This window comes from Neisseria arctica (assembly GCF_022870905.1).
Classification (GTDB): Bacteria; Pseudomonadota; Gammaproteobacteria; order Burkholderiales; family Neisseriaceae; genus Neisseria; species Neisseria arctica.
Map to the genome: position 1 here is coordinate 230,686 of NZ_CP091510.1, position 57,671 is coordinate 288,356.

General features: G+C 44.6%; 50 protein-coding genes (1 of these 50 running past the window's edge). 16 read left to right on the plus strand and 34 right to left on the minus strand.

Going from position 1 to position 57,671, the window contains the following annotated elements:
- From LVJ86_RS01010 to kdsA, 7 genes are all read right to left on the minus strand, one after another.
- Window positions 1-1,556, minus strand: the 5' portion of a protein-coding gene (locus LVJ86_RS01010) for a capsular polysaccharide biosynthesis protein (protein ID WP_075968063.1). It extends 478 nt beyond the left edge of the window; 1,556 of the gene's 2,034 nt are visible here — the first part of the coding sequence; its start codon is at window positions 1,554-1,556; its stop codon lies off the left edge, out of view.
- Between the two features lie 2 nt (window positions 1,557-1,558).
- Window positions 1,559-2,539 (minus strand): CgeB family protein, encoded by a 981-nt coding sequence (locus tag LVJ86_RS01015; RefSeq protein WP_047760033.1) that lies wholly within the window; start codon window positions 2,537-2,539, stop codon window positions 1,559-1,561.
- A gap of 20 nt (window positions 2,540-2,559) precedes the next feature.
- The gene (locus LVJ86_RS01020; RefSeq protein WP_047760032.1) at window positions 2,560-3,735 is read right to left on the minus strand and encodes an alpha/beta fold hydrolase; all 1,176 of its coding nucleotides are present in this window, start codon (window positions 3,733-3,735) and stop codon (window positions 2,560-2,562) included.
- Window positions 3,725-6,481, minus strand: coding sequence for a glycosyltransferase family 4 protein (locus tag LVJ86_RS01025; protein WP_047760031.1), 2,757 nt, complete (start codon window positions 6,479-6,481; stop codon window positions 3,725-3,727). Before LVJ86_RS01025 ends, LVJ86_RS01020 begins: the two co-directional genes overlap by 11 nt.
- A gap of 80 nt (window positions 6,482-6,561) precedes the next feature.
- A complete protein-coding gene (gene wecC / locus LVJ86_RS01030; RefSeq protein ID WP_047760030.1) occupies window positions 6,562-7,830 on the minus strand; it encodes a UDP-N-acetyl-D-mannosamine dehydrogenase in 1,269 nt (422 codons plus the stop codon).
- Between the two features lie 21 nt (window positions 7,831-7,851).
- The gene (gene wecB, locus LVJ86_RS01035) at window positions 7,852-8,976 is read right to left on the minus strand and encodes a non-hydrolyzing UDP-N-acetylglucosamine 2-epimerase (RefSeq protein ID WP_047760029.1); all 1,125 of its coding nucleotides are present in this window, start codon (window positions 8,974-8,976) and stop codon (window positions 7,852-7,854) included.
- A gap of 725 nt (window positions 8,977-9,701) precedes the next feature.
- Window positions 9,702-10,553 carry a 3-deoxy-8-phosphooctulonate synthase gene (gene kdsA, locus LVJ86_RS01040; RefSeq protein ID WP_047760028.1) on the minus strand — a complete coding sequence of 284 codons (852 nt, stop codon included), beginning with the start codon at window positions 10,551-10,553 and terminating at the stop codon, window positions 9,702-9,704.
- A 230-nt stretch (window positions 10,554-10,783) separates the two neighbouring features.
- Here kdsA and LVJ86_RS01045 point away from each other — a divergent pair, with 230 nt between their 5' ends.
- The 4 genes from LVJ86_RS01045 to LVJ86_RS01060 are packed head-to-tail and all read left to right on the plus strand — an operon-like array spanning window position 10,784 to window position 14,647.
- A complete protein-coding gene (locus LVJ86_RS01045; RefSeq protein WP_047760027.1) occupies window positions 10,784-11,944 on the plus strand; it encodes a polysaccharide biosynthesis/export family protein in 1,161 nt (386 codons plus the stop codon).
- 41 nt (window positions 11,945-11,985) lie between these two features.
- On the plus strand, window positions 11,986-13,203 hold the full coding sequence (locus LVJ86_RS01050) for a capsule biosynthesis protein (RefSeq protein ID WP_235284572.1): 1,218 nt from the start codon (window positions 11,986-11,988) through the stop codon (window positions 13,201-13,203).
- Window positions 13,203-14,000, plus strand: coding sequence for an ABC transporter permease (locus LVJ86_RS01055; RefSeq protein WP_047760026.1), 798 nt, complete (start codon window positions 13,203-13,205; stop codon window positions 13,998-14,000). The genes LVJ86_RS01050 and LVJ86_RS01055 overlap by 1 nt, the downstream gene beginning before the upstream one ends.
- Window positions 13,997-14,647: an ABC transporter ATP-binding protein gene (locus LVJ86_RS01060; protein WP_047760025.1), complete on the plus strand. Its 651-nt coding sequence runs from the start codon at window positions 13,997-13,999 to the stop codon at window positions 14,645-14,647. The genes LVJ86_RS01055 and LVJ86_RS01060 overlap by 4 nt, the downstream gene beginning before the upstream one ends.
- A 105-nt stretch (window positions 14,648-14,752) precedes the next feature.
- Here the strand turns inward: LVJ86_RS01060 and LVJ86_RS01065 are convergent, their stop codons facing one another.
- The 5 genes from LVJ86_RS01065 to LVJ86_RS01085 all read right to left on the minus strand — a co-directional run bounded on the left by LVJ86_RS01065 (window position 14,753) and on the right by LVJ86_RS01085 (window position 21,841).
- The gene (locus LVJ86_RS01065; RefSeq protein ID WP_047760024.1) at window positions 14,753-17,590 is read right to left on the minus strand and encodes a valine--tRNA ligase; all 2,838 of its coding nucleotides are present in this window, start codon (window positions 17,588-17,590) and stop codon (window positions 14,753-14,755) included.
- Window positions 17,591-17,948: 358 nt separating this feature from the next.
- A complete protein-coding gene (locus LVJ86_RS01070) occupies window positions 17,949-18,233 on the minus strand; it encodes a helix-turn-helix domain-containing protein (RefSeq protein WP_047760023.1) in 285 nt (94 codons plus the stop codon).
- An 892-nt stretch (window positions 18,234-19,125) separates the two neighbouring features.
- The gene (gene map / locus LVJ86_RS01075; RefSeq protein ID WP_047760022.1) at window positions 19,126-19,905 is read right to left on the minus strand and encodes a type I methionyl aminopeptidase; all 780 of its coding nucleotides are present in this window, start codon (window positions 19,903-19,905) and stop codon (window positions 19,126-19,128) included.
- A 294-nt stretch (window positions 19,906-20,199) separates the two neighbouring features.
- Complete coding sequence (gene trpC / locus LVJ86_RS01080) at window positions 20,200-20,982, minus strand: indole-3-glycerol phosphate synthase TrpC (RefSeq protein WP_047760021.1); 783 nt, start codon at window positions 20,980-20,982, stop codon at window positions 20,200-20,202.
- A gap of 250 nt (window positions 20,983-21,232) precedes the next feature.
- Window positions 21,233-21,841, minus strand: a complete 609-nt coding sequence (locus tag LVJ86_RS01085; RefSeq protein ID WP_047760020.1) for a trimeric intracellular cation channel family protein — start codon at window positions 21,839-21,841, stop codon at window positions 21,233-21,235.
- Here LVJ86_RS01085 and LVJ86_RS01090 point away from each other — a divergent pair.
- Window positions 21,813-21,962, plus strand: a complete 150-nt coding sequence (locus tag LVJ86_RS01090) for a hypothetical protein (protein WP_161796036.1) — start codon at window positions 21,813-21,815, stop codon at window positions 21,960-21,962. The genes LVJ86_RS01085 and LVJ86_RS01090 overlap by 29 nt on opposite strands.
- Before the next feature lie 101 nt (window positions 21,963-22,063).
- Here LVJ86_RS01090 and dxs read toward each other — a convergent pair whose 3' ends face one another.
- Window positions 22,064-23,947 carry a 1-deoxy-D-xylulose-5-phosphate synthase gene (dxs, locus tag LVJ86_RS01095; RefSeq protein WP_047760019.1) on the minus strand — a complete coding sequence of 628 codons (1,884 nt, stop codon included), beginning with the start codon at window positions 23,945-23,947 and terminating at the stop codon, window positions 22,064-22,066.
- Window positions 23,948-24,143: 196 nt separating this feature from the next.
- Between dxs and LVJ86_RS01100 the strand changes: the two genes are divergently transcribed.
- Window positions 24,144-24,656, plus strand: coding sequence for an MliC family protein (locus tag LVJ86_RS01100; RefSeq protein WP_053008280.1), 513 nt, complete (start codon window positions 24,144-24,146; stop codon window positions 24,654-24,656).
- 101 nt (window positions 24,657-24,757) lie between these two features.
- Here LVJ86_RS01100 and rlmH read toward each other — a convergent pair whose 3' ends face one another.
- From rlmH to yihA, 18 genes are all read right to left on the minus strand, one after another.
- The gene (rlmH, locus tag LVJ86_RS01105) at window positions 24,758-25,228 is read right to left on the minus strand and encodes a 23S rRNA (pseudouridine(1915)-N(3))-methyltransferase RlmH (RefSeq protein WP_047760018.1); all 471 of its coding nucleotides are present in this window, start codon (window positions 25,226-25,228) and stop codon (window positions 24,758-24,760) included.
- 284 nt (window positions 25,229-25,512) lie between these two features.
- Window positions 25,513-25,908: a ribosome silencing factor gene (gene rsfS / locus LVJ86_RS01110; RefSeq protein ID WP_047760017.1), complete on the minus strand. Its 396-nt coding sequence runs from the start codon at window positions 25,906-25,908 to the stop codon at window positions 25,513-25,515.
- 139 nt (window positions 25,909-26,047) lie between these two features.
- Window positions 26,048-26,656 (minus strand): nicotinate-nucleotide adenylyltransferase, encoded by a 609-nt coding sequence (gene nadD, locus LVJ86_RS01115; protein ID WP_047760016.1) that lies wholly within the window; start codon window positions 26,654-26,656, stop codon window positions 26,048-26,050.
- Window positions 26,657-26,690: 34 nt separating this feature from the next.
- A complete protein-coding gene (locus tag LVJ86_RS01120; RefSeq protein WP_047760015.1) occupies window positions 26,691-27,272 on the minus strand; it encodes a beta-class carbonic anhydrase in 582 nt (193 codons plus the stop codon).
- 283 nt (window positions 27,273-27,555) lie between these two features.
- Entirely contained in the window at window positions 27,556-28,053 is a 498-nt protein-coding gene (hpaC, locus tag LVJ86_RS01125) for a 4-hydroxyphenylacetate 3-monooxygenase, reductase component (protein WP_047760014.1), read from the minus strand.
- A 23-nt stretch (window positions 28,054-28,076) separates the two neighbouring features.
- Window positions 28,077-28,517 (minus strand): homoprotocatechuate degradation operon regulator HpaR, encoded by a 441-nt coding sequence (hpaR, locus tag LVJ86_RS01130; protein ID WP_047760013.1) that lies wholly within the window; start codon window positions 28,515-28,517, stop codon window positions 28,077-28,079.
- Between the two features lie 213 nt (window positions 28,518-28,730).
- Window positions 28,731-29,615 (minus strand): NUDIX hydrolase, encoded by an 885-nt coding sequence (locus tag LVJ86_RS01135; RefSeq protein ID WP_047760012.1) that lies wholly within the window; start codon window positions 29,613-29,615, stop codon window positions 28,731-28,733.
- 127 nt (window positions 29,616-29,742) lie between these two features.
- The gene (locus LVJ86_RS01140) at window positions 29,743-30,501 is read right to left on the minus strand and encodes a class I SAM-dependent methyltransferase (protein ID WP_047760011.1); all 759 of its coding nucleotides are present in this window, start codon (window positions 30,499-30,501) and stop codon (window positions 29,743-29,745) included.
- A gap of 196 nt (window positions 30,502-30,697) precedes the next feature.
- Window positions 30,698-32,320 carry a sigma-54-dependent transcriptional regulator gene (locus LVJ86_RS01145; protein ID WP_483310652.1) on the minus strand — a complete coding sequence of 541 codons (1,623 nt, stop codon included), beginning with the start codon at window positions 32,318-32,320 and terminating at the stop codon, window positions 30,698-30,700.
- Window positions 32,321-32,372: 52 nt separating this feature from the next.
- Window positions 32,373-33,968, minus strand: coding sequence for a two-component system sensor histidine kinase NtrB (locus LVJ86_RS01150; protein WP_047760009.1), 1,596 nt, complete (start codon window positions 33,966-33,968; stop codon window positions 32,373-32,375).
- Window positions 33,969-34,021: 53 nt separating this feature from the next.
- Window positions 34,022-36,349: a DNA topoisomerase IV subunit A gene (gene parC / locus LVJ86_RS01155; protein WP_047760008.1), complete on the minus strand. Its 2,328-nt coding sequence runs from the start codon at window positions 36,347-36,349 to the stop codon at window positions 34,022-34,024.
- 94 nt (window positions 36,350-36,443) lie between these two features.
- Entirely contained in the window at window positions 36,444-36,947 is a 504-nt protein-coding gene (locus LVJ86_RS01160; protein WP_047760007.1) for a GNAT family N-acetyltransferase, read from the minus strand.
- 109 nt (window positions 36,948-37,056) lie between these two features.
- Window positions 37,057-37,599, minus strand: coding sequence for an isochorismatase family protein (locus LVJ86_RS01165; protein WP_047760006.1), 543 nt, complete (start codon window positions 37,597-37,599; stop codon window positions 37,057-37,059).
- A gap of 137 nt (window positions 37,600-37,736) precedes the next feature.
- Complete coding sequence (argJ, locus tag LVJ86_RS01170) at window positions 37,737-38,957, minus strand: bifunctional glutamate N-acetyltransferase/amino-acid acetyltransferase ArgJ (protein WP_047760005.1); 1,221 nt, start codon at window positions 38,955-38,957, stop codon at window positions 37,737-37,739.
- Between the two features lie 338 nt (window positions 38,958-39,295).
- Window positions 39,296-39,835: a DUF924 family protein gene (locus LVJ86_RS01175; RefSeq protein WP_047760004.1), complete on the minus strand. Its 540-nt coding sequence runs from the start codon at window positions 39,833-39,835 to the stop codon at window positions 39,296-39,298.
- 396 nt (window positions 39,836-40,231) lie between these two features.
- On the minus strand, window positions 40,232-41,830 hold the full coding sequence (locus LVJ86_RS01180) for an isocitrate lyase (RefSeq protein ID WP_047760003.1): 1,599 nt from the start codon (window positions 41,828-41,830) through the stop codon (window positions 40,232-40,234).
- 512 nt (window positions 41,831-42,342) lie between these two features.
- Window positions 42,343-43,215 carry a lipid A biosynthesis lauroyl acyltransferase gene (locus LVJ86_RS01185; RefSeq protein ID WP_047760001.1) on the minus strand — a complete coding sequence of 291 codons (873 nt, stop codon included), beginning with the start codon at window positions 43,213-43,215 and terminating at the stop codon, window positions 42,343-42,345.
- A gap of 110 nt (window positions 43,216-43,325) precedes the next feature.
- A complete protein-coding gene (yihA, locus tag LVJ86_RS01190) occupies window positions 43,326-43,973 on the minus strand; it encodes a ribosome biogenesis GTP-binding protein YihA/YsxC (protein WP_047760000.1) in 648 nt (215 codons plus the stop codon).
- A 143-nt stretch (window positions 43,974-44,116) separates the two neighbouring features.
- Here yihA and LVJ86_RS01195 point away from each other — a divergent pair, with 143 nt between their 5' ends.
- From LVJ86_RS01195 to LVJ86_RS01225, 8 genes are all read left to right on the plus strand, one after another.
- Window positions 44,117-44,743 (plus strand): c-type cytochrome, encoded by a 627-nt coding sequence (locus tag LVJ86_RS01195; protein ID WP_047759999.1) that lies wholly within the window; start codon window positions 44,117-44,119, stop codon window positions 44,741-44,743.
- A 268-nt stretch (window positions 44,744-45,011) separates the two neighbouring features.
- A complete protein-coding gene (locus tag LVJ86_RS01200) occupies window positions 45,012-46,967 on the plus strand; it encodes a cytochrome c biogenesis protein ResB (protein WP_200900152.1) in 1,956 nt (651 codons plus the stop codon).
- Window positions 46,951-48,144 (plus strand): c-type cytochrome biogenesis protein CcsB, encoded by a 1,194-nt coding sequence (ccsB, locus tag LVJ86_RS01205; protein ID WP_047759997.1) that lies wholly within the window; start codon window positions 46,951-46,953, stop codon window positions 48,142-48,144. Before LVJ86_RS01200 ends, ccsB begins: the two co-directional genes overlap by 17 nt.
- Before the next feature lie 282 nt (window positions 48,145-48,426).
- Window positions 48,427-49,998 carry a TerC family protein gene (locus LVJ86_RS01210; protein WP_047759996.1) on the plus strand — a complete coding sequence of 524 codons (1,572 nt, stop codon included), beginning with the start codon at window positions 48,427-48,429 and terminating at the stop codon, window positions 49,996-49,998.
- A 95-nt stretch (window positions 49,999-50,093) separates the two neighbouring features.
- Window positions 50,094-50,630 carry a hypothetical protein gene (locus tag LVJ86_RS01215; RefSeq protein WP_152667020.1) on the plus strand — a complete coding sequence of 179 codons (537 nt, stop codon included), beginning with the start codon at window positions 50,094-50,096 and terminating at the stop codon, window positions 50,628-50,630.
- 278 nt (window positions 50,631-50,908) lie between these two features.
- On the plus strand, window positions 50,909-52,450 hold the full coding sequence (locus LVJ86_RS01220) for a BCCT family transporter (RefSeq protein ID WP_047759994.1): 1,542 nt from the start codon (window positions 50,909-50,911) through the stop codon (window positions 52,448-52,450).
- Window positions 52,450-52,584, plus strand: coding sequence for a hypothetical protein (locus LVJ86_RS11030; protein ID WP_268776806.1), 135 nt, complete (start codon window positions 52,450-52,452; stop codon window positions 52,582-52,584). The genes LVJ86_RS01220 and LVJ86_RS11030 overlap by 1 nt, the downstream gene beginning before the upstream one ends.
- Window positions 52,585-52,627: 43 nt before the next feature.
- Window positions 52,628-54,307 (plus strand): choline/carnitine O-acyltransferase, encoded by a 1,680-nt coding sequence (locus LVJ86_RS01225; RefSeq protein ID WP_053008279.1) that lies wholly within the window; start codon window positions 52,628-52,630, stop codon window positions 54,305-54,307.
- 166 nt (window positions 54,308-54,473) lie between these two features.
- On the opposite strand, the gene LVJ86_RS01230 is transcribed toward LVJ86_RS01225, so the two are convergent.
- On the minus strand, window positions 54,474-54,677 hold the full coding sequence (locus LVJ86_RS01230) for a glycine zipper 2TM domain-containing protein (protein ID WP_047759992.1): 204 nt from the start codon (window positions 54,675-54,677) through the stop codon (window positions 54,474-54,476).
- Between the two features lie 163 nt (window positions 54,678-54,840).
- On the opposite strand from LVJ86_RS01230, the gene LVJ86_RS01235 reads away from it, so the two are divergent.
- On the plus strand, window positions 54,841-55,287 hold the full coding sequence (locus LVJ86_RS01235; RefSeq protein ID WP_047759991.1) for a CopD family copper resistance protein: 447 nt from the start codon (window positions 54,841-54,843) through the stop codon (window positions 55,285-55,287).
- Window positions 55,288-55,515: 228 nt separating this feature from the next.
- Entirely contained in the window at window positions 55,516-56,325 is an 810-nt protein-coding gene (locus tag LVJ86_RS01240) for a helix-turn-helix domain-containing protein (protein ID WP_053008278.1), read from the plus strand.
- Window positions 56,326-56,538: 213 nt separating this feature from the next.
- Here LVJ86_RS01240 and LVJ86_RS01245 read toward each other — a convergent pair whose 3' ends face one another.
- Both LVJ86_RS01245 and LVJ86_RS01250 read right to left on the minus strand, forming a co-directional pair.
- Window positions 56,539-57,231, minus strand: coding sequence for an LrgB family protein (locus tag LVJ86_RS01245; protein WP_047759990.1), 693 nt, complete (start codon window positions 57,229-57,231; stop codon window positions 56,539-56,541).
- On the minus strand, window positions 57,231-57,569 hold the full coding sequence (locus LVJ86_RS01250) for a CidA/LrgA family protein (protein WP_047759989.1): 339 nt from the start codon (window positions 57,567-57,569) through the stop codon (window positions 57,231-57,233). Before LVJ86_RS01250 ends, LVJ86_RS01245 begins: the two co-directional genes overlap by 1 nt.
- Between the last annotated feature and the right edge of the window lie 102 nt (window positions 57,570-57,671).

The following is a 57,671-nucleotide window of genomic DNA, read 5'->3' on the forward strand; positions in this document are numbered from 1 at the left end:
TAAGCATTAGGATTGGTTACTCGTACGGTTTTTAGTAATTCTAAGTTGGTATAGATGGTGGGAGAACCGTAGCGGATCGAAGCATCATCTTCTACCTGGCCGGGTACCAGCAAAACTTTTTTATCGGTAGTAGGAAGCTGTAAGTCTGAACCTCCGATGTTGTATTTTGTAATTGCTGATTCTGTTAGGCTTTGCCGTAATAATAATGCCGTCTGAATGTCATTTTCTTCAAAGTGTTGGTTTTGTAGGATATATTCCAATCGAGACGGTGTTTGGGCATTGAAATAAATGCCTATATCATCAATAACCAATGACAGCGGTGGCACTAAGTTGGAACCAAGGCCGACAGAGCGGATAAAACCGTCTTCCATACGCAGTAGGGGGAGATTATTTTTAGCTGCATAAGTAGCCAGGTCATCATGGCCGCGCCCCCATGCAAGCAAGCGGGCTTTAGGAGAAAGCTGTTTTTTTTGTAGGCTTTTTAAGGAAGGAACAAAATGTAGACGGCAGGAAGGTACATTGAAAAAAGGCTTCATAACAGCCCGTTTCCACAGAGACATCCCGATACAGTAAATATCGCCACGTAGTTTTTCATTCAAGCGGCGGGCAGCCGTTAAATAATTGATAACATCAAATAGAGAGCCGGTTTCACCGGTATAAGGGTTGATATACCGGCTGTATTGTAAATATGCACCGGCAAATAATTGTTCTAATGAGCAGGAAATACGTCGCCGGCTGTCGAGCAGGCGGGAAATATCAGGATGACGGTCATCACTGACTCCCCAGCCTGCATACCACGGTAGGCCAAAAGTGATAACAGGCTTGCCGCATAGCAAGCCTTCAAATCCCATTTGAGAGGTAACACAGTAAATCTTATCAACCGCTTGCAAGAGAGAAATAGGGTTGATATCTTCCGCCAGTATACGAATATTCGATTGGTGTGGCGGTGTGGTCAGATAGCCTTTTTTCTTTCCACTTAAAACATCCGGGTGGGTTTTAATCCAAATTTCGGCATCAGGGTTTTCGGATAGAGCGGCTTCCAGCATTTGGGTGAACGTTTGCTCATCGGCAGCACCGTATTTTACCGCCATATCGCCAAATGTTTGGTCAATAACCAATACGATTTGTTTTTCAGACGGCATGATTTTATGGGTAAGGCCGTCTGAAAAATCAGGAGCATGGTTATATTTGGAAAGGCGATTATTTACAATCAGATCAATAGCCTGACGGCTTTGTTCCAATATTTCAGACGGCATTTGGTCTGATTGGAGAAGTAAGTGTTCTAAACGTGATGGACGGGTGGTGTCGTAATAAATACCTAAATCATCAATTACCATCGAAAAAGACGGCCAGCCTTCAACACCCAAACCCAATGAACGGAGAAAGCCGTCTTCAAGATAAATGATAGGTTTTTTTAATACTGAGTGTATCCAGTGTTCACGGTTAGGATGTTTTTTCCCCCATAAAAGAAATTTTCCTTTACCCTGTTGTCCAGCGTGAAGGAGGAGATGGAGTTGTTTTTGTTGGCGCAATAGTCCTAAGCTTGAAGGATACATAATTATTTTGAATTGGCTATAACGGATTGAATGTTTTGTAAAAACTTGTTCCAGGTGAAGTTGTTCAAAACAAAATCCGCCCCCGCTTTGGCCATTTCCAAATCATTTTTAGACGGTCCGTACTTCAAACGTTCAAACAAAGCTACCGCTTCATCTTCATTGTTTACGATATGGCAATAGTCTTTAAATAACCTATCCATTGCCATGCTGGGTGTAGAAACTAAAATACCGCCGCAAGCCAAAATTTCCACCACCCGCCGTGAAAACATAGTGGGCGAATCTTCAATCGTGTTTACATTCAGCGACACTGCAAAACGGCGGTAGATATCGGCGGTTTGCGCATAATCTAAAGCCGGCATGATTTTCAGGCCGAATTCCTGCCCGGGATAACGGTAGTTGTCTGATTTTCTGTCTGAATTGCGGTCGAAAACCGTAACCGGCAAACCTGCTTTCAAGGCCGCAGAAAACAGCATTTCCTGACGTTCACGACGTTTGCCGTGGATATGCCTGCTGAAACTGCCGACAAAATTCGCCTCCAATTGCCGGAAGTTAAACCCCTGATAGTTATGAATACGGGGCTGGACGGGAAACATCGCCACATCAACCGTGGTTGAAGCGGGCACCACCGCACGATACCGCTCCACACAATTTTCATCCACAGTAAAAATATGGTCGAAATGTTTGGCAGAATCGATAAAACGGTCGAAATGAACCGAATCTTCTTTATTCCAAAAAACGGTAGGAATCCCCTTATCTTTCGCGGCCTGAACCAAACGCACCAGTTTTTCGTTGGTACGTTTGGGGTGGTCGGGATAGGAGGCGATTTTGAATTTCCAGCGGTTTTTATAGCCGTTCCAGGCGGACTCGACAAAAATAACAGGCTTATTTTGACTACTTAACCACCACCAAGCCTTTTGGCAACTAATATTTTCTAAGCACAAGGATTGATGGGTTAGATTGTCACTAATTAAATAGATTTTCATATGTTATTTAAGCAATATTGCTATGCGACGTACTCTTTAAGTAGTGTCAAATTTAGCTTATTCAAAACAGATCCTATATCTTGCCATGCCCGTAATCCAATTCGAAGACGCTTGCAATCTAAAGGTATTGGATAGGTATATAGTTTTTCAACAGATATATCATTATCTTGGCCGCTAATATAATTAAAAAAACCAATTTCAGAATTATTAGATTTTTTAAAAAAGCCATCTGGAGGAGCAATGCCATCAAAATCTATAGTAAATAAGGCAGGAATCTGATGGGTTCCACTAGTTGTTAATTTAATTAGTAACTTTAATTTATTAAATCCAAATCCTTCTAGGGAGATCCACTCGGACCAGCATATATTGGTTTTTAGATTAACATGAGAATTTAATTCGAATTGTTTTATAAAATTAATAATTTCTTCGAATTCTCCTTTAGTATTTATTTTTTTCTCTGTAAGATGTATAAAATCTTTATTATTTTTTTCTGTGTTTTTAATATGGATATCTGTATATTTTTTAAATAACTCCAGTGATTCAGATATATTGTATATTACGGCATGTTGGTTATTAGGCCTAACTTCTAAATACATTTTTTGTCTAATTCCATGTAAATGTCTTAGAAATGGAAATCCTTGCTCACTAAAGTAATTTAAACCTTCTAGTTGATTAAAAGTAATAATGAAAACAGTATCAGTCGCTGTCTTGATCACTCTTGTCAAATCATTGTATTTAGATGATTCATCACCATTTAATACATACTCTAAGCAAGATTTCATATTTTTGTTATGTAAAATATAAGTAGATCCTAAAAGTTTAGTTTGTGGGACATTGGCATAAACTGCAGCAACATTATTTAGATATCCATGTAATATAGCAGCATATCCTCCCATGCTACTTCCCCAGCAGAAAACTTGCTCTGAGTTACACTCGTACTTTAACTTGGTAATGATTTGTTTTATTGCATTGATCCAAAAAAAATCCCCCTCTTCACCAAGGAACCAAGAGCCGATATCTTCATGACCAAATGTATCCATAATTGCAACAACATTTATATTAGGATCTCTAAATTTAGCTGGAATTTTATTATATCCAGCACCGTGAAAAATAATTAAAATCGGAGCTGAAGTTTGTTGTGCTTTAAAGTGATAGTATAGGAACTCTCTTCCGTTTAATATTAGTTTATTTAACATTATTTGATCCTGAAATTATTGATGTAATTTGATTAAATATGATGTTTTTTCCATAATTATCTATAATGTAGTTTCTATTTTCTTGTAGTGTTTGCTCATTTTTTTTGTGTAAAAAATTCAGTATATGATTTTTGGCAGCATAAATAGAATCTACAATCCAATCATCTCTATAAATTGTATGAGCTTCTTCCCAGCTCCATACTATAGGAATACAACCTGCTAATACACCATCAGCTAATGCATAGTGGAAAGATTCTGAATCTGAGGGTGACAATATAAAGTCAACATCCTGATACCATAAAGCAACATCATTTCCCCAATCGTCAAATATGATTTTATTAGATAGCCCTTTTGCTTCAATATTTTTATAAATATTATAATAATATTCCATTTCTTGAGCGCGACTTGGTGCTTTCATCATTTCCATATTTTCAGGGCGGTGTCCTTTTATTCTTAATTCAGCATCAATCCCTTCTTTTAATAAAGCTTCTAATGTATCTACTGCTCTATCTAATCTTTTTAGTTGGGGAACGATACCAACCATGCCTAATACAACTTTGTTAGGATTTTTTTTGAAATTTTTAATTGGTTTAAATTCATCATCAAATACAAAATTTGGAATGACAATAGTTTTTTCAATAGGAATTCTAAATAATTTAATATATTCATCTCGTATTCGTTTAGATACAAAAATTACTTTTGTTACTTTGTTAAAGTCAATTTGCTTGCCGAATTTTTGTGCGCGTTCTCGTATTTCTTGTGCATGAACACGGATATACAGTGGCTTATTTTCAATATTATTCCTAGAAAACCAAACTGCATTAGCAAGTCCCCATTCACAAAAAATAATATCGGCATTGTTATAGTTATTCTTTGTTTTTTGAAGGTTTATAACCTGCCCCCACTCCCACTTATCTCGTATAACTCTTCGTCCATTAGACTTTAATTGAGAAATATAGCCATCAATAAATTTGAAATCATGGCTAGCAAAACAGATCAGAGGTTCATTTACTTGTGAATTTATTATATTAAAGGGCTGAAGTTTTTTAATGCGCTGGGCAACATTGCTAATTGAATGTTTGATTTCTAAATGCTTTGCTATTTTAGATAAATCATATACGGTATTTTTATTTTCCATAATTTGATTAAAATCATCTTGATTGCGAACATAAAAAGGATAATTCTCTCCAAGTTCATTTTTATGAATAGTGCTAGGGTAGCATATTAATTTTTGTTGCATTGCTATAGCTTCAAGTAGTTTAGTTGAAAGCTCTAGTGTATTATCTTCAAAGAATCCGGGTCGATATGCCCAAACATAATCCATTTCTTTAAGTAAATTTATACATTGTTCTCGATTAAAGGTGGTGTAGTGTTCGGCACCTGATTGGCTAATTAATTGATGAATTTTAGCTACAAAAGGCTTTCTTTGCTCTCCGGGGGCTGAAATTTTATTGGCTGCAATAAATAGTTTTATTTTTAAGTTTTTATTAGTTTTGTTAAAATCTTTTGCCCATGTAAGTAATTCCTCTACCCCCCAATTGGGCATAATTTTTCCTGCATAGCCAATTTTTATTTCTAATACATCTGATTTTTTAGTAGGATTAGAAAGCTTAGGTTGAAATATTTGATCTGGTAAGGATGGCGGCAAATATGCATAGTTATTGTGCTCATAACCAATCAATGAAAATATTTTATTTTTCATCTCTTGCGTTTGAATTAATAATAATCTTGATTGTAAGGCAATATTTTTAACTAAACGGGTTTTTTCCTCACTAATTTCAATTTTTCCATCTTTAACTTCATAAAAATCAGTAATATATGATATGCTTCTATACTTAAATTGTCTGTTTGAAATAAGCTCATTAGCTGCCGTAACACCACGAACAAAAACACCTCTTAACTGTGGGTGTATGCCATCGATAGTACGAATAATTTCTAATGCCATTTTTTCATCTAATAAATTTAAATTAGAATAGTCAGTAGGTTGTAGCAAAATTATATTCTCAATATTTTTAATGTTGGAAATAATAATGTTATTTCGTAAATTTTCTTTTAGTAACAATATAGTTTTGTAGTTGGTTGCCAGTATATCTGATACAGAAGACATCCAAATAGATGAGCCATCGGCAATGTTAGGAGAAATATTTGCGTAAATCAGATATGTATCTTGATCAAGTACTGTAGATAATTTTTCAGTTAGTTTTTGCAAGTGGATTGTAGGAGATGGAATTGTAGTTTCTGGTGAGTTGATGGATGCATGTGTTTTGCTAATTAGGCCAATTTCTTGAATTTCAAAATCTAAATTAGAGGCTGTTATTAATTTAACCATTAAAAAATTAGTATTTTTGTGAATGTTAATTGATGCCCCACTTTGATATAAGCTATTTCTACTTCTTCCTCCTCCTATATAACTTAACATGCCTGTTTCTCCAAGAGAAAGGCCTAATTTTTTAGCGATATATTGGCTTTGAGATGCTCCACTTATTTCAAAAGTTGCCCAAGCCAGCTTACGATTTTTATGTAGGGGGGTGCTTTTATGTCTTATAATTAAATCATATCTGTCTTTTGGTAAGTTATTAAAAACAAATACTTTATTTTGTATTTTACTAAAATTGTTGGCATTAAAAAACGTATTACATGGTACAATAATAATATTATTATCCTTAAACAATTTATTGATTTTTCTTAATTGTTTTTTACTTCTAAAATATGAAAATATAGAATTAATAATAGATTGAATAGTCATTGGGATTTATCTTTGAAATACCTATGAAAATAATTTGCCATTACCTTAATAAAGATAATGGCACAAGTATACGAGGTTATTTACAAAATACCTTTTGTATCTACAATAACCGCATCCACAGAGGCCGTCTGAATCGCTTTAAATTCTTTGTGGTCAACCAAAACTACCAAAACATCGGCTTCTTCCAATGCTTTGTCTAGTTTGGCGTGGCGGATATTTTTGGCTGCAAGTTTGGCCGGCAGGGTTTCAACGTTCGGCTCAACCGCCAAAATCTGATTGGGATATTTCTCTGCCAGTTGTTCGGTAATCTTTAAGGCAGGGCTTTCGCGCAAGTCGTCGATATCGGGTTTGAATGCTAATCCCAAGCAGGCGATTTTGATGTCGGCTATGGTTTTGCCGGGGGTTTTCTGCAAAGCTTCAATTACTGCGCCGTTGATTTTGCCGATAACCCATTCGGGCTTGCCATCGTTTACCAGGCGTGCGGTGTGGATCAGTTTGGCTAAGTCGGGTGTTTTGTTAACGATAAACCACGGATCGACGGCAATGCAGTGGCCTCCTACGCCGCAGCCCGGTTGCAGGATGTTGACACGGGGGTGGCGGTTGGCGAGTGAAATCAATTCCCACACGTTGATATCCAGTTTGTCGCAAATAATGGAAAGTTCGTTGGCAAAGGCGATGTTTACGTCGCGGAAAGAGTTTTCGGTTAGTTTGCACATTTCTGCTGTTCTGGCATTGGTAATAATGCAATTCCCCTTGACAAAGGTTTTGTATAGAGCAGCGGCTTGTTCTGAACATTTTTTAGTCATACCGCCGATGATTCGATCATTTTCTATCAATTCCCTCATAACCTGACCAGGTAGAACCCTTTCGGGGCAATGTGCGATACGAATATCTGATGCTTCTCCAGTTTGCTGGGGGAAGGTTAGATCAGGGCGTGCCAAGGCAAGCCAATCTGCCATTTGTTCGGTTGCGCCAACTGGTGAAGTAGATTCGAGTATAACTAAACCACCTTTCTTTAATACGGGAGCAATTGCATTGCAGGCTGCTTTAATATAGCTTAAATCAGGTTCGTGATTATTACCTTTAAACGGTGTTGGAACAGCAATCAAAAATGCTTGCGCAGGCTCTGGAGTTAGAGTAGCTCGTAATATTCCTTTTGATACACAGTCGTGTACTGCGGTATCAAGATCAGGTTCTACAATGTGGATTTTCCCTTGATTGATTATTTCAACAGCATGTTGATTTACATCAACACCAATAACATTGATACCGTGTTGGGCAAAAACGGCCGCAGTTGGTAAACCGATATAGCCGAGTCCAATTACCGAGATAGTGTTAAATTGAGACATAATTTTCCTTTAATGAGAAGTTTAATTAATTTTTTTTAATATATTCAATATTTTTTCTACTGCAGTACCATCCCCGTAAGGGTTATGGGAGTCTGCCATTTTTTTGTATTCCTGTGGTTCTGTGAGCAGAATATGGACATTTTTGACAATTGACTCTTGTGCGGTGCCAACGAGTTTTACAGTTCCAGCTATAACTGCTTCTGGACGTTCGGTTGTATCTCGCATTACTAAAACAGGTTTGCCTAATGAAGGCGCTTCTTCTTGTATACCGCCGGAATCGGTTAAGATAATCGAAGAAATTTTCATTAAATATACAAATGAAAAATAATCTAATGGTTCAATGAGGTGGATATTTGCTCGATTTGCAAGTAGGCGATTAACCGGTTGTTGGACATTGGGATTAAGATGGACGGGATATACGAACTGTACCTCAGGGTGCATGAGACTTAATGTTGAGATGGCTCGACATATATTCTCAAAACCTTGTCCAAAATTTTCCCTTCGATGTCCTGTAATTAAAACTATTTTACCATTGTTTAAAAAAGAAAAATTTTCCTGATAGTGCTGTATGAGTTGAGGGTTTGATTCTATTTTATTACATGCTAAGAACAAGGCGTCGATTACAGTATTTCCTGTTGTATAGATGGTATCTTCGGAGATACCTTCATTTAGTAAATTTATTTTAACATTTTCTGTGGGGGCAAAATGATATTTGGCTATGGCACCGGTAATTTTTCTATTTCCTTCTTCGGGCCATGGAGAATAAATATTGTGTGTACGAAGTCCTGCTTCGACATGAGCAATATCAATTTTATTATAGTATGCTGCAAGAGAAGTAGCTAATGTAGTTGAGGTATCTCCATGTACAAAGATAATATCAGGGCAGTAGTCATCAATAACATATTGTATTTTATTTAAAATATTAGATGTTATTGATGATAATGTTTGTTGGCCATTCATGATATCCAAGTCGTAATCAGGTGTAATGTCAAATAAATCTAAGACTTGATCTAGCATTTGGCGATGTTGTGCAGTAACGCACACTTTAAAATCAAAATTTTGTTGTTTTAAACCCTCTATTAAGGGTGCCATTTTAATTGCCTCGGGGCGAGTTCCAAAGACAATAAGTAGTTTTTTTTCCGTCATAGTGTTATGGTCTAATGTTAATGTTGTAGGGATAATAATTATTTGAATGAGTTGATTATTAAAAAATTAGCACTTTAATATATAGGCAGAGATGATTCAAAACGTTTGAAATAGCCTTATGAAGAGAAAGGTGTTTTAAGTTACATAAATATCTAACTTGAGTTTGTTTAAATTGAAGCCGCAATGTTTATTATGAAGTATATTGATAGAATAGTTTTAGGATGGTTCTGATAAATTTGCTATCAATAATATTATTACAATAGTAAATAACTTGGGAATTGTAACCCTAAGTTATAATATTGGCAAGTAGTCATTTGTTTTATGTAAATTTTATAGCTCACTAAATTTAGTAGAAGCTATAATATTATGGGATTCATAGAGTATTTTGGTTTGTTAAGAGAACTGATTTATTCTAAGAGTTCGGGATTTATTGTTATTTTCACACTCTTAAGCAATAAGTAAATGTGGATACGAAGCTGAGGACGGTGATTTTTGGAAGGTGAATGTTTATTTTAAAATGAATGTTTTTAAATTGATAGTTGTTTGGTATTAGTTTAATGCATTGCAAAATGAAAATATGTTTTTGGAATATCCTACTTTTCAAAAGTGTTTATAAGTTTATAATAGGCAAATTGTACTTGTGTTGTAAGCACTGCCATCAATCAAAATTAACACTACTTTTTTTAAGGCAGTAGTGTTAATTTCAGATTTAGAATTTTGTTAAGTTAGTTAATTGTTAATATTGGCAAGGTTTTTACGATATCGTCGATAGCTTTTACTTGTACAAGAAAATCTTCTAAGTGCTCAAGTGGTAGGGCGCTTGCTCCATCACATTTTGCCTCGTCTGGGTTGGGGTGCGATTCTAGAAAAAGCCCACCCAGTCTTACAGCCATTCCGGCAAGAGCTAAGTCTACTACTTGATTGCGCCTTCCTCCTGAGATAGCAGAATTGGACTCGCGTTGTTGTAAGGAATGGGTGACATCAAAAATAATTGGTAGTTCGTTGCAGGTTGATTTCATTACACCAAAGCCTAGCATATCAACTATTAAGTTATCGTAACCAAAGTTACTTCCTCGCTCGCATAATATAATTTGATTATTTCCAGCTTCTTGAAATTTATCAACTATATTTTTAACTTGAGTGGGGCTTAAAAATTGTGGTTTTTTTATATTTATAACGCGTTGGGTTTTTGCCATTGCAATGACTAAATCAGTTTGGCGAGCTAAAAATGCAGGCAGTTGAAGTATATCGCATACTTCTGCAACAAGTGCACATTGCCATGGCTCATGAACATCGGTAATAATTGGAACATTAAATTTTTCTTTTAGTGCTCGGAATATAGTCAGCCCTTTATCGATCCCAACACCGCGGAATGAATGTATAGAAGAACGGTTGGCTTTGTCGAAGGATGCCTTAAAAATATAGGGAATGTCTAGTTTACTTGTAATTTCAAGGTACTTTTCACAAGCAAATAAGGTCGAATCTAAATCTTCTAATACATTAATTCCGCCAAAAAGAGTAAACGGTAAATTATTTCCTATGGTAATATTGTAATTTTGAAGTGTAATATTTTTCATGATGTTCTCTGGGACTGTAGCGTGTTAAAGTGTCGGAAGGTGAGTGAAGCTACCTTTGGTCTATATCGGGCTTAGGGAATATAATAATGAAAACTTGGGTATTGTATAGATAAAATATTTTTCTGTAAGGTATTTTAGGCATAGAATGTAATAAATCTTAATAAAACATTTCAAATTTTTTGGATACAGTGGGTTGTAAGATTGTTAGTGCGAATTTTAAGTGTAAGTTTATGAAAAAAATATTTTTAAGTACAATATTTTTCTGCTCAATATTATCAGGGTGTGGCATGTTGCCATCTTCAGGGCCAGGAACTCAAAAAGTGATTGGCTTGCAACAGGGTCACTCAAATATGTTGCCTGAAGTCCAACTAATTGAAGTAGATGAAGCTGTCACATCTATGATGTACAGAAAAAAAATTAGCCAATCTTTTGGACAGTTTGCGGGGACGGCTGTATCTTCTGGAACTGTTAATATTGGTGACATTTTAGATATTACCATTTGGGAAGCACCTCCGGCTGTCCTATTCGGCGGATCCTTGGGCGCGGCTGGTTCGGGCTCCGCGCAGTTGACTAAGTTGCCGGAGCAGATAGTTACAGCAAAGGGTATGATTTCGGTACCATTTGTAGGTGATATTTTCGTGGCGGGAAAAACACCCGTACAAATTCAAGATTTGATTAAAGGCCGTCTGAAACGGATGGCGAACCAGCCTCAGGTCATGGTGCGTTTGGCTCAAAATAATACAGCTAATGTATCTGTGATCCGTGCCGGCAATAGTGTGCGCATGCCGTTGACCCCTGCAGGAGAAAGAGTGTTGGATGCAGTAGCGGCGGTAGGTGGTTCTTCTAGTAATGTTCAGGATACCAATATTCAGCTTACGCGAGGGGACGAAGTAAAAACGGTAGCTTTGGAAGATTTGGTAGCTAATCCGCGGCAAAATATTTTATTGCGGCGCGGCGATATAGTGACGATTATCACTAACCCTTATACTTTTACTTCTATGGGTGCTGTGGGTAAATCACAAGAAATCGGCTTCTCTGCTCGAGGGTTATCTTTAGCGGAAGCAATTGGTCGCATGGGTGGTTTACAAGATAGACGTGCAGATGCCCGCGGAGTGTTTGTATTTAGATATACACCTTTGGGAGATTTGCCTAAAACTGATCAATATAAGTGGTTGGCTAAGGGTTATGATATTGAAACGGAAGTGCCTGTAGTGTACCGCTTGAATTTGGCAGATGCCAACTCTTTATTTTGGATGCAGCGTTTCCCTGTAAGAAATAAAGATGTGTTGTATGTTTCTAATGCTCCGCTGGTGGAGGTGCAGAAATTTTTGCAGTTTGTTTTCTCTCCTGTGGTTAGTGGTGCGAATAGTATCAATAACATTGCCAACTAATCCGTCCGAAGCTAAAAATTTCTATTTTAAAGTTGTGAAAAATGTCAGAAAAAAATATGGCAAACCCTAATACACCCACAATCACCGCTGAGAATTTGGCAGCGGTAGAGGCAGAGAAAAAAGTTGTGGTAAATGGCGATTCGAAAAAGCTTAAGAGTTTAAAGAAGTTAAAAAAGCATACTTCACCATTATTTCTAATCACGGTATTACTACCTACTTTATGTTCCTTAATTTATTTTTCTTTTTGGGCCTCTGATCAATATACGTCGGAATCCAGCTTTGTTGTTCGTTCTGCCAGAAATCAAAGCTCACTCACCGGCTTGGGAGCTTTGCTCCAGAGTGCGGGTTTTGCCCGTGCTCAAGATGATACGTATACGGTTCAAGCGTATATGCGTTCACGTTCTGCTTTGAATGAGTTGCAAAAACAATTACCTGTTCGTTCTTTTTATGAGAGCAAAGGTGATGTTTTTAGCCGTTTTAATGCGTTCGGCTTATGGGATTCCAATGAGGCTTTTTATCAATATTATGCCAAGAAGGTTGGTATTAACTTTGACTCTGTGGCGGGTATATCGGTATTAAGCGTTCAATCATTTGATGCCAAAGAATCGAAACAAATTAATGAAGCCTTATTGAAAAAAGGTGAAGAGTTAATTAACCAGCTTAATGATCGTGCCCGTAAAGATACTGTGGTATTTGCCGAGCAAAATGTACGTATAGCTGAGGAACGGGTAAAAGAATCTGCAGATAACTTGATGCTTTATCGCACCCAAAACGGTATTTTTGATTTGAAGGAGCAATCAGGAGTACAAATGGGTTTGGTTTCGAAATTGCAGGATGAATTGATTGTGATTCAAACACAATTGGATCAGGTTCGCGCCGTAACACCCGATAATCCTCAAATTCCGGGCTTATTGGCAAGGGAAAAGAGCTTACGTAAAGAAATTGATATGCAAATGCAGAAAATTTCTGGATCTGGTTCTAGCTCCATTGCCAGTAAAGCTGCTGAATATCAGCGTTTATTTATTGAAAATGAATTAGCAGAGAAGCAATTAGCCGCAGCGATGACCTCTTTGGAAAGCGCAAAGGCTGAGGCAGATCGACAACAGCTTTATTTGGAAGTAATTTCACGCCCAAGTGAACCCGATATGCCCCAAGCTCCAAGCCGACTATATAACATTGTTGCTACGTTGATTATTAGTTTAATGATATATGGTGTTTTAAGTTTACTGACTGCTAGTGTACGCGAGCATAAAAATTAATGAAAGCTTTGCATCAAACATCTTTTTTGGAGTCTGTACAGATTCAAAAACGCGTCATCGGTGCTTTGCTGATGCGTGAAATTATTACGAGATACGGGCGTAGTAATATTGGTTTTTTATGGCTATTTGTTGAGCCATTGCTGATGACTTTGCTGATTGTTGTATTGTGGAAGTTTCTACGTGCAGATAGATTTTCTGATTTAAATATTGTTGCTTTCGTGTTGACGGGTTATCCGATGGCAATGATGTGGAGAAATGCTTCTAATCGTGCTATCGGTGCAATTTCTGCCAATGCCAGTTTGCTTTACCATCGCAATGTTAGGGTATTGGATACTATTGTTGCACGGATTGTTTTAGAGGTAGCGGGTGCCACGATTGCCCAAGTAGTGATTATGGCAATTTTAGTGGCTATTCACTGGATTGAAATGCCCCAAGATATTTTCTATATGCTTTTGGCATGGCTTCTAATGGCAATGTTTGCGGCAGGGCTTGGATTTGTGATTTGCTCGATAGCGTTTAAGTTTGAGGCGTTCGGTAAAATTTGGAGTACACTCAGTTTTGTTATGTTGCCTTTATCTGGCGCTTTTTTCTTTGTCCATACTTTACCGATTCAAGTACATGAATATATCTTGCATGTACCTATGGTGCATGGAACAGAGATGTTCCGTGCGGGCTATTTTGGCAATTCTGTAATCACTTACGAAAACCCTTGGTATCTTTTACTTTGTAATCTCGTATTGCTGTTGTTGGGCTTGGCTATGGTTAGTAAGTTCAGCAAAGGGGTTGAGCCACAATGATTTCCGTCGAGCATGTTTCTAAACGTTATCAAACCCGAAGCGGTTGGCGTACAGTATTGCATGATATAAATTTCAGTCTTGAAAAAGGTGAAAAAGTTGGCATTCTCGGGCGAAACGGGGCGGGGAAGTCAACACTGATCCGTTTGATCAGTGGTGTAGAACCGCCAACAGAGGGTGAAATTAGGAGAACAATGAGCATTTCGTGGCCCTTGGCATTTTCGGGAGCCTTTCAAGGCAGCCTGACCGGAATGGATAATTTACGCTTCATTTCTCGTATTTATAATGTAGATATTGACTATGTGAAGAACTTTACCGAAGAATTTTCCGAGCTCGGGCAATATTTGTATGAGCCGGTAAAACGTTATTCTTCAGGTATGAAAGCACGTTTGGCATTTGCATTATCTTTAGCAGTTGAATTCGATTGTTATCTGATTGATGAGGTGATTGCTGTAGGTGATTCTCGTTTTTCTGCCAAATGCAAATATGAGTTGTTTGAAAAACGTAAAGACAGATCCATTATATTGGTTTCACATAGTCATAGTGCGATGAAGCAATATTGTGATAATGCAATGGTTTTGGAGGCGGGTAGGCTGCATCAATTTGAGAATATGGATTTGGCCTATCAATATTACAATTCACAGCTATAACATAGAGTAGGTTTTTTGATATCTGTATTGCTTTTAGGTATCTGGATAAATAAACATGCCGTCTGAGACAATGGTTTCAGACGGCATGTTTATCATTTAGGTTGGCTAACTTGCCAATTTAGTCAGTTGGGCTTGTACTTTAGTCATTTTGTCATTTAAATCGGCCAACTCTGTTTTATCTTTTTCCACCAAATGCGCCGGGGCTTTTTCGGTATAACCTGGTTTCGAGAGTTTGGCATTAAGCTTATCTAATGCTTTTTGCAACTTCTCGGCTTCTTTGGTAAGGCGGGCGCTTTCAGCGGCTTTATCGATTTCGACTTTGAGCATGAGCCGTGCGTTTTGACAAACAGCTACAGGCGCATCATCACCTTCCGGTAGTTTATCAACTAATTTTGCTTCGGTGAGGCGAGTCATAGAAGGCAGATATTGCAGCAATTCTGTAGCTACGGTTCCTTCTACCAAAAGTGGTGCTTTTACATTAGGTGCGATACCCATTTCACCTCGCAGGTTACGTACGGCACCGATAAGTTCTTGCAGAGCAGCCATTTTTTCAAAGGAAGCGGGAACGATTTTTTCACTGTCCGCTTGGGGCCAATTTGCCAGCATGATGCTGTCGGTATGTTTGGCATTGGCCAAAGGGGCAATGGTTTGCCACAATTCCTCGGTAATGAAGGGCATAATCGGGTGTAGCAGGCGGAGAATAACTTCTAAAACGCGCACTAAGGTACGGCGTGTGGCACGTTGGGTGGATTCGCAACCGCCTTGGATTTGTACTTTGGCCAGTTCGATATACCAGTCGCAGAAATCGTTCCATACAAATTCATACAGCGTTTGTGCGGCCAAATCGAAGCGGTAGGTATCAAAAGCTTCTGCTACGGCGGCTTCGGTTTGTTGCAAACGGCCGATAATCCATTGGTCGGCAAAGCTATAAGCTAAGGGTAGGCTTTCATCTTGACCGCAATCCTTATCCTCAGTATTCATAAGAACAAAGTTGGTAGCGTTCCATAATTTATTACAGAAATTACGGTAGCCTTCGGCACGTTTGAAGTCGAAATTAATGCTGCGGCCCAAGCTGGCATAGCTAGCCATGGTAAAACGCAGAGCATCTGTGCCGAAAACGGGAATACCTTCGGGGAATAATTTTTTAGTAGCCTCGATAACTTGGGGTGCTTTTTCAGGGCGGCGCAGGCCGGTAGTGCGTTTTATCAGTAGATTTTCCAAGTCGATACCGTCGATCAAATCCACGGGGTCGATAACGTTGCCCTCTGACTTGGACATTTTTTTACCTTCGTGGTCGCGCACCATGCCATGGATATAGACATCTTTAAACGGTACTTTGCCGGTAAAGTGGGTAGTCATCATAATCATACGCGCTACCCAAAAGAAAATGATTTCGTAGCCTGTTACCAAAACATTGCTAGGTAAAAAGGCTTTCAATTCAGCAGTTTCAGACGGCCAGCCCAGTGTGGAGAAAGGTACGAGTGCGGATGAGAACCAAGTATCCAGTACGTCTTCATCGCGTGTGAGTTCGGTATTTTGTGCCAGTTTTTGCGCTTCGGTTTCGCTGCGGGCAACATAACAGTTGCCTTCTTCATCATACCAAGCTGGGATTTGGTGTCCCCACCAGAGTTGGCGGGAGATACACCAGTCTTGAATATTGTTCATCCATTGGTTGTAAGTATTTACCCAGTTTTCGGGGATAAATTTTACGGCACCGCTGTCAACGGCATGTTTGGCTTTCTGTGCCAAGCTCATGCCTTTGAATTCGCTTTCTGGTTCGGCTTGTACGCTACTGTCGGGTGTTGCGCTCATGGCGACAAACCATTGGCTGGTCAGCATGGGTTCGATCACCGAACCAGTGCGGTCGCCTTTGGGCGTCATCAAGGTGTGGGGCTTGATTTCAACTAATAAGCCTTGTGTTTCCAAATCAGCTACGATTTGTTTGCGTGCAGCAAAGCGGTCAAGCCCGGCATAGGCTTTTGGTAAAGCGAAGTTTTCTTGTGCTTCACCTTTAAAGTTGAAAACTTCTGCTTGCGGCAGGATACGTGCTTGTAAGTCCAAAACATTAACCAAGGCGGTATTGTGGCGTTTGCCGACTTCGTAATCATTGAAATCGTGTGCGGGCGTAATTTTAACGCATCCTGTACCGAAATCTTTTTCAACATATTCATCCGCAATTACGGGAATACGGCGACCGGTAAGAGGTAACAGTAATTCTTTGCCTATGAGTGAGGCATAACGTTCGTCTTCGGGATGTACGGCTACGGCTACGTCACCCAAAAGGGTTTCGGGACGGGTGGTGGCGACGATCAGGCCGGCGGAGGGATCATCTGCTAGCGGATAGCGGATATGCCACATGCTGCCTTGCTCTTCTACGCTTTCCACTTCCAGATCAGAAACGGCGGTGCCAAGTACGGGATCCCAGTTGACCAAACGTTTGCCGCGGTAAATCAAACCTTGTTCAAACAAGCGTACGAATACTTCGGTAACTACTTCCGCACGTACGTTGTCCATAGTGAAATATTCACGGCTCCAATCTGCAGAGCAGCCCATACGGCACATTTGTTCGGTAATGGTACCGCCGGACAGGTTTTTCCATTGCCATACTTTTTCTAAAAATGATTCACGGCCCAAATCATGGCGGGAAATGTTTTGTTCGGACAATTGGCGCTCGACGACGATTTGCGTGGCGATACCCGCATGGTCTGTACCGGGAATCCAGCAGGTATTTCTGCCCTGCATACGGTAGTAACGGGTTAGGCCGTCCATAATGGTTTGGTTGAAAGCATGGCCCATGTGCAGGGTGCCGGTTACATTAGGAGGCGGTAATTGGATGGAGAAAGAAGGTTTTTCGGCATCCATATTCGGTTGGAAATAGCCGGCTTGTTGCCAGCGTTGGTAATGTTTGGCTTCGATTTCGGCGGGGTTGTATTTGTTTAGCATGGTTCTGCAGATTGAAATAATGTTTAATCGTGCGATTATAACGTAAACAGCCGTCTGAAACCTAGTTTCAGACGGCTGTTTACGTTATTTAAAATGTGGCCAAACAGCTTGGGTAGGATAAGTGTATCGGTCGCATTGCCTTGAAAAAAGCATCTCTGTAGCACTACGGACACAGATTGTTTGGCAGCATTTTACCTGATCCGATTTCCAAATTTTAGGTTTTCGGTGGGTATATCGGAAAAAATTAGCTTATCAATTACTTGATGAACCACTATCAGCGGTGAGAGTATGTATTTCCCGATTTTTATATAGCGGAGCAGCTTTGGTATTATCCGTAGCCGCCGCTTAATTTATGATCTTACTTGCTTTTGGCTTCTTTTTTTAAAGCGGAATATAGATCGGGGTGGCGCTCTTTTAAGAGGGCGGCGATTGTCATATCGATACGGTTGACTTTAGCCAAGTCGATTTTTTCGATATGCACCAAACGGAGCAGTTCGCGTACGGGTTTAGGCATATTTCGGCCTGATTCGTAGCGTGATCCTCCTGATTGTGTGACACCGATACGGCTCCAAAAATCCATTTGGTTCAAGCCGAGTTTTGTGCGAATTTCACGGATATTTTCGATTTGCTCGAACGATTTCATAGCTAGAACTTTCCTTCTTCTCATTATGTTTTAAGGCAGAGCCGTTTTATTTACTGCGGACGCAGTTTCAGACAGCATCTGAATTATTTGCATAATTGTTTATTATAACAATAGTAATAATAACACTTATTTTGAATAATGGCGCAATGAGTGATTTCAACATAAGTGATTGATGCAGTATAAGCGCTTATCAGTCAGATGCAAGAGGCGGGAATTAAAAAAAATCAAACTGATTGCTTTTATATTGACTATAAAGGAAAAGTTTTAACATAACTTTATAAATCAAAGGTTTCTATGGTTAAGTTTGGTGCCTTCACTCTATCATCATTAATATATAATTATTTCGATTGGGAGATTTTCTAATGAGAAAATTTTATAGAGTGATAGGGAACTTTTAGGTAAAAACAGGAGTGATTTTGAATGGTATTGATTTATCAGAAGTTGATATATTTTTTAATTTAAATGTCATGGAATAATGTGGAGGTAAATAGGGAATTTTTACCCATTTAGGTTTTTTTTTATATGGAAAATATCGGCAAATTTATCATGAATCAGGTGTGAAAGTATAAATGATGCTCATTATGTATATTGAATTTTTGCTTAGGCGAAATGAATTTTTGGGGGTAAAAAAGCCTTATGGCGGTACTTTGTAAAATTGTTACCTGAGTGTTGTATTTAAGATGTATCCTGGTTTCTGTCGCAAAATTAATTGGCATATTGCATAGTAGTAGTGCCTGTGATTGTAAAGCTGTATTTTTACCACAGGGTGATATTGGGAAAATAGTTGGGGAAGTACAAGGCTGTTGGTAAGTAGGTAAATGAACACCCTGCTTGAGGGTGACAGACAAGCAGGGTAAAAAGAGAAATTTTTCAAAGGGAAAATAGCAGGGTTTTATGGTTTCCCGGTAGCTGGGCTGATGGTTAGGATTTCGTAGCCTGTTTCGGTGACTAATACTTCGTGTTCCCATTGGGCTGAGAGTGAACGGTCTTTGGTGACCACTGTCCAGCCGTCGGCCAAAATACGCAGGTGCCGCTTGCCTTGGTTAATCATGGGTTCTATAGTGAAAATCATCCCCGGTTTGAGCACCATGCCTTGCCCTTTGCGGCCATAGTGTAATACTTGGGGAGCTTCGTGAAAGCCTCGGCCGATACCGTGGCCGCAGAATTCCTGCACGACCGAATAACCGGCATTTTCGGCTACTTGTTGGCAGGCATAACCGATATCGCCCAAAGTGGCACCGGGTTTAACGGCGGCAATGCCGGCCATCATGGCTTCATGAGTAACGTCTATAAGGCGTTGCGCTTGTGGACTGATGGTGCCGACGGCAAACATACGGCTGGAGTCGCCATGGAAACCGTCTTTTTTGATGGTGACGTCGATATTGATGATATCGCCGTTTTTTAAGGGCTTGTCATCGGGAATGCCGTGGCAGATAACATGGTTGACGGAGGTGCAGCACGATTTCGGATAGGGCGGGTTGCCGTAGTTTAAGGGCGCGGGATAGCCGCCTTGTACGTTGATATGATAGTCGTGAACGAGTTGGTTGAGCTCGTTGGTAGTAACGCCGGGTTTGACGAATTGGCCGATATAATCCAGGGCTTCGGCAGCCAGACGGCCTAATTCACGCATTTTTTCGATTTCTTCGGGCGTTTTGATGATAACTTGTTCCATGTGTGTCCTTGTGCATTCAGACGGCCTTGGTTTAGAAGCCGTCTGAAAAATGGGAATCATATTCAAAATATGATTCCATTATAGCCCGAATCTGTGTGCCTCGCAGCTATCGGGCTGTTTACTATCGTGAAAAATACCGGAACATACCGCAGTAATACTTTATATCAGCGTAAATATTCTGTGCTTTACTTAATAAGCAACTTTTCAGGTTAACAGAAGAGATCACTGATGTATTGTGGAGAATAATCAAAGGCCGTCTGAAAAATTCAGACGGCCTTTGAGCAAAATAAATATTTAAAATAGGGCTTTAACCGCAATTTCAATGTTGTCGGCGCGCATAAAGGTTTCGCCGATTAAAAAGGTATGGATTCCGTGGGATTGCATAAAATCGACATCGGTTTTACCGGTGATACCGCTTTCTGTAACAATAGTCTTACCCTCGAGTAACGGCAGCAAATCTAAAGTTTGTTGCAAGGAAACTTCGAATGTGCGCAGATTACGGTTGTTCACGCCTACTAACGGGGTGGTGAGCTTGCGGCATTTTTGCAATTCTCCGGCATCGTGCAGCTCAAGCAATACCGTCATGCCTAAAGAGTGGGCGGTGGCTTCTAGTTGCTCAAGTTGATCTGCTTCTAATGCGGCAGCAATTAGTAAAACCGCATCTGCACCCCAAGCGCGGGCTTGATAGATCTGGTATTCGTCAATAATGAAATCTTTGCGAAGCACAGGTAGTGAAACGGCTGCCCGGGCTTGGCGCAGGTATTCCGGCGAACCTTGGAAGTATTGCTCGTCGGTGAGTACCGATAAGCAGGCGGCACCTGCCCGTTCGTAGGCCTGGGCAATTTCTACCGGATTGAAGTCTGCACGAATCAGGCCTTTACTTGGACTGGCTTTTTTGACTTCGGCGATAATGGCAGGTTGGCCAGCAGCATGTTTGGATAGAATTGCATTGAGAAATGGGCGGACAGGTGATGCGGCTGCAGCCTGTCGCTTGATTTCTTCGGTTGGAATTGCGGCTTTGGCGGCTGCGACTTCTTCGGCTTTGGTCGCTAAAATCTTATTCAGAATATCGGTCATAAAAGGGGCTCCGGGCAGGGACGGTAGTTTTTAAGAGATAGCGGCATTGATATTGGATTCTTGAGGGTGCCGTATCGATACGGGTTTACCGGGGTGGTTGCGGCGATTATACGGGATTGCAGAGGGGAGAAAAACACTGTAGCACCAGACAAAATCTGAAATAGCGAACGTTTGCTTGCAAGGGTTGGCATTGGAGTAGCTGCTTTTTGATTTTCAGGCGGCCTCTTAGGCGGTGTATGTCATGTCTCTTTTAAAAGCGCGGTAACGCCCATGATACGCGGTGTGCCCACAAGCGTAAGGCATAGCCGCCCCATAGCAGGATATTCAACGTTAGCGTATTCACCCAGCCAAATGAATCCAGCGCATATAAGGCTAAGCCGATGATGACTGATACAGTACCGTAAAAATCTTTACGCAGAATCATCGGAATATCGTTCACCAACGTATCACGCACAATACCACCGCCTACGGCGGTAATAAACCCCAGCATCACTACGCCGAATAAATTGAGTTCGTACATCAGCCCCACTTGCGCACCGGTAATGGTGAAAGCGACCAGCCCGAGAGAGTCGGCCAGTAGGAATAAGGCTGCCAATACTTTTTTGCGGTTATTTTGTAATTTGAACAGCCAGGCTAATAGCAGGGTAATGCCAATAACAATCAAGGCCGTATTTTGGGTAAAAACCGCAGGTGTACGATTTACTAACACATCGCGCATCATGCCGCCGCCTATGGCGGTCAGGAGGGAAACAATCAAAACGCCTAAAATATCAAGCCGTTTGCGTACGCCGACCAGGTAGCCTGAAATGGCAAATGCGGCAGTGCCGATAATGTGGATGATTTCTGTGGTGTGGTTCATGGTAGTGTCGTGGGTAAGGGCGCGTGAAATGCGGGCGAACCGTATGGCAAAGCCGGTTTTTGTAGCGGTATTGTTTTATGGTTGCAGCTTATTGGTAGGCGTTATCAGTAAAAATAGTTAAATAGTGCGTATTGTCGTTTGTTTAACCGTATGGCTTTGAGTAACGCAATAATGCCGTCTGAAATTTTCAGGCGGCATTATTGCGTGAGGGCGGCGGTTTGTTTATGCCTGAAGCCAAGTGCTGATTTTATTGCATAAGGCTTCGGCACTCAGACCTTGCTCTTCGAGCAGACGTTTCGGGTCGCCATGTTCGGTAACACAGTCGGTTACGCCGAGTGTTAATACCGGTTTTAAGATGCGGTGTTTAGCCAATACCTCGAGTACGGCACTGCCTGCACCACCCGGTAGCGTATTCTCTTCTATGGTAACCAAATAATCGTGATTTTGTGCCAACCGGAGAATCAATTCTTCATCAATCGGTTTTACGAAACGCATATCGGCTACGGTAGCATCCAGTGTTTCGGCTGCCGACAATGCAGGTTGAACCATGCTGCCGAAAGCGATAAGGGCGGTTTGTTTGCCCTGGCGTTTGATGATGCCTTTACCGACCGGGACGGTATCCAGGCCGTCTGAAACTTCAACGCCTGTGCCTGAGCCGCGCGGATAGCGTACGGCAGTAGGGCAGTCGAGCTGATAACAAGTAGACAGCAATAGGCGGCATTCTGCTTCGTCACTGGGTGCGGCAATTACCATATTGGGTACGCAGCGTAGGAAACTCAGGTCATATAGGCCGGCATGGGTAGGGCCGTCGGCACCGACAATGCCTGCACGGTCGATGGCGAATAATACGGGCAGGTTTTGCAGGGCGACATCATGTATCAGTTGGTCGTAAGCGCGTTGCAGGAAGGTTGAGTAAATAGCCACAACCGGCTTCATACCTTCGCAAGCCAAGCCTCCGGCAAAAGTTACCGCGTGTTGTTCGGCGATGCCTACGTCAAAATAGCGTTGGGGAAAACGTTGTTCAAACTCCACCAAGCCGCTGCCTTCGCGCATGGCAGGGGTAATGGCAGCCAAGCGTGAATCGGCCGCTGCTTGATCGCACAACCATCGGCCAAAAATTTGGGTATAGGTAGGTTTGGCGGGAGCGGCGGGGGGCGGTGTTTCGCCTTCTTTGGCTAAGGTGGCAACCGCGTGGTATTTCACCGGATCGTTTTCAGCCAGTTTGTAGCCTTGGCCCTTTTTAGTGATAACGTGCAATAGCTGCGGACCCTTACGGTTGCGCAGGTCTTGCAATACTTCTACCAATTGTTCGACATCGTGACCGTCAACCGGGCCGGTATATTGGAAGCCGAAGTTTTCGAATAATGAAAGAGACTGCTTTACATGCTCGGCTTCGTTGGCGATGGTTTTGATTTTATGTTCGACTTTTTGGGCGATTTCCATAGCACCGGGCAATACGCCCAATACTTTGCTGGATTGCGCTTTGATACTGCTGAGCAGACCGTGCATATCTCGTACGACATTGCGGGCAAGGTATTTGGGTAATGCGCCGACATTGGGCGAGATCGACATTTCGTTATCGTTGAGGATAACGAGCAAATCCACATCCATATCGCCCGCACAATTGAGCGCTTCAAAAGCTTGTCCGGCCGTCATCGCGCCGTCGCCGATAATGGCGACGCTGCGTTTGCCATTGCCGGCCAGTTTGTCTGCTACGGCCATACCCAAAGCAGCGCCGATAGATGTCGAAGAATGGCCGACGCCGAATGCGTCATATTCGGATTCTGAGCGTTTCGGAAAGCCCGCCAAGCCGCCGTATTGGCGCATAGTGCCCATTTGATGTTTGCGGCCGGTAAGGATTTTGTGCGGATAGCTTTGGTGGCCAACGTCCCAAACCAGTTTGTCATCGGGTGTGTTGTAAACATAATGCAGTGCAACGGTCAACTCTACTGCGCCGAGGTTGCTGGCAAAGTGTCCGCCGGTTTTTCCTACGGACTCCAGCAGGAAATGACGTAGCTCCGCGGCAAGTTGCGGCAGTTTCTTTTTATCCAAACGGCGGAGGTCTTCGGGTAGCTCAACGGTATCAAGTAGGGAGGTGTGGCTCATAGCATATTGTTTTTTGAAATAATGGGCGGATTATAGCAAGAGTTTGCGGGTGAAAGCAGCCTTATTTCAATCATGGTCGAGTCTTGCGGATGGCAGGTAGTAAGAGGGGCTGTTATACTGGAGATGTTAGTTTGCAATGCTGCTTCCGGTACGCTGTTTTAGTGTTCGGAAAGCTTAATGAGAAAGGAATTTTGGAATGAATACATCCGGTTTGAAATTTGTAGCTTTATCTGTTGTGCTATCGTTGCTTTCGGCGTGTACGCCGGCTGAAAAAGCAACGGATACAGCGGTATCCGCTCCTGCTTCTGCCGCTGAGACGGCTTCTTCCGCAACTGGTACGGGAGTAGCATCGGAAATCGTAGCTGTTGCACCGGCAGCCGGTGAAATTAATTCGGCGAAGTGGCTCTCTTTCCAATGTGATGACGGTAAAACCATTGATGCGCGTTATGCCGGAGCCGGTACGGCTGCTGTGGCACAGTTGAAGTTTAATGGCCAGACTTTGGATTTGAAATATGACGGCAGCCGTAGTAATGAAGATTTGATTGCTTTCAGTAATGATCAGTATGGTTGGACAATCAGCAACCAATATGCCGGAAACCTATATAAAGAAGATGGTGGATTCTTGGTGCGGTTTGAGAAACAGGAAGTGAATGGTATGCCAACAGATGTGGAAAGTATCCAAGTGAAAAACTGTATGCCTGTCGAGTAAGATATTACTCAACTATGGTTTAAAGCCGCCCTTATGTAAGGGCGGCTTTCTTGTTTGTCGGTTTGTCTTACCAGCCGGCGGTTGTGCGCTGTATATGTGCCTTATTCGCGGTGGTATGGATGATTGTGCAAAATGGATACGGCACGGTAGAGCTGTTCGGTTAGTAATACGCGTACCATCCCGTGAGGCAGGGTCAGGCTGGACAAGCGCATCATCATGCGCGCTTGCTGTTTTAACTTGTCGGTCATGCCGTCGGCACCTCCTATGATAAAGCAAACATGCTCGCCCTCTGCCTGCCATTGTTTCAAATGGGCGGCTAATTCTACCGAAGTAGGCGCTTTGCCGCGTTCGTCCAAAACAACTAGGTAAGCACCTTGGGGGATGGTCTCGAGGATACGCTTTTCTTCGGCAGCCATGCCTTGGGCGGCATTAACGCCGGCTCCGCGTTTTTCCGGTTTGATTTCTTTCAAGACATAGTTAATATCGCGGCCAAAACGTTTGGCGTATTCTTCTACGGCTTCATCGACCCAACGCGGCATTTTGGTACCGACTGCCAATACGGTAATGTTCATAATTTGTAATTAATAGAGGGTGTACGGTTTGGATTGCTGTGGTTGTATGAAATGGGTTCCACACAGCGCCTATATATTTTTCAGACGGCCTTTGTTGATTATCTGGCTTTGCTTGGTAAAAATTTTTGATCAATCGAGTAAGTGCTTTGTGCACTAAATAGGCCGTCTGAAAAGATTGGGATCATAGGAGATACCGTATTCATTGGTATCTTTTAAAATTAAAACCATATTTTTACGGGAAAAAACCGCAAGCGGGCTTGCGGTTGGCGTGAATAATGGGTTGGTTATTGGCTGTCTGCCGCATGCCAAGGCTTCGCGGCTCCGGCATGGAAAGACGGCTTTTCACCACCCCATAAGGTGTCGATATCATAATAATCGCGTACGGCAGGCAGCATAACATGAACCACCAAATCACCGGCGTCTACTAAGGCCCATTCGCCGCTGTCTTCACCTTCGGTGCTGAGAATTTCAAAGCCGGCTGCTTTTAATTCGACGGCTACGTTATTAACCAAAGCCTTGACTTGGCGGCTGCTGTCGCCGCTGGCGATAATCATTTTGGCAAACAGCGAGGTTTTGGCTGCGGTATCCAATACGGTGATGTCTTTGGCTTTGATGTCTTCCAAAGCATTTACGGCGATTTCCGCCATTTTCTGCAAGTCTTGCAATTCTTGTTCGTTCATTCTGTTTCCTGTTGAGAATATCTGTATTTTATGTGAATTATACCTGAAACGACTAAGGCCGTCTGAAAAGCAAACTGTGGCTGGATTTGATGTTATAGCGTCTGCTGTTTAGCGGTATGGGTTCAGACGGCATTTTCGATTAGCGGTAAAGTTTGTGGTCGGTAATGTAGCGGGCGACTGATTCCGGCAGGCTCTCGGCCGGAATATGGCCTTGGCGAATTTGTTCCCTGATAGAGGTAGAGCTGATATCGTATAACGGTGCATTGAGCAGCTTTAGAGATTGGTTTTGCAGCGCATCGCCTAACCATGCGTGTAATTCCGCAGGTGCTTGATTCAGGTTGTCGCCTTTGCGCGCAGCAACGGCGATATGGATTTGGCGTACCAGTGTTTGCCATTTTTTCCAAGTGTGTAGTTGTAATAGGCTGTCCATACCCATCAGCCACCATAATCGGGCGGTAGGGAACTGTTGGTGGAAAATTTGTACGGTATCGAATGTATAAGTAGCGCCTTTGCGAATAATATCGCAATCGCTGACGGCAAATCTCGGATCATCTGCTACGGCAAGCTCGGCCATTGCCAGCCTATGATGAGCGGCCGCATGTTTGACGTCGGCTTTATGATAAGGATCGCCTGCGGGTAGGAATACCACCATATCTAAATTGAGCTCGTCGGCAAATGCGCGTGCAATATGTAGGTGGCCGTTATGGATGGGGTCGAAAGTACCGCCGAAAAGTCCTATTTTTTTCATATCGGATAGTTTGCCGTTTCAGACGGCTTGTTGGTTATTTGGGGGAAAGTGCACATTCGTTTTGGCCGTTGACTACCAAGGTCAGTTTTCCTGTCGATGGGTGGATAACCAAGCCGTGTACGGCAACGTCTTCAGGCATCAGCGGATGGCGGCGGATAATGCTGACTGTATGGCGCACGCTGTCTTCAACATTATCAAAACCGGTCAGCCAGCTGTCGAGATCGATACCGGCATTGCGCAGGGTGACGATGCGGTCTTCGGGAATGCCTTTTTCTTGGGTACGGCTCAGAAAACTTTCGGGGCTGAGGCCGCGCATGCCGCAATCATAGTGGGCAACAACCATGATTTCTTTGACTTTTAATTCGAATACGGCTACCAGAAGGCTTCGCATTACAGAACCCCACGGGTGGGTTACGAGTGCGCCGGCATTTTTAATCAGCTTGGCATCGCCGTTTTTTAATCCCAATGCACGCGGCAACAGCTCAACCATGCGTGCATCCATGCAGGATAAAATTGCGAGTTCGCGGTCGGGGTATTTATTGCTGAAAAATTGTGCATATTCGCCTGAATCAACGAAGTTTTGGTTGAAGTCTAAAATGTCGTTCAAAACACTCATGATATTTCCTTGTAGTTGGGGCGAGGTATGCGGCAGTCGGTCTTAATAGCGTATGGTGCGAACGTAAGGACTGCTATATTGTTCTCATTTTAGTGAGCCGATGTTTCTAAATTATGGTATGGCAAATTATAGCCGCACCATTAGTGATTGGATTTAGGTAGTGTCGGAATAGGGATATGCTGTGAAAGATTATAGCTGGTTCTTTAAAGCGGTTAAATAATTCTTATGGTGTGTTTGAATGGAGCGAGAGGCTGATTGGTAGAGCGTAGGTCGGGATATTGATTCAGGCCAGGCCATGAAAGCGGCGGCGGAAGTATACGAGGGCGGGAGCCGATTCGGTGTCGTGAACTTTAATTTCATCGATTTCTACGAAAAATACGCTATGGGTGCCAATGTCGTGTTTATCGACTACACAACCGTGCAGATGGGCAAGCGCGCCTTCTACTTCAAGTTGACCACTGCCGCCCCTGTGCCAAATGTGATACTCAAATCGCTCCTCGGGAGACAGTTTGGTGATGCCGGCGAAATGTTCGGCAACATCTTGTTGGGATGACGACAATACATTAATGCATAGCTTTCGGTTCTGAATGAGTATTGGTGTGATGGCAGCATTGCGGTTGATACAGAGCATAATGGTAGGCGGCTCATCGGTAACTGATGAAACCGCCGTCATAGTAATGCCGTAGCGTCCGGCAGAGCCGTCAGTTGTAATAACATGTACACCGGCGGCACAGGATGCCATTGCAGAACGAAAAGCTTGTTTTTGTATTGATGCTGTCATTAAAAATATTTTGTCGGCTGGAGTTATTCTTCGTCTTTCTGTCCGATAGTAGAAAGTTCGCCGAGTAGTTCGCGCAGTTGGCGCATTTTATCTTTGGAAAAAACTTCTTCGATTAAATCGTATCGCTCATCTACCAAATCACAGGTGGTCCGGTGCAATTTTTCACCTTCTGGTGTAAGTTTCAGATATACGCGGCGTTGGTCGTTAGAGGGTTTCAAACGAACGACAAAGCCTGCTTTTTCCAGGCGTGTGAGAATACCGGTCAGACTGGGGCGTAAAATACAGGCCTGGTTGGCCAAGTCTTGGAAATCTAGAGTACCGTTTTCGGCAAGTAGACGGATAATCCGCCATTGCTGATCGGTAATACCGACATTATTCAGAATCGGACGAAACTGGGTCATTAATGCTTCACGCGCCTGAATCAGACTGATGTTTAGGGAAGCATGTTTTGATTGTGCTGGCATAAATAACCTCCGGCCTGTGGGCTGCAAGATGAAAGGAGTAGGCGTAATCTCAAGTTTTATTGGAATAATTCTAAGATTCTATGCGAAAAAAAATAAAATCACAATGTGCCGGGAAAAAATTGTTTCAAATATCACAATTAGATATTAATGATAATATTTTGGAGTATGCGAAAACAAACCGTATTGGCTGTTTGGTCTGCGTGTGTCGGGCGGTTAGAGAGCCGTGCGTTTAAGCCATAATCCCAGCGGGTGGCTGCTGTTTATCAAGCCATAGCGGTTATAGGCATCCATCGTGGCCAGTAAGGCATCGTTCATTAAGCGGCCTTCGTACATTGCGCGTGTCAATTCCGAAATGGAAAAAATGTTGAACTTGGCTACTTCGCCGTCTTGATTTTCAGGGTGAAAATCTTCGGGCAAAACAATATCAAAAATATACAGTACTTCACGGTGTAAGCCGCGTGAAACAGGTCTGAGGCTTAGGCGTTTGCTTTGGCATTCTAGAGGTTTGAGGAAGCAGGCAGGCAAGCCGGCTTCTTCAGCCCCCTCACGCTGCATAGCGTTTTTTACACTTTCACCGCTACTAATACCGCCACCGACTAAGTTATCCAGTTTGTTGGGATCAACTGCTTTGTACGGGCTGCGTTTGCCTATCCAAAAGCACCACTGGCCGTTATATTTGACCAGTCCGTTAATATGTACGGCTGCACTTTGCAGCCCTAACGGGCGGAAGACGGAACGTTCCAGAGAGAATAGGGCGTTACCTGTTGCATCAAGTGCATCAAATTTTTCGTTACGCCAACCATTGAGTATCCCTGTTTTATGCCATTGGAATGCCATGTGTTCAAGAGCATCGGCCATTGCCAGCCAGCTGTCGGTATTTAGGAAGGTTTGTAATCCTTCGGTTCGGATGCGCCCCTGCCAGTCTTGTAGCAATAGATTGTGCCAGTGATTTTCCATCATGCCCAAAGGCAGATCGTTTAGAAACAATGTATGCCATCCGTTTAGGTTACAGTCGAATTGTTTTTCGATGTGCTGCCATAAAAGCTCGTGTTCCGAATCGCTTAGAGGTGGGAAAACGGGTTTTTCTGCGGGCTGCATAGGGGAAATCACTTTTATTTTTGTAAAATAGTATTCTAACAAAAAAATTTATTTATCAGCATTTTTCATGCGCGGTATTAGCTGATGTATTCTTTATTTTTCTATAATTTCGATATGTTTTGAAAATTTATTCGGATGTGTATTCCGGATTATCCGGCATGTAAACATCAAAACGAACGCTTTTACCGCTGTATTGATAGGCCGGCTGTTCCTGGTTGAGGAATTCCCCCAACCTCGGGCGCTTGACGACCACTCTTTTTTTTGCAGCCATTTTGGCTGCTTTAAGCAAGGGTGCTTCATTTTGGGCGGAACCGACTAATCCGTGAAAGTAGGCCATTTCTTTTTTGACAGCGGCCGCCTTACGCCGCTCCGGATACATGGGATCAAGATAGACAATGTCTGGGCGCTCGCTTTCTCCAACAGCTTGCAGCAAGTCGATTGAATCGCCGGGAGTAAGTGTAAGCCGTGCGGTAATTTCTTTCACTGTCTCATCAGTTTGTGCCCTGCGGATACCGTCTGCGAGTAAGCAGGCGACAGCCGGGTTTTGTTCGGAAATGCGAACGGCCAAGCCTAATGAGGCTAAAACGAAAGCATCCCGCCCTAAGCCGCCTGTGGCGTCCCAAACACTTGGGAAGGTGGTATGGTTAACTGCTTTTGCGATTAACTCTCCGCCGCCTTTTAATCGCCGGTATTGTGCGGCTCCGCCGGAAAAATCGACTTGAACACGCCCCTTTTCTCCGGTTTTACACAGTGATATACCAGATGCGTCGGCCACTAGATACTCGCCTGTATGTGGTGCGGTATGGCAGGTTTGAAGGCCGAATTCTTTGATTAGGTTGAGTGCTTCTTGGGGGGCAGAGTCAAGTAAAAGAACGGGTTTGACCATAAATAAACAGGTTGGTTAGAAGGTGGGGGGGAGTTTCAGACGGCGTGCGTGCAAATCATCATTTTATAATGATAAGGAAATAATTTATAACGGCAAATAATGGTAAGGCAGGCATACCTTGAGGTTGTAACCCTACCATATAGATTCGGGAATTGTATGCCACTTATTTAGGCCGTCTGAAACATATATAATCGCATTAATTGATATCCAATCTTTCCATACGATAGCGCATGGAGCGGAAGCTGATACCCAATAATTTTGCTGCTTGTGTGCGGTTATAGCGGGTCTGTTGCAAGGCTTGTTCGATAATATTGCGTTCTATATTGTCGAGATAATCTTGAATTTGCATTTTCCCCGGGACAAACTCGCCATGCTCGCTGTTGCTGAATGCAAGCGGTGATTCTTCTTCTACGGAGTTTATTTTTTCGGCGGGTACGGGTGTATTACTTTTTTCTTGATGGGAAGGGGTAGCTTGTATTTGCAGATCATCCAATTGGATGATATGACCGACGGATAGGGCAACGGCACGCTCAAGAATATTTTCCAGCTCACGGAAGTTGCCGGGATAGCTATAGTGCAGTAATGCTTCTTGGGCTTGCGGGGTTAGTTTGTAAGGTTGCTGTCCGCTACCGTGTTTTTTGAGTAAACGCATGATAAGCGGACCTAAGTCTTCCCGCATTTCACGCAATGGCGGCATATGGAGAGAAACCACATTGAGACGGTAGTATAAGTCTTGGCGGAATTGGCCGTTTTCTACTAGGGTTTCCAAGTTTTTATGTGTTGCGCATACAATCCGTACATCTACGAAAGTTTCCCGTGCTTCGCCAATGCGGCGTACGGCTTTTTCTTGAATGGCCCTGAGTAATTTGACTTGCATCGAAAGTGGCAAATCGGCTACTTCATCCAGAAACAGCGTACCACCGTTCGCATGCTGGAAAAAGCCCAAGCGGTCGGTATCTGCTCCGGTAAAACTGCCTTTTTTGTAACCGAAAAATTCACTCTCCATAAGGTTTTCGGGGATGGCGCCACAGTTGACGGCAATAAAAGGACCATTCGCCCGCTCGGATAATTCGTGAATAGTACGGGCAGCCTGCTCTTTACCACTACCTGATTCACCTGAAATGTAAACAGGTACATTGCTGGATGCCAAACGGCGGATCAGATGGCGCACTTCTTCCATCTGCGGCGAATGACCCAAAAGCCGCGGCATATCCGGCTCATCAACTTCTTCTGCTACCGCTTCTTGAAGTTCTGCATTGGGTTTAAAAGAGGGCGCTACACTAAAACGGTTGCGCAGGTTACGTAGATTTTCAGGGATGGGGCCTTCATTACTAATGCTGCTTCGAAACGGTTGGGGAGTAAGTGCTTTCGGATTGGCAGCCGGCGACACGCGGGTATTAGGTGTGGTACGCGGTATACTTCTAGCCGAATAAGAAGCTGTTTCGGCCGCGGCTTGCGGTGGTGTAGGTGCTGCTACTGTAGTAGCGGGGGTTATCGTAGGCTCTTCATTTACCTGAACGGCAGATTTGACCAACGAACGTAACTGGGACAATGTAATGGGTTTTTGCAGGTAATCAAATGCACCGGCTTTGAGTGCTTCAACGGCATGATCGGCATTGCCGAAAGCAGTAATCACCGCAACAGGCGTATCGAGCATCAATTCATCGATATATTGGACGACTTCCAGCCCCGAACCGTCGGGCATGCGCATATCCGTGAGTACGAGAGAGTAGTCGTTTTCATCCAGTTTGTTTTTGGCGTCTTCTACTCCAACGGCGGTTTCAACGCGCAGCCCCATCTTCATCAGGGTCATTTCCATCAAATCACGAATATCGGCCTCGTCATCTACAACCAACACCGGATCTTGCAGATTATGTTTGCTCATTGTTTTCTCTTGGTAAAATCAATTCAAATCCGTTCATTTCCGGATGGTAGTGGAGTTGGCCCAGATTGGCGTGTGCAAGTTCCCGGGCCACATACAAGCCCAAGCCGGTACCTTGTTTTTCCGTCGTGAAAAAAGGTTCAAACAAGCGGTTACGCAAGTCGGCGGGTACACCTTTGCCGTTATCGGCAACTACGATCGAGATATGCATGCGGCCGCTCGGTTTGAAGAGAACGGTAACGGCATGCTCGTCTTTACGGCTGTGGCGCCAAGCATTGTTGCATAGGTTCCACATAATTTGTTGTACGTGCATCGGGTCGGCAACTACGCTGAGGTTTTTGCCTTCCATATTCATTTTGATACATTTGATGGCATCAGGATTATTCAGGGTGAATTCTTGTTTGAACTCTAACCAGAATTTCATCAGATTGATAGGAGAGCGGCTGATTGTGTCGCGCTTATTCAGAAGCGAAACATCTTCGAGCATTTTGTCGATACGCTGGATATTGCTGTCGATAATATTGTGTAATTTCAGTTTTGCGGGGTCGGTATCGTCTTCTTGCAACAAATCATTAGCATGACGTATAGCCGACATGGGGTTGCGTATCTCATGAGCGAGATTGGCTGTCAGTTGGCCGAGTGAAGCCAGTTTGTTTGCCATGGCTTCGGCGGCTACTTCGCGTAGAGAGCGTACATACAGCATCAGGAGTTCGGTATTTTCCTGTATCAGGGGAACTGCGCGTACATGCATGGCATGTTGGAAAATATGGATATCGGTTTCAAATGGTTTTTCAGGCTGATAGCGCCAGCGTATAACCAAATCGGTAAATGCTTCTTCTCGGCTGTCGATGGCCAATCCCGGAAAGTAAGTTTTAGCCTGACGGTTGAAAAGCCATACGCGCTGGGTCGCATCAATAACAATAACCGCTTCTTGAACGCGGTTGAGTACCAAACGGTTCAAACCGCTTACACGGCGGTAGGCCAGTTTGTGTTTGCTGGCAGATTCGGTAGCGGCTTGCAGGTAGGTAGCCGAAAATGCGGTGAGGGCTGCTACCAGAAAACCGGCAGCTATCAAAAGAGCGGCTGAAATTAATACTCCGCTTTCCCAAGGCTTGTCCCAAAAACCAACTTGATTGCGCAAAAACAGGTTGATGGCGACCAGCATGGCGGCATAACCGGCATACAGCATCGGATAACGGCCATGGCTCAGTAGGCATGAGGTGGCGATAAAGGGTAGTATCAGAATACCGAAACCGGACTGTATGCCGCCAGCTATATAGGTAAGCCAAGCCATCATAGAGATGTCGGCTACGGCACTGGCGCTAGGAAGCTCGAGTGTTTGCTCTTGCCAGCCCGGACGGAAAACGGTTAGAAAAATAATCACACCGTATACAGCAGCCCAAGTATAAAACTCAATTGGATTAAACAGGCCAACCGAAGTCGCACCTATGCCGGCATATTCACTAATGATGTGAAATACCAACAGAGAAAATACGATGGCAATACGGGCGATGTTGATTAAACCGGGAATGCGTTCACTTTGTACTTCCCAATCGCCTCTTAAAAATAGGCCGTTTGAGCTCATTGTAAAGATATGTCCTGTGCTCTGCTGAAAATCAGCAAGATAACTATTACATGCTATCCGAAGGTTGCATCATCTGCATCAATTGCCGATAAGCGGTTTAAATAACCGTTTATCTGTAAAATTTTACCTTTTCGCCCCCGTTTGTTGTCGATATCCCGGATTCGGAGCCGCTCACTGTGGTGCGCGCTGCGTCGGCCGGTGCTTTCTACGACAAAATCTTGTGCCGAAGATACGGTAACGTGGGTTAGTGATGCATTGTCCGCCAAATTCATCAATTGCAAGCCGCGGCCTTTTGCCATTACTTTGAGTTCGCCTATTGAAAATGCCAGTAAACGGTTGTCGCTGGAAGCCAAGATGACTTTGCATTCCGGATTGATTAATGAGACGGCATATATCGGGACGGGAGCAAGTACTTTTTCTCCCGGTTCTAAAGTCATAACGACTTTGCCTGTTTTGATACGGCTGACTAAGTCTGCTTGTTTGGCGATAAAGCCGTATGCGCCGCTGTTGCTTAAAAGATAATGTTGTTCGGGCAGGCCGGTAACAATAGATACGACTTCTGCACCGTTTTGCAGGTCGATAAGCGAGCCAAGAGGCACGCCGTCTCCACGACCACCGGGAATTTCAGCTGCGTCAAGAGTGTATGTCCGGCCCAAAGAATCAAGCACGATAACTGGCCATACGGTTCGGCCTTCTAATACCTGTTTCAAGCCGTCGCCCTCTTTAAATGTGGTTTGGCTTAAGTCAAGGCCGTGGCCGACACGGCTGCGTATCCAGCCCTGTTGCGAAAGGATCAGTGTAATCGGTTCGTCGGCCGTAGTTTGAGTGAGTGTGGCACGGTCGGCTGCTTCTACTAAGGTACGCCGTTCGTCACCGAATTGTTTCATATCGGCCTGCATTTCTTTGATGATGAGTTTGTGCTTTTCATTTTCATCACTCAAAAGCAGGTTCAGACGGCCTTGTTCTTCGCGCAAGTCGTTTAATTCTTGTTCGAGTTTGAAACCTTCCAGACGGGCGAGTTGGCGTAGGCGGATTTCGAGAATGTCTTCGGCTTGTATTTCGCTTAGGTTGAACGCAGTCATGAGTTCGGGCTTGGGTTCGTCTGATTCGCGGATCACGCGGATAACTTCATCGATATGCAAGAATGCAATCATGCGCCCGTCAAGAATATGGATGCGCTTTTCAACTTGGTTGAGTCTGAATTTCAGACGGCGTGTGACGGTGGTAATCCGGAAATCAAGCCACTCTTGCAGGATGGATTTCAGATTTTTTTGTGCCGGACGGTTGTCTGTACCCATCATAACCAAGTTCATCGAAACATTACCCTCTAGGCTGGTTTGCGCCATCAGGGTGTTGACGAAGTTTTCAGGCTCGATGCGGCTGGATTTGGGTTCGAATACCAAGCGAACGGGTGCTTCGCTGTCGCTTTCGTCACGTACTTTTTCAATCAATTCCAGCATCAGTTTTTTGGTATTGAGCTGGTCTTGGTTAAGTTGTTTTTTGCCTGCTTTGGGTTTTGGGTTGGTTTGTTCTTCGATTTCCGCCAAGATTTTTTGGGCGCTGGTGTTGGGCGGCAGTTCGGTTACGATAACGCGCCACTGGCCGCGTGCCAATTTTTCGATTTCGTAGCGGGCACGCACACGGATGCTGCCTTTGCCGCTTTCATAGATATTTTGCAAGTCGGAGGCAGGGGTGATGATTTGACCGCCTCCGGCAAAGTCTGGAGCCGGAATATACTGCATTAAGGCAGCCGTATCCATGTTTGGTTTTTTCAATAGGGCGATTGCCGCTTGGGTAACTTCGGTCAGATTATGCGAAGGGATTTCGGTTGCCATGCCCACTGCAATGCCAGAGGCGCCGTTGAGCAACACCATCGGTAGGCGGGCTGGCAGGTGGACGGGTTCTTCGAAGGCTCCGTCGTAGTTGGGAACGAAGTCGACGGTTCCCATTTTGATTTCCGATAACAGTAATTCTGCAATCGGGGTCAGCCGGGCTTCGGTATAACGCATGGCGGCGGCACCGTCGCCATCACGTGAGCCGAAATTGCCGATGCCGTCAATCAGCGGATAACGCAGGGTAAAATCTTGTGCCATGCGCACCATGGCTTCATAGGCTGAGCTATCGCCGTGCGGGTGGTATTTGCCGAGAATTTCACCCACCACCCGTGCCGATTTGACAGGCTTGGCGCCATGAGTCAGTCCCATATCCTGCATGGCGTACAGAATGCGGCGTTGTACCGGTTTTTGGCCGTCTGAAACATCGGGCAGGGCGCGGCCTTTAACAACGCTCATGGCATATTCGAGATAGGCACGTTCGGCATATTGGCCGAGCAGCAGATAATCGTCGCCGACGGCGGTGGGCGGGGTTTGGTGTTCGTTCATACTGTTACAATAATTTCTGCAGTTTATTATTAGTAGTTGTGGTGTTTTATTGTAAAACAAATTATTTATTTGTGTATGTTTGTTTCAGACGGCTTCAGTCAATAATTTTCTTACCTAGAATAATAATATCGGCAGTAAAGTCTTGCAGGTCGCATACGCCGGGTAGACGTCCCCACTCTTCGAAGCCGAATGTATGGAATAAGCGCAAACTGGGATGGTTGTGCCCGTATATCACGGCCAATGCATTGCGTATGCCGAGAGATGGTGCGCGTTCGAGCATATGTCGTAGCAAGATTTTCCCGACACCTACACCACGTGTGTCATGGCGGACATACAGGCTGATTTCTGCACTGATATGGTAGGCTTGGCGCGGGTAATAGTCACTGTAACTACCCCAAGCGAGTACTTCGCCAGACGGGTTTTTTAACACATATAACGGGCGGTTGCCGTGATGTGCATCAAACCATTCCTGCCGACTGGCAATGCTGACAGGTTGTAAATCGGCTGTGGATTGGCGGCTTTCGATGGTGCTGTTGTAAATATCGACAATAGCGGGTAAGTCGTCTTGAGTGGCTGTACTGATGGTGTAAGGCTGCATATTTAGAAATTAGGATAAAAAAGGCATAAGCGGCCGTCTGAAATATGAATAATCCCATTTTCAGACGGCATGAGGAATGTAGCGTAATAAAGGCTTGCGCGGCTTGGTTTTACTGGATCAGCTTGGAAACGGTTTTAAATACCGGATGTTTGGCATCGTTCATTAGCTCGAACAAAATGCTTTCTACATTTGATACAACGGCGCCGTTATCCCGCATTTGTTCCAAAGCATTTTCTTTGTTGTCGGGATTGCGCGAGGTGGTGCACTCAAAAGGAATATATACATCATATCCGGCTTCGCGCAAATCCAATACGGTTTGCAACATACAAACATGTGCTTCGGCACCTACCAAAATAATATTGCGCCGGTTGTGTTGTTTTAACGCGGCAGCCACTTCGTCCGTATAAGCGGAAAAGCGGGTTTTTTCAAAAATCGGCGCGTTTTCAAGCAGCAGTTTGACGGCATTCACCGTGCTGCCCAATCCTTTAGGATATTGCTCGGTGGCAATCACCGGTATTTCCAGCGCATGTAGGCCTTGCAACATGGTACGGCTTTTTTCAACCATAGTTTCTGCTTGGTGCAGGGCAGGCATCAGACGCTCTTGAATGTCGACAACGATACAGAGTGTGGTTTCGGGATGTAGACGAGGCATGGTATTTCTCCTGTGGTAGTACCGGAAAGATTTCTTTGTAGAAAGTTTTATTTTATAGAGGGATGCCGTCTGAAAAATACTCAGGATTGTCGCAGGCGGCATCCGTTAAAATATTATATTTTGGGGTGTTTCATTTTTCAGCTGCGGTAGTCGGCATTAATGGCGACATATTCTTTGGATAAATCGCAGGTATAAATAGTAGCCTGCGCATTGCCACGCTGTAAATCGACACGTACGGTAATTTCATTCGGTTTCATAACTTCCTGGCCTGCTTCTTCGGTATAGCTGGCAGCCCGGCCGCCGTTTTCTGCGACCAATACATCGCCTAACCATAAACGTACTTTATCGGTATCGAGATGTGCTATACCGGAGTAACCGATGGCAGCCAGTAGGCGGCCTAAGTTGGGATCGCTGGCAAAAAAGGCGGTTTTAACAAGCGGTGAGTGTGCAATGGCATAAGCCACTTTGCGCGCTTCTTCGCGGCTCTCGGCATTTTCGACTTGGATGGTAATGAATTTTGTCGCACCTTCCCCATCGCGCACAATGGCTTGGGCCAGCTCGACGGCTAAGCCTTCTAACAGCTCTTTCAATTGATCGTAGCGGGGATCGGCAATATTGTCGATCTCGCTTTGGCCGCACTTGCCTGTGGCTACAATCACAAAACTGTCGTTGGTGCTGGTGTCTCCGTCTACTGTAATGCTGTTGAACGAGGCATCGGCAATTTCTTGAGTGAGCATTTGCAAAACGGGTTGCGAGACTTTTGCATCGGTAACGATAAAGCCGAGCATGGTAGCCATATTCGGGCAAATCATGCCTGCGCCTTTAGAAATGCCGGTAGCGCGGACGATATGGTTATCGCCGACTTTGCCCTCGCGGCTGGCTGCTTTGGGTACTGTATCGGTTGTCATAATAGCGCGTGCGGCATCGTTCCAATGTGCTGGCTTCAGATTCGGCAGGGCTTGGTTGATTTTATCGACAGGTAGAGGTTCCAAAATCACGCCGGTGGAAAAGGGTAAAACTTGTTCGACAGCGCAACCGACCTGATGAGCAACTGCCTTGCATACCGCTAAAGCATCTTCACGTCCTTGAATGCCCGTGCCGGCATTGGCATTGCCTGTATTGATAATTAAAGCGCGGATACCGTTTTCATTGACAAGGTGTTGTTTGGCAATATGCACGGGAGCTGCGCAGAAGCGGTTTTGGGTGAAAACTGCCCCCACTGTATTATTGTTGTTGAGAATGATTAGGGTTAGGTCGGAATGGTTTGGCTTTTTAATACCGGCTTGTCCGATAAAAACCTGTGTGCCTTCAACGGCTAAAATTTCAGTAGCTTCTTTTTCGCGCAAATTTACTGCCATAGGTAACTCCTTCGGGCTGGAATGGGAAACCGGAGATTCAAGTCGGATATAAAGTGTTGAGTGTTGTCTGCATACCTTATGGTTACAGTTTTCAGACGGCGTAATAGAGTAGTTGTGCAGGCGGTATGCTTAGAATAGAAAATAGCATTAATCGGCAGTGTAAACAATAAGATTTATTATCGGTAAATAAGGGTAGGCGGAATAAACGCATTTTGATATGTAACATCATTGTGTATTACGGTTTTATGCCGCTACTCTACTAGAGAGAATTCAAGTAATCGGCATAGGTTTTGTAGTCTGATACCGATTACCTTGGTGTGCAGAATGCCGATTTCGGGTTAAAAAGAAGAGCCTTCTTCTTGTAGAAATGCTAGTTCTTCATCAGTGCTTATGCGCCCGAGAATAGTGTTGCGGTGAGGATAACGGCCGAAACGCCGGATAATCGCTTGGTGTCTGAGCTCGAAGTCTAAGGTATTGGTATTATTTAATGCATCGAATAATGGTAGGCTTCGTTCGTGAATCAGAGCGGATTCAGAGTGCATGTAGGGCATAAGTATGAAATGCCGTTCATGTGCGGGCATTTGGGCAAAACCAGGTTGGGCAACGGCCTCTTGCGCTAAAGCCAGTGCCATTGCATCTTGAGAGAATGCTTGGGGGGTGTCGCGGTAAATATTGCGGGAGAATTGGTCAAGTATGATGATTTCGGCCAAGCGCCCCTTCAAAGAGGTGCGCCATGTATAGAGCTCTCCCGCAGCAGCTTGCTTCAGTATCTCGCCGAAGCGTTTGGATAGCTTGCGATCGAAGGCTTCGCTTTTTGCAAACCAGTAGGGCTTGGCCGTATCGGAAAACCAAAAATCAAGAATGGTTTGTGGTGTCATGTTTATCAGCCTTAGAGTGGGTTGGGACGGTTAGTCGGGTTTGATCTGGATTGGGCGGGAATTTTCGGTAAAGCCGTCTCGATATCCGCCGAAATTATTAAGAAAACTGCGGAAATTAGTAAAACGGTTGGATAAAAATTACCAATATCGAATTGAACTGTACGGTGTTTCTGCCTGCATAGCAAGACGGCTTGCTTACCGTATATAAAAAAAGGGGCAATCCCGAAAGATTGCCCTAAATACCTCAAATCAGAGATTTACGCTTCACAAACAATACAGGCTTTCGCCTGTCTTTATCCACGCAGCTCAACTCTACGCAGATAAAGCCGGTAAGCTTCAGACGGCCTCCTTAGGGAGCAGCGTATGCCGTCTGAAACTATATGTCGCATGAATAATTTAGTGGAATTGATTCATGGTATTGTCTTTGCCGCCGGCTTTCAGTGCGGCTTCACCGGCAAAGTATTCTTTGTGGTTGTCACCAATGTCCGAACCGGCCATATTTTGGTGTTTCACACAAGCAATACCGTTGCGGATCTCTTGGCGTTGTACGTTTTTCACATATGCCAGCATGCCGTCTTCCGCAAAGTAGCCTTTGGCCAGAGTATCGGTAGAAAGTGCGGTTGTGTGGTAAGTCGGCAGAGTAATCAGGTGGTGGAAGATACCTGCTTGAGCCGATGCATCGCGTTGGAAGGTGCGGATGCGCTCGTCTGCTTCTTTAGCCAGATCACTTTCATCATATTCGGCACTCATCAGCTTAGTGCGATCATAGGCAGAAACGTCTTTGCCGGCTTCGCTCCAAGCATCGAATACTTGTTGACGGAAGTTTAAGGTCCAGTTGAAAGACGGGCTGTTGTTGTATACCAATTTGGCATTCGGAATGGTTTCTCGGATTTTGTCTACCATTTCCTTAATTTGGCCGATATGCGGTTTTTCAGTTTCAATCCACAGCAGGTCGGCACCGTTTTGCAGCGAAGTGATACAGTCAAGTACGACACGGTCTACGCCGGTACCTTTCTTAAACTGGAACAGATTGCTTGGCAAACGTACGGGTTTGATGGTTTTGCCGTTGGTATTTACGATAACGTCGCCGGGTTTCACTTGGCTGATATCGGTAATTTCTTCACCGTCGAGGAAAGAATTGTATTGGTCGCCCAAGTCGCCCGGTTCGGTAGAATAGGCGATTTGTTTAGTCAGGCCTGCGCCCAAAGAGTCGGTACGGGCCACAATAACGCCGTCATCTACGCCCAATTCTAAGAAAGCGTAACGTACGGCGTTGATTTTAGCCAAGAAGTCAACATGCGGTACGGTGACTTTACCATCTTGGTGGCCACATTGTTTTTCATCTGATACTTGGTTTTCGATTTGGATACAGCAGGCGCCGGCTTCAATCATTTTCTTCGCCAGCAGGTAAGTAGCTTCAGCGTTACCGAAACCTGCATCAATATCAGCAATAATCGGTACCACATGGGTTTCGAAATTGTCGATTTGGTCTTGGATTTCTTTGGCTTTGGCTGTATCGCCTTCCGCATTGGCTGCATCCAGAGCGGTAAAGAGCAAATCCAGTTCGCGTGCGTCGGCTTGGCGCAAGAAGGTATAGAGCTCTTCGATCAATTCCGGCACGGTTGTTTTTTCGTGCATGGATTGATCGGGTAGAGGACCGAATTTAGAACGCAAGCCCGCCACCATCCAGCCGGAGAGGTAGAGATAACGTTTGTCGGTAGTTTTTTGGTGCTTCTTGATAGAAATCAACTTTTGCTGGCCGACAAAACCGTGCCAGCATCCGAGTGATTGGGTGTATTTTGCAGGGTCGGCATCGTATTCGGCCATGTCTTTGCGCATAATAGCGGCAGTGTATTTGGCAATATCAAGGCCTGTCTTGAAGCGGTTTTGCAGGCGCATGCGTGCGACATATTCGGGCGTGATATCGTGCCAGCTATCGCCCATTTCACGTTTCAGATCACCTGCTTTTTTAATTTCGTCCTGATAGTTAGACATACTCAACTCCTTTGTTCTCGCTTGATTTTTGGATTCCGACCGTAGCCATGCTCTCCCAAGCATGTAACTCAGTGTAGTGGAAATGTACCTGCTTTTTTTTAAATTGCCAAGGAGTGTATAAAAAAATTTTATTTTTCTTTATCTTAGGATTCTTGTTCCGTTTTAAAATTTTCCTTCGCCTGATGTCTTTTTGTAAATTATTCTGCTTTAAAATAAGATTATTTAAGCACTTTATTATCATGTAATCATTTTTTTAGAATGCAGGAGTAGCGCAGGGAAAAGTACTGATGATTTTAATTTATTGATTTTAAATGGTATAAATTTATTTGATGGATTTTTATGAAATTATTTATTTTTAATATCGGAATGAATTTTTATCATGCTGAAATAAAAATGTAATGAAATGTAGTTATGGAGTGTGGTGCTTGAAAATATGGCTTGATAGTGAAATCAGTGAAAAGCCTTTTCTGTGCCTTGGACATACGCTATAGAAAAGGCTTTTGAGAGAGCCGTTAATTATAGAATCCCGCTTCACCCTCAGGACGGGTTTTAAAGCGCTTGTGCAGCCAAAAGTATTGCTCGGGATTTTCACGAACACGGGCTTCGATAAAGTCATTCATGCGCTGGGTATCGGCTACGGTGTCGTTACCGGGAAAGTTTTCCCAAGCCGGATAAAAGCGTAAAACAACGGTGTTGTCTTTCAGGCGGGTGGGAATGGCGGGGATGACTTTTGCGCCGGTCATGGCGGCGATTCGGCTTAGGCCTGCAATTGTGGCAGTTTGGATATCAAAGAAATTAACAAAAATAGAATCGTTGCGGCCAAAGTCTTGATCGGGCAGATAGAGAAATGGCGCATCGCTTTTTCGTATTTGTTTGATGATGGCGCGTAAGCCCTCTGTGCGCCCAATCAGGAAAACATTGTTATAGCGATGGCGGCCTTTAAGTATTTGTTCGTCCATCGCTTGGTTTTTTTGATGGGAGTACATACTGATTAGCGGTATGTCTTGGTTGAGGGTGTAAACCGCCATTTCGAAGGCAGTAAAGTGCGGATAGAGCAGGATGACTTTTTCTCCCGCAGCCAAAGCATCGTCAAGATAGTGCTTATCCTGGTAGGTAACGAATTTGCGTAGGCGGATAGCGGGTGCATACCAATAGAGGCCGTATTCGAAAAGTAATTTGGCCATATGGCGGAAGTGTTGTTTCAATATTTTGCGCCGCTTCGCTTCGCTCCATTCGGGAAAGCACTTGAGCAGGTTGATTTCGCCTACGCGGCGGCGGGGTGCGACAAGATAATAAGCCAGCCAGCCGGTTGCATCTGCGATTTTGTGCAATACGGAAAAGGGTAGTAGTTGAATAAGATATAAGATAAAAAAGGCAAATTTCATAAATCAGTTTCAGACGGCCTGTAAAATGCCTACTTATTATAAGGGAATTGTTCAGGCCGTCTGAAAAATGTATAGGGCATCGGCTAGCAAGAAGGCATTGGTGTGTTGGGTTATTCCGGTTGCGGAGGCGGGGAGGACTCCGAAGCATGGGCAGCGGCAGCAGCGTTTTCAAACCAAGAGGCGACTACTTGGTTGACTTCCTCCTTTCCGGTTTTTTTTAAGCTGGAGAAAAGTTGTACGCTGATTTGTTGGCGTTCGCTGAAAGGTTTTAGCGCCTTTTTGACGGACGACAAAGTTTTAATCTGCTCGTTTTTGGATAATTTGTCTGCTTTCGATAACAGAATGTGCACGGGGCGGCCGGTGATATGAAAAAAATCCAGCATCTGCATATCAAGCTCTTTGAGCGGGTGGCGGGCGTCCATAATCAAAATCAGGCCGACCAGTTGGGGGCGTTTTTGCAGATAATCGCCCAATAGTTTCACCCAGTGCGCACGAATGGCTTCCGGTACTTGGGCATAGCCGTAGCCGGGCAAGTCAACCATAAACGCACCGTTGGCCAGTTCGAAAAAATTGATGTGCTGGGTACGTCCCGGGGTTTTGGAAACATAGGCCAGCCGGACATGGTTGCACAGGGTATTGATAGCACTTGATTTGCCCGCGTTGCTTCGGCCCACGAAAGCGATTTCGGCAGCAGTGTCGGGCAGGTCTTTGAGATGGTTAACTGTTGTAAAAAATTTTGCGTTTTGAAATAGGTTCATATGTAGTAAAATTGTGTGAATTTGGTATAGAATACCATGTTTATATAATTATCGGTTTAGCCGGATACAAATAAAAAAATCCGGTATTGAGTATAGGAAGGCATAACGGCAGCGGGCCGAAATGCTGTAATCAGGAGCACTCCATGAAACGTTTTACCTTGTTGACTATGGCCGTTGTTGCAGGCGCAGCAATGGCTGCACAGCCGAAAGCAGATATCGCTAAGGGTAAAGAAATTGCGACCAATATCTGTGCGGCATGTCACGCGGCAGACGGTAACAGCGGTATCGCTATGTATCCGAAATTATCGGCCCAGCATGCCAATTATATTTTCAAACAAACCAAGGATATTAAAGAGGGCAAGCGCACGACAGGTGCTGCGGCCAGCATGGCACCTTTGGTAATGTCGCTGTCTGATCAGGATATCGCCAATGTATCGGCTTTTTTCGCTACCCAATATCCGAAAGCGGGCGAAACCAATCCTAAGGAAAATCCCGAGTTGGGTGCCCGGATTTACCGTAGCGGTATTGCCGCGAAGAAAGTTCCTGCCTGTATGTCTTGCCACGGCCCGAGCGGTGCGGGTATGCCTGCCGGCGGTACGGATATCGTTGCTTATCCGCGCTTAGGCGGCCAACACAAGGCTTATATTGTTCAACAGATGCAGGCTTATCAAAGCGGCCAGCGTACTAATACCATCATGAATGATATCGCCAAGCGTATGTCGGATGAGGAGCTGAATGCGGTAGCCAACTTTATCCAAGGTCTGCATTAAAAATACAAAATCGGAAGCGCTCTAACTCAGTTGTTTTAAGATTTGGTTAAGGTTGGGTGGGGCTTATCCATTACAATGACAGCACCGGATATTTAAGTTGCGCTGTCTTTATAAGGCCGTCTGAAAGCCTTTTCAGACGGCCTTATTTACACTGATGTGAAATTTTTTAATTTAATTGTTGTATAAAATATACAGTTAGTTGTTTATGAGCCAGCCTAAAAAATCCGTTCCCCTTATCCGCCGACCTTGGTTTGCTTTTTTAAGCTCCATGCGTTTTGCCGTCGCGCTTTTGAGCTTGCTCGGTATTGCTTCTATCATCGGAACGGTATTGAAGCAGGGGCAGCCGATTGCCGATTATTTGGTGAAGTTCGGTCCGTTTTGGATGGAGATTTTCCGGTTTTTAGGTTTGTTCGACGTATATGCCTCGGTTTGGTTTGTGGTCATCATGCTTTTTCTGGTGCTCTCAACCAGCTTGTGCTTATGGCGCAATATACCGCCGTTTTTGCGGGAAATGCGCTCTTACCGTATCAAGGCCACCAAACAGTCGCTCGCCTCAATGAAGCATACTGCGGAATTGCCGGATGTTTCACCGGAGATAGCCGTGCGTTATCTGCAGGTACAGGGCTTCAATACTAAAACAGTTGAGCGTGAGGACGGCTCGGTTTTAGTTGCGGCCAAGAAAGGTGCGATGAACAAATGGGGTTATATTTTTGCCCATTTGGCTATTATTGTTATCTGCTTGGGCGGTTTGATCGATAGTAACCTGTTGTTGAAGATGGGTATGCTGACGGGTAAGGTCGTACCGGATAATGATTCTGTTTTTGCAAAAGATTTCAAGCCCGAAAGTACGCTAAGCCGCAATAATTTATCTTTTCGCGGTAATGTCAACGTAACCGAAGGGCAAGCAGCGGATGTGGTATTTCTGAATGCCGACAAAGGGATGTTGGTGCAGGATCTGCCTTTTTCGGTAGAGCTGAAGAAATTTCATATTGATTTTTACAATACCGGTATGCCTAAGGATTTTGCCAGTGATCTGGTGGTAACGGATAAAGAAACCGGTGAAAAAATCGAGCGTACTATCCGCGTGAACCATCCGTTGACCTTGCATGGTATTACGATTTACCAAGCCAGCTTTGCCGATGGCGGCTCCGATTTGAAATTCAAAGCTTGGGATTTGGCTTCTGCGGTCCGTCAGCCTGTTCCTTTGGATGCCGTATCAATGCGCCAATTTCCGTTGGATCTCGGCGGGAAGAAGTATCGTATTGAGTTCGAGCAATTCAGCTCGATGAATGTCGAAGATATGAGCAAGCCGTCTGAGAAGGCGGGCGGATTATCGAATATCGTCAAGGATGTAAGGGCAGTAAAGCAAGAGCGTAAGTTTACCAATATCGGCCCCTCAATCATTTACCGTATACGGGATGATGCAGGACAGGCCGTCGAATATAAGAACTATATGCTGCCGATGCTGCAGGAAAAAGACTATTTTTTCATTACCGGTACTCGGGAAGGCCTGAACCAGCAGTATCGTTGGTTACGGTTGCCGGCAGACGGACAGGGCAAACTTGATACTTTTATGGCTTTGCGTGAGGCTTTGAACAACGAGGCAGTACGCAAACGTGCGGTATTGCAGGCCACCGCCGGTACTCCTGAAAAAACGCGCGCGCAGTTTAATCAGGCGGTAGAGAATACCTTGAGCCTTTTTGCACGGGGCGGCTATATCGCTTTAAACGATTTTGTCGCACAGAATATCCCGCGTGAAGAGCAAACGAAAATGCAGGATTATTTCTATCAGATTCTGTATGGCGCGATGAATGCTTTGTTAGAAGAAACCTTGAAGGGTGATAATTTACCGGCCTGGCCGCAAGATGAAGCGCGAAACCGCTTTTTGCTCAACAGTATGGATGCCTATACCGGCTTGACAGTTTATCCGGCGCCTTTACTGTTGCAGCTAGACGGCTTTAAAGAGGTACGCTCTTCAGGCTTGCAGATGACCCGCTCTCCGGGAGCCTCATTGGTATATATCGGTTCGCTGTTACTGGTATTGGGCACGATATTTATGTTTTACGTACGCGAAAAACGTGCTTGGCTGCTGTTTGAACAAGGAAGAATCCGCTTTTCGATGTCGTCCAGCCGCGATGAGCGTGATTTGAAAAAAGAATTCCCCGAACATACACAACGCTTGAAACAATTGGCGAAGGATCTGAACCATGACGCAAATCAGTAAAACCGAACGGCTGCTAGAACACGAACTGTTGACGCAGAAACCATGGATACGCCGTCTGAATGTATTGGATTGGTTGTTTGCCGCACTTATCGTACTTGCTGTCGTTTTTGCGCAAACTCATATCGGCCATCATATGGATGGTTACGAAGTGGCCATTTTGTGGTTCAGTGCGGTTTCTGCTGTTTTTCTCGGTTGGTTTTTCAAGCCTCTGCGCTGGTTTATTCCGCTTAGCCTGATACTGGCTTATTCGGCGGTACAGCTCTATGGCGGCACTATCGCTAATACAGACCGCTTTTTATTAAAATATTTTCTGAGCAGCCAATCGGCCATTATGTGGCAGTGCGCTTTTGTTTTTTTCGCATGGTTCTGCTATATCGCCGGTGCCTTGTTGGCGCGCCGTAGCCATACGGAAACCAATACTCTTTTGGGAATGGCAAGCGTGTTTGCCTGGGTATCGGCTTTGGCTGGTTTTACCGGAATGCTGGTGCGCTGGCATGAAAGCTATCTGTTGCGCCCTGATGCGGGCCATATTCCGGTATCGACCTTATACGAAGTATTTATTTTGTTTATGGTGATTACCGCTTTGATGTATCTCTATTATGAGAAAAAATTCGCTATCCAAAAACTCGGCGGTTTCGTATTCGCCTTTATGGCGGTATTGGTGTCGTTTGTTTTGTGGTACAGCGTATCCCGTGAGGCGCATGCCATTCAGCCGTTGATTCCTGCCTTGCAATCGTGGTGGATGAAAATTCATGTGCCGGCAAACTTTATCGGCTATGGTGCATTCTGTATCTCAGCTATGCTTGGTGTGGCAGAATTGGCGGTATTGCGTGCCGAGGCCAAAGGCCGTAAAAGCTGGCTGCCTGCTTCACAGGTGATCGAAGAAGTGATGTATAAAGCGATCGCTGTCGGCTTTTTGTTCTTTACTATCGCTACTATTTTGGGTGCGTTGTGGGCGGCTGATGCATGGGGACGCTATTGGAGCTGGGATCCGAAAGAAACTTGGGCGTTTATCGTATGGTTGAATTATGCGGTATGGCTGCACTTGCGCCTTGTTGCGGGATGGCGTGGCAAGGTGTTGGCATGGTGGGCGGTTATCGGCCTTTTCATTACCGCCTTTGCATTTATCGGCGTAAATATGTTTTTAAGCGGTTTGCACTCTTACGGTGCGTTGTAATATAAAGCAGATTTGAAAGCCGGTACGAAGCGTACCGGCTTTTTCGATTGGGCGGCCTTGCATTTTACGGTTAAACTGCTACACTCTTAATTCCATCATTATTTAGGCATATACCCACACTATGAAAGACGCAGAGCAGAGCGGTTTATCAGAACCACTATTTGCATGGTGCGGTGTATGTATCAGAATCAGGCAGGCTGCTGAAGCAGCCTGCCTTTTATTGTGTTTGGCGTGCCGCATTGGATAAGGCCGCCTGAAACTTAATTGTAAGGATATCGGATAATGGATTTTAGTTGGCTTGCCGAACCGACTACTTGGATAGGTTTTGCTACTTTGCTGGTTTTGGAGGTGGTGCTCGGTATCGACAACCTGGTTTTCGTTGCGATTTTGGCGAATAAAGTGAAGCCTGCCTATCGTGACCGGGCGCGGGTGGTTGGCCTTTCGTTGGCCGTTGTGATGCGTATTGTGATGTTGGCATTTATGGCCAAAATTATGACGCTCACCCATCCGTGGTTTCACATCGGTGATTTCGCCGTGGCGGGTAAAGATTTGATTATGCTTTTCGGCGGCTTGTTTTTACTTTATAAGGCGACAACCGAATTACACGAGCGTTTGGAAGGACATAACCAATTCCATATTGCAGATAATAATAAAAAACACTCGCCTTTTATGGCGGTGGTGATGCAAATTTTGGTACTGGATGCCGTCTTCTCAATTGATTCCGTCATCACTGCCGTAGCGATGGTCGAGCACATCATTGTGGCGATGGCTGCGGTAGTGGTGGCAATGGGGGTGATGATTTGGGCGAGCAAACCGCTTACCGAGTTTGTAGACCGCCATCCTACGGTAGTGATGCTGTGCTTGGGCTTCTTGCTGATGATCGGTTTCAGCCTGATTGCCGAGGCTTTTCATATGCACATTCCTAAAGGCTATCTGTATGCAGCTATCGGATTCTCGATTCTTATTGAAATATTTAACCAAGTATCATTGAAAAACAGTAAGCGTAACGACTATATCGGCAGCTCATGGCGTCAACGTACGGCAGAAAATGTATTAGGTATGATGGGTATCCGCGAGGCTGTTTTGGCTAAGGCGGGCGATAATCACGAAGACGACACACATTTTGAAGAAAATGAAAAGTCGATGATCCACAGCGTGCTGACTTTGGCCGAACGCCCGATTTTAGGGGTGATGATTCCCCGTCGAGATATCGAACGCTTGGATATTTCACAAAGTAAAGAAGAGCAATACGCCCAGCTGCAAAACACCCCTTACAGCCGCCTGTTGGTTGTAGGCAAGGCCGGGGTAGACGAGCCTTTGGGCTACATCAATAAAAAAGATTTACTCACACAGCTGCTGGATAATGAAAGCGGTGAATTGAATATTCAGACGGCCTTGCGTCAACCGCTGATTTTGCCTGATAGCACGACCGCGCTAAATGCCATCGAACTCTTCCGTAAAAGCAGTGCTGATTATGCATTGGTGGTGGATGAATTCGGTGCGGTACTTGGTATGGTTACGATGAAGGATCTGCTGGAGGCGATTGCCGGTGAATTTCCTGAAGAATATGAGCGCGGAGATGCACCGATGATTGAAGCCGAAAGTGAAGCGCAAAGTTTTGTGGTTGACGGTAGTTTGGAATATGTCGAACTGGCGCGTCAAATTAATCTGCCGCCGCATGATGATGACGCTGATTACCACACAGTTGCCGGCCTGATGATGGAAGAGTTACAGAATATTCCTGAAGAAGGCGAGTCGGTCGTATTTCACGGTTGGCGTTTTGAAGTGGTTGAGAAAGCTGGCCAGCGGATTGAACGTGTGCGCATCAGCCCTGTAATAGAAAACGAAGATTAAATTGGTAACGGCATAATGTAATCGTCTTTAGACCTTATGTAATTTTTGCCCTCCTCCGTATCGTGTGGCGGATGGGCAATAATGGGAACCGTGTGATGATAAAAAAATCTTCGATACTTTGTTTGCTTGCTTCATCGCTCTTGTTAGTTGCCTGTCACCAACAAGAGCCAGCACAGCAAAATACTGAAACGGCTGCAAGCAGTGTCACAGTTAAGACGATGAACTCGGAAGTGGCGGCATCTCAGGTTTCTGCTTCGGAAACCGTTGCCGCATCTTCTGGACAAGATGCACTTGAGAACTACTCTTTAAGTGCCTTTACTGTTTTCGGCACTACGCCCAATCAGTGGCATTTTTTTGTGCAACCTAAAGAGGATGGTACGAATTTGTTACAGATGCTGGCAGAAGGCGGAGTAGTTAACGGGGAGTTCGAAGTTAGGCATTCCGTTGATGCGCGTGGCGTTCAATTCAGCGGTAAATATAATGGCGAAAATATAAATTTGAATATCAGCAGGGAGATTTGTGAAGACCCGCAGTCGGGCCAGAAATATGAATTCAAGGCCGTATTGGATTTTGGTGGTAAGTATTACCAAGGTTGTGCACTACGGGAAAGCATAGAACCTGCAAAAAATTAGCCCCGGTTTTGTTTATTTTGAGTGATTCATATGCCGTCTGAAAATATTTCAGACGGCATTTTGTTTTAAACCGGTATAAGCAGTGCTATGCATAGCATATGTGAATTGGTTTGGCTTGTAGGGTGATATAAATCCTGCAAGGGTAGGTTGGCTTGCTGAAAATAATCTTTAAAATTAAATTAATAGAAATGTAGATTTCTATTTAAAATCTATAAGTCTGAGTATGGCCGATTTGCGTTAAAATAAGTTAATACCATATGCTTAATCGGAGGTGGTTGATGAAAACACCAATCAAACAAGATACAAGCCTAAGGCCGAATTATTTTCTTTATACTTCGCTGATTGTCGGGTTGATGGCAGTCACCGCCCTTTGGAAGCCTACTTTGCTGACCGGTACGATTGTTGCCGTCAGCAATTTTTTTTATCAGAAGTTCGATTGGCTGATTATGTGGCTACCTCTGCTGGCTTTTGGCTTTGGCTTAGCTGTAGCACTGCCGGGAAAATTCGGCAACATCCGTTTGGGTGGACAGGATGCTAAACCCGAATACTCTTTTATTTCGTGGATGAATATGCTGTTTACGGCCGGTATCGGGGTGGGTATTGTGTTTTTCGGGCCGATTGAAGCATTGTGGCACTATTTTCAATCGCCTATCGGAGAGCAGGCAGCGGGATTGCCGGAATATCAGAAAGTAGGTAATGCCATGGGCTTGGCACTACATGTATGGGGTATCCCGGCTTGGTCTCTATATATGCTGGCAGGCTTGGTAATGGCTTATTTCCTATATCAGCACAAAACCGAATGTTCGCCTGCCGCACCTATTGAGTTTGCGTTCAAGCGTAAGAAATGGGCGGCACCTTTAGGTAAACTGATTGCCGGGGCGGCTGTGGTTTCGATTGCTTTTTCCGTGTCGTCGTCTATTGCGATGGCGGTCAGTCAGATTGCTTCGGGTATCAGTATCATTACCGGACGGGGAGCGGCTTCGATTTTAGAAAAAACTGTGTTGCTGACCGTGATGATTGCAATTTGCCTGTTTGCTACGGTATTGCCTATCCGTAAGGGAATGAAGGTATTGGGTGATACGACGGTAGCGCTTTCCGTATTGCTGCTGGTGTTTGTGTTTTTAACCGGCCCGACACATTATTTTGTCAGTGTAATCACGGTAACGGTGGGGCACATTATTACGCAAACTATCGGCCATTCTTTTGAGCTTTATCTTTTTCAGCCGCGGGATTGGATAGTATGGTATCCGATGGCGTATTGGGTTTGGTGGGTGACATGGGCGCCTTTTGTCGGTGTATTTTTAGCGCAGATTTCCAAAGGGCGTACTTTGCGGGAGTTTGTGTTGGCATCGGTTTTGGTGCCCTCGGGTTTTATTTTGGTGTGGTTTTGCACGTTTTCGGGATTCAGTCTGCTCGATACGGTTGAGGGCAGCGGGGTGTTGGCTGAAATCGCCAATAAGGGCGACTATGAAGGTACGTTTTATCATCTGTTGAATATGTTGCCTGCTGCTTTTGCCACGAAGCCTTTAACAGTAGTGCTGTTTTTGGGTTTCGTGATTACGACGGTCGTGAGCGCGGCTATTTCTCTCGGCGTAATGACCAGCACCGACGGGCGCAGTGAAAATAAGCGTCGCGCTATCGTTTGGTGTGTGTTCATGGGTATGATCAGTTATGCGGTGGTATTTACTGGCAAGATAGACGGTATCAAGGCTGTCGGTTCGTTTGCAGGTTTTCCGTTTGTTTTCGTATTTTATTTGTGGATGGCGGCCTTGTGGCGGCAGTTGCGCCGTGATACCGCCGCCAAACAAGGAGGCGCATAATGGGAAAAAATCCTTTTTATTTGGAACAGCCGCTGAGTGAAAACATCATTGAAACGGTTTTGATTACGTTGACCTTGTTGTTTTTGGCATATGTGGTGAAGCTTGCGCTGACAGATGATGAAAATGACGGCTAAACCCCCCCCCCAGTCTAATATGATTGATACAGGATACCCGAATATGACACCGAAGCTGCCGATTCCCGAATTAAAAGATACTTTGGCACGTTATCAAGAGTGGGTAAAACCACTTTTGGATGAGCAAACTTTTGAGCAAACGCAGCAGCAGATTGCTGATTTTGTTGAGAGAGAAGGAAGGCTCTTGCAAACAGATTTGCAGCAGTTTGCTTCCACTCTGTCGCACGGTAATTGGTTGATTGAAGCATGGCTGGAGGCTTATTTGAGCGAACGCCGTGCTTTGCCTCTGGCGAGTAATGTCGGTTTCGAATTAAACCGTAAAGGGGCATCTCTGGCTCAATGGGTGTATGCATTGAGCGCAGTTTGTGCCGATTGGAGGCATGGAAGAATCACAGTGCCGAAAAGTTTTTCGGGCGAACCCGTATGTATGGTGCAATGGAAAGTATTGCAAGGTAGCATGCGCACAGCGTGCGCCGAATGCGACGAATACCATTTTGCCGAAGACAGCCGTACCATAGGTATTTTGAAAAACGGTTTTTACTTCCGTCTGCCTGTTTTGGATGAAGAAGGCGAGGCATACCATCCCGATTATTTCAAAGCCGCGTTGCAAAGATTGGAAAGTTTTCAGACGGCCAATCCTTATCCGGTGGCGGTTCCGTCTTTTTTAGGCAGCAAACAGATGGCAGCGGTTTGCAACCGTTTGGCGGAGAATCCTGATAATGCACGGTTGCTTGACGATATCGGGCAGGATTTATTTCATGTAAGCCTGAATGATACGGGTAATAGCGATGCCGAACAAAATCTTGCGGCAGCTACTTTTCAGGCACAGCAGTCGGTATGGTGTTATAAGCCGATTACCCTGTGGCACAACCGTAGCGACGGTGGTTTAGTTCTACATTGCGAACATACTTGGCCCGATGGCGGGGCAATTATCGGTATTTTGCAGCATGCCCAAGGCTATTTGCAGCATACGGAAGGAAAGATGCCGTCTGAAATCGATCTGCAGCCGCAATCATGGCAGTTGCCGGGTGATTTGGCCGAGCTTTGGCCACAATGGCAACAGGCATATGCAAAGGTGGCCTCTACCTACGGTTGCCGTATTATCGAACCGGCTAAAATACCCTATCCGCGCAAAGGCATCAGCACGGATGCGTTGATGCAATTTGTGCTTCAATATGCGCAATTGGCTGTATTCGGGCAGGTTCGTAATACTTATGAAGCGGTAGACGTGAGCCATTTCCAAAGCGGCCGTACCGAATGCGTGCGCCCCGTATCTGAGGCTTCAGTTGCTTTTGTTGCCGCACTGCATCACAACGAAGCTTCTGCCGATTTGTTTCAGACGGCCTTGGCCGAACATAAAGCCCGCATTAAAGCCTGTAAAACCGGGCATGGGATCAACCGCCATTTGTTAGGTTTGAAACTGATGGCAGTCAAACGCGGTATGCGGCCTGAAATTTTTGAAGGTAAAGCTTATCAAACCATTACCGAAGATTTTTTCTCTACCTCGACCATCGGCGGTAACCAAACGGTTTGCCGTTTTGCATTTGCACCAACCAGCCGCTCCGGTTTCGGGGTCAACTACACCATAACAGATCATGGTTGGGAATTTGTGCTGTGTTATGAGCAAGAGCAGGAAAGCAAAGCCGAACTGTTGGCCGCAGCGATTGAGGATGGCTGCCGGCGTTTGGCAGACTGGATGGAAGGGCATATCCAAGCCGTCTGAAAAAGATAATAGGGATGCAGCCCGAATTTTTCAGGCAGTATTTTGTAACTTTGTGTGCAGTACGAACTGGTTGCGTATCGGTTTTCAGACGGCCTTTTCAGTTTAGGCAAATAAAAAAACCATAGGGTATGATAGTACCCTATGGTTTGTAGCAAACTCTTTCGGTTTAGCGAACTTGGCTACCGATAACGCCGCCCAATGCAGCACCGCCCAAAGTAGAGCCGGTATCACCACCGATCAGGTTGCCTGCCACACCGCCAATGACCGCACCGGTGGCGGCATTACGTTGGGTGGTCGACATATTTTGGCAAGCGCTCAAAGAAGCGGCCACGGCTACCAGAGCTAAAGTTTTGGTTACGATATTTTTCATTTGTGCTCCTATTGGAATAAGGACGGGTTAAATAAAATTAAATCGGTATAAGCTTGCCGATGCTTTGGCAGTATGGCATAAATTGGTCGGAATACGTATATTCAATTGCGTAAAGACGGTTAAACCTATGCTAAAGTTCCACTTCATTTGTTAGAGAGTCGCTATGTCTGCCTATGCCGTTGCCCACATTGTGCATTTATTTTGCGCCGTTATTTTTGTAGGCGGTGTTTTTTTCGAAGCTTTGGTTTTGTCGGTGCTGCATACCGACAAAGTTGGGCGTGAAGCACGGCGCGAGGTTGACAGAGCTTTATCGTATCGGGCGACGCGCGTGATGCCGTGGGTAGTCGGGCTACTTTTTATTTCGGGTTTGGCGATGGCGCACCGTTATGCAGCGGTATTGTCGTCTCCGTTCGGAAGTGCTTTTGCCGTTCAGCTGGCTTTGAAAATCCTGTTGGCCTTTAGCGTATTGATACATTTTATGATAGCTGTGGTTAAGATGCGGCGGGGTACGCTGACGGCAGCTTGGTCCAAATATATTCATATAGCCGTTTTACTACATATGATTGCCATTGTAGTTTTGGCTAAAACTATGTTTTATTTGGGCGGATAACAATATTTCTCGAATGGTTCCACTTTACCCTGTGATGAATGGGGTGCTTTAAATATAAAGATAAAATATTAATAAAGTAAAGTCGCGCTTAATCCGTATTTTGTATTGATGGCGGGCGTGAAATCAGTGTTCGGGGGCTGCGTCATAGCTCTAGGTTAAAGCTGATTATATTGATACGGATGAAGGTGGCTTTTAGAGATCTGCACATACATACAAGAAGGAAAATAGATGTCGGATTTATTAAAGCAACTTGGAGAAACCTTAAAGCAAAAGAGGTTGGTATTACAACCGGGTGATGTTGGCCTACCCCAGGTAGGAGGGCGTAGGAAAGGTTTGAGCCAACAGGAGGTAGCCGTATTGAGCGGCGTAACAACCCGTTGGCTGTCGCGTTTGGAGCAAGGCACCTTCAAGGCAACCGATACGGCTGCTTTGCGGCGGGTATTGCAAACGTTGTGTTTTGAAAAACAAGAGCAGGAAGTTTTGTTACGGCAAGCCGGTTGGCAACCTGAAAGCTGGCAAGACGTGCCAGAGCGACAGTTGGTGCCGTATTTGCAAAAAATGCTCGATGGTTTGGAACATCCGGCGTATGTAGTCGATTCTTTGTGGGAGCGGGTGTGTTGGAATAAAAGTGCCGCCCGTTTGTTTACCCATTGGTTGGGGAAACAGGTGCAATACACTAATTTTATTGACTATCTGCTGCTTGATCCGCACAGCCGCCTGTTTATCCAAAATTGGGAAAAATGTACTTCGCTGTGGGTAGGGCATTTTTTAGGTACTACCGAACAGTTTCAAAATGATGAACAGGTCGCCGCTTTTGTAGCTGAACGCCGCGCTCAAAGCCCGATGTTTGAAAAAATCTACCGACATTTTGTTGCCAAACGCCGGTACAAACCGAGTTTGGAGTATGTATTTCATACACCAAAAGGCAGCAAGCGTTTTATTCGTTTGGCTTTTCCCGTAGTCGATGCAGGGGGCTGGCAGATGATTGTGTGGTTACCGGTGGATAGTGATAACAGGTTAAACCCAGTAAATCGGTAGAGAGTATCAGAATCAGCTTATTATCAGTAGAGTGGTAAATAACCAGTTCTGTTTGCGAATAGGCAAGATATTTCAGCCTTCCCGTACAGTTTTGACGAATACTTTGAAGCAGTCATTTGTATATTCTTAAGGCATCAGTATTTTTAAATAATCAGGCCGTCTGAAAATTCAGACGGCCTGATTATTTAATTAATACATCATTTGGAAAATGATTTATACGCCCATTAACGGAATTAAAATCGGTACTAGAGCTGCCGTCAGTACGCCGTTAAAAATTAATCCCAAACTGGCATAGGCTGCAAATTTCCGGCTGCGTTCAAGAGAGGCGGCGATGCCCATAGCATGTGAGGCCGCGCCGATAGACATACCCTGTGATGTCGGTGTGCGGATGGTACTGGCACGCAATAGGCGGTAACCGATCATTTGCCCCATCATACCCGCTAAAATCACTGTGGCGGCAGTAATGGCAGGAATACCGCCTATGGTTCGGGTGATCTCGATGGCGATCGGGTTGGTTACGGATTTGGCAGCCAAAGAGAGTACGACTTCCCGTTCGGCGCCCATCCATTTGGCAATATAAACCCCGGTTACGATACCGGTTACACTGCCGGCTGTTTGGGAAATAATAATCGGCAACCATTGGCTGCGGATTTTTTTCCAGTTGATGTAGAGTGGAACAGCCAGCGAAACCACAGCCGGTTTCAGCCAAAAATCGATCATTTGGGCGGCTTCGTGATAGGTAGCGTAGTCGATTTTGAAAGCCAGCAGATAAAGAATCATCACGGTTGAGCTCAATACCACCGGGTTAAATAGAAAGCTGCCGGTGCGGGCGCGGATGATATTGGTTATCCAGTAAACGGTTACGGTTACAAAAAGCAGGGTGGCGGGATGGGCGAGCATTTCCATTACCAATACCTCCGTGCCAATTCATGCACTTTGCCGGTAACGAACAGCACCAAAAAAGTGCTGATGATCGTAGCGGTAAAAATAGATACGAAATCCCGCCCGACCACATCCAGATAACTCATCACCGCAACACAGGGCGGAACCAGAAACAGCGCCAGATTACCCATCAGCACATCTACGATTTGTTGCAGCCATGAAGCCTTAACCCATCCGGCCTGCAAGGCAGCAAATAAAAGCCCCATACCGATGATGCTGCCGGGCAAGGGAAGGCCGCTAAAGTGAATGAAGGCTTCTCCGAGTGCCAGAAACCCGAAAATAATACTGAGAGCCCGAATCATGTTTTTATCCTTGTTCGATGTGCTGGGAGCCTGTAGCTGTGTGTCGGCATACCGTATATGATCCTTATTGAAATGGTAAAGAATAATGTATCGTGCCGTAAG

Excerpts from the sequence above, each read along its gene's own strand:
- hpaC (WP_047760014.1), bottom strand. The coding sequence starts at position 28,053 with ATGACAGCATCAATACAAAAACAAGCTTTTCGTTCTGCAATGGCATCC.
- wecB (WP_047760029.1), bottom strand. The coding sequence starts at position 8,976 with ATGACGGAAAAAAAACTACTTATTGTCTTTGGAACTCGCCCCGAGGCA.
- LVJ86_RS01135 (WP_047760012.1), bottom strand. The coding sequence starts at position 29,615 with ATGCAGCCCGCAGAAAAACCCGTTTTCCCACCTCTAAGCGATTCGGAA.
- ccsB (WP_047759997.1), top strand. The coding sequence starts at position 46,951 with ATGACGCAAATCAGTAAAACCGAACGGCTGCTAGAACACGAACTGTTG.
- rlmH (WP_047760018.1), bottom strand. The coding sequence starts at position 25,228 with ATGAACATTACCGTATTGGCAGTCGGTACCAAAATGCCGCGTTGGGTC.
- LVJ86_RS01235 (WP_047759991.1), top strand. The coding sequence starts at position 54,841 with ATGTCTGCCTATGCCGTTGCCCACATTGTGCATTTATTTTGCGCCGTT.
- parC (WP_047760008.1), bottom strand. The coding sequence starts at position 36,349 with ATGAACGAACACCAAACCCCGCCCACCGCCGTCGGCGACGATTATCTG.
- dxs (WP_047760019.1), bottom strand. The coding sequence starts at position 23,947 with ATGAGCCACACCTCCCTACTTGATACCGTTGAGCTACCCGAAGACCTC.
- LVJ86_RS01020 (WP_047760032.1), bottom strand. The coding sequence starts at position 3,735 with ATGTTAAATAAACTAATATTAAACGGAAGAGAGTTCCTATACTATCAC.
- LVJ86_RS01090 (WP_161796036.1), top strand. The coding sequence starts at position 21,813 with ATGTGGATGATTTCTGTGGTGTGGTTCATGGTAGTGTCGTGGGTAAGG.
- LVJ86_RS01060 (WP_047760025.1), top strand. The coding sequence starts at position 13,997 with ATGATTTCCGTCGAGCATGTTTCTAAACGTTATCAAACCCGAAGCGGT.
- LVJ86_RS01045 (WP_047760027.1), top strand. The coding sequence starts at position 10,784 with ATGAAAAAAATATTTTTAAGTACAATATTTTTCTGCTCAATATTATCA.
- LVJ86_RS01225 (WP_053008279.1), top strand. The coding sequence starts at position 52,628 with ATGACACCGAAGCTGCCGATTCCCGAATTAAAAGATACTTTGGCACGT.
- LVJ86_RS01025 (WP_047760031.1), bottom strand. The coding sequence starts at position 6,481 with ATGACTATTCAATCTATTATTAATTCTATATTTTCATATTTTAGAAGT.
- LVJ86_RS01230 (WP_047759992.1), bottom strand. The coding sequence starts at position 54,677 with ATGAAAAATATCGTAACCAAAACTTTAGCTCTGGTAGCCGTGGCCGCT.
- LVJ86_RS11030 (WP_268776806.1), top strand. The coding sequence starts at position 52,450 with ATGGGAAAAAATCCTTTTTATTTGGAACAGCCGCTGAGTGAAAACATC.
- LVJ86_RS01215 (WP_152667020.1), top strand. The coding sequence starts at position 50,094 with ATGATAAAAAAATCTTCGATACTTTGTTTGCTTGCTTCATCGCTCTTG.
- LVJ86_RS01240 (WP_053008278.1), top strand. The coding sequence starts at position 55,516 with ATGTCGGATTTATTAAAGCAACTTGGAGAAACCTTAAAGCAAAAGAGG.
- yihA (WP_047760000.1), bottom strand. The coding sequence starts at position 43,973 with ATGAACCTATTTCAAAACGCAAAATTTTTTACAACAGTTAACCATCTC.
- LVJ86_RS01050 (WP_235284572.1), top strand. The coding sequence starts at position 11,986 with ATGTCAGAAAAAAATATGGCAAACCCTAATACACCCACAATCACCGCT.
- LVJ86_RS01245 (WP_047759990.1), bottom strand. The coding sequence starts at position 57,231 with ATGGAAATGCTCGCCCATCCCGCCACCCTGCTTTTTGTAACCGTAACC.
- trpC (WP_047760021.1), bottom strand. The coding sequence starts at position 20,982 with ATGACCGATATTCTGAATAAGATTTTAGCGACCAAAGCCGAAGAAGTC.
- LVJ86_RS01165 (WP_047760006.1), bottom strand. The coding sequence starts at position 37,599 with ATGCCTCGTCTACATCCCGAAACCACACTCTGTATCGTTGTCGACATT.
- LVJ86_RS01015 (WP_047760033.1), bottom strand. The coding sequence starts at position 2,539 with ATGAAAATCTATTTAATTAGTGACAATCTAACCCATCAATCCTTGTGC.
- LVJ86_RS01175 (WP_047760004.1), bottom strand. The coding sequence starts at position 39,835 with ATGACACCACAAACCATTCTTGATTTTTGGTTTTCCGATACGGCCAAG.
- LVJ86_RS01065 (WP_047760024.1), bottom strand. The coding sequence starts at position 17,590 with ATGCTAAACAAATACAACCCCGCCGAAATCGAAGCCAAACATTACCAA.
- LVJ86_RS01160 (WP_047760007.1), bottom strand. The coding sequence starts at position 36,947 with ATGCAGCCTTACACCATCAGTACAGCCACTCAAGACGACTTACCCGCT.
- LVJ86_RS01100 (WP_053008280.1), top strand. The coding sequence starts at position 24,144 with ATGAATACATCCGGTTTGAAATTTGTAGCTTTATCTGTTGTGCTATCG.
- LVJ86_RS01250 (WP_047759989.1), bottom strand. The coding sequence starts at position 57,569 with ATGATTCGGGCTCTCAGTATTATTTTCGGGTTTCTGGCACTCGGAGAA.
- LVJ86_RS01185 (WP_047760001.1), bottom strand. The coding sequence starts at position 43,215 with ATGAAATTTGCCTTTTTTATCTTATATCTTATTCAACTACTACCCTTT.
- argJ (WP_047760005.1), bottom strand. The coding sequence starts at position 38,957 with ATGGCAGTAAATTTGCGCGAAAAAGAAGCTACTGAAATTTTAGCCGTT.
- rsfS (WP_047760017.1), bottom strand. The coding sequence starts at position 25,908 with ATGAACGAACAAGAATTGCAAGACTTGCAGAAAATGGCGGAAATCGCC.
- LVJ86_RS01180 (WP_047760003.1), bottom strand. The coding sequence starts at position 41,830 with ATGTCTAACTATCAGGACGAAATTAAAAAAGCAGGTGATCTGAAACGT.
- hpaR (WP_047760013.1), bottom strand. The coding sequence starts at position 28,517 with ATGCCAGCACAATCAAAACATGCTTCCCTAAACATCAGTCTGATTCAG.
- LVJ86_RS01145 (WP_483310652.1), bottom strand. The coding sequence starts at position 32,320 with ATGGAAATGACCCTGATGAAGATGGGGCTGCGCGTTGAAACCGCCGTT.
- nadD (WP_047760016.1), bottom strand. The coding sequence starts at position 26,656 with ATGAAAAAAATAGGACTTTTCGGCGGTACTTTCGACCCCATCCATAAC.
- LVJ86_RS01055 (WP_047760026.1), top strand. The coding sequence starts at position 13,203 with ATGAAAGCTTTGCATCAAACATCTTTTTTGGAGTCTGTACAGATTCAA.
- LVJ86_RS01150 (WP_047760009.1), bottom strand. The coding sequence starts at position 33,968 with ATGAGCTCAAACGGCCTATTTTTAAGAGGCGATTGGGAAGTACAAAGT.
- LVJ86_RS01220 (WP_047759994.1), top strand. The coding sequence starts at position 50,909 with ATGAAAACACCAATCAAACAAGATACAAGCCTAAGGCCGAATTATTTT.
- LVJ86_RS01120 (WP_047760015.1), bottom strand. The coding sequence starts at position 27,272 with ATGAGTGTTTTGAACGACATTTTAGACTTCAACCAAAACTTCGTTGAT.
- LVJ86_RS01200 (WP_200900152.1), top strand. The coding sequence starts at position 45,012 with ATGCGTTTTGCCGTCGCGCTTTTGAGCTTGCTCGGTATTGCTTCTATC.
- LVJ86_RS01085 (WP_047760020.1), bottom strand. The coding sequence starts at position 21,841 with ATGAACCACACCACAGAAATCATCCACATTATCGGCACTGCCGCATTT.
- LVJ86_RS01140 (WP_047760011.1), bottom strand. The coding sequence starts at position 30,501 with ATGGTCAAACCCGTTCTTTTACTTGACTCTGCCCCCCAAGAAGCACTC.
- wecC (WP_047760030.1), bottom strand. The coding sequence starts at position 7,830 with ATGTCTCAATTTAACACTATCTCGGTAATTGGACTCGGCTATATCGGT.
- LVJ86_RS01195 (WP_047759999.1), top strand. The coding sequence starts at position 44,117 with ATGAAACGTTTTACCTTGTTGACTATGGCCGTTGTTGCAGGCGCAGCA.
- LVJ86_RS01210 (WP_047759996.1), top strand. The coding sequence starts at position 48,427 with ATGGATTTTAGTTGGCTTGCCGAACCGACTACTTGGATAGGTTTTGCT.
- LVJ86_RS01070 (WP_047760023.1), bottom strand. The coding sequence starts at position 18,233 with ATGAAATCGTTCGAGCAAATCGAAAATATCCGTGAAATTCGCACAAAA.
- kdsA (WP_047760028.1), bottom strand. The coding sequence starts at position 10,553 with ATGAAAAATATTACACTTCAAAATTACAATATTACCATAGGAAATAAT.
- map (WP_047760022.1), bottom strand. The coding sequence starts at position 19,905 with ATGGAACAAGTTATCATCAAAACGCCCGAAGAAATCGAAAAAATGCGT.